The sequence below is a fragment of the Microbacterium sp. Leaf179 genome, assembly GCF_001423785.1.
Lineage (GTDB): Bacteria > Actinomycetota > Actinomycetes > Actinomycetales > Microbacteriaceae > Microbacterium.
On record NZ_LMPH01000002.1, the window covers coordinates 1 to 57,671 of the forward strand.

General features: G+C 69.7%; 49 protein-coding genes and 1 tRNA gene (1 of these 50 running past the window's edge). 20 read left to right on the top strand and 30 right to left on the bottom strand.

Annotation, left to right across the window (positions count from 1 at the left end; genetic code table 11):
* The coding region (locus tag ASF96_RS17385; protein WP_235560550.1) for a hypothetical protein at positions 1 to 186 on the top strand (186 nt) is incomplete at its 5' end.
* Positions 187 to 583: 397 nt separating this feature from the next.
* Here the strand turns inward: ASF96_RS17385 and mfd are convergent.
* Positions 584 to 4,171 carry a transcription-repair coupling factor gene (gene mfd / locus ASF96_RS07585; RefSeq protein ID WP_055937787.1) on the bottom strand — a complete coding sequence of 1,196 codons (3,588 nt, stop codon included), beginning with the start codon at positions 4,169 to 4,171 and terminating at the stop codon, positions 584 to 586.
* A gap of 117 nt (positions 4,172 to 4,288) precedes the next feature.
* On the opposite strand from mfd, the gene ASF96_RS07590 reads away from it, so the two are divergent.
* Both ASF96_RS07590 and ASF96_RS07595 read left to right on the top strand, forming a co-directional pair.
* Positions 4,289 to 4,771 carry a hypothetical protein gene (locus tag ASF96_RS07590; protein WP_055937790.1) on the top strand — a complete coding sequence of 161 codons (483 nt, stop codon included), beginning with the start codon at positions 4,289 to 4,291 and terminating at the stop codon, positions 4,769 to 4,771.
* A gap of 114 nt (positions 4,772 to 4,885) precedes the next feature.
* Positions 4,886 to 5,395 (top strand): hypothetical protein, encoded by a 510-nt coding sequence (locus ASF96_RS07595; RefSeq protein WP_055839628.1) that lies wholly within the window; start codon positions 4,886 to 4,888, stop codon positions 5,393 to 5,395.
* Positions 5,396 to 5,467: 72 nt separating this feature from the next.
* On the opposite strand, the gene pth is transcribed toward ASF96_RS07595, so the two are convergent.
* The gene (gene pth / locus ASF96_RS07600; protein WP_055839631.1) at positions 5,468 to 6,052 is read right to left on the bottom strand and encodes an aminoacyl-tRNA hydrolase; all 585 of its coding nucleotides are present in this window, start codon (positions 6,050 to 6,052) and stop codon (positions 5,468 to 5,470) included.
* Positions 6,053 to 6,159: 107 nt separating this feature from the next.
* Complete coding sequence (locus tag ASF96_RS07605; RefSeq protein WP_055839634.1) at positions 6,160 to 6,786, bottom strand: 50S ribosomal protein L25/general stress protein Ctc; 627 nt, start codon at positions 6,784 to 6,786, stop codon at positions 6,160 to 6,162.
* Positions 6,787 to 7,180: 394 nt separating this feature from the next.
* Between ASF96_RS07605 and ASF96_RS17525 the strand changes: the two genes are divergently transcribed.
* Positions 7,181 to 7,306 (top strand): hypothetical protein, encoded by a 126-nt coding sequence (locus ASF96_RS17525; RefSeq protein WP_268768484.1) that lies wholly within the window; start codon positions 7,181 to 7,183, stop codon positions 7,304 to 7,306.
* Between the two features lie 6 nt (positions 7,307 to 7,312).
* On the opposite strand, the gene ASF96_RS07610 is transcribed toward ASF96_RS17525, so the two are convergent.
* Positions 7,313 to 8,023 carry a FadR/GntR family transcriptional regulator gene (locus tag ASF96_RS07610; protein ID WP_055839637.1) on the bottom strand — a complete coding sequence of 237 codons (711 nt, stop codon included), beginning with the start codon at positions 8,021 to 8,023 and terminating at the stop codon, positions 7,313 to 7,315.
* Between the two features lie 128 nt (positions 8,024 to 8,151).
* On the opposite strand from ASF96_RS07610, the gene ASF96_RS07615 reads away from it, so the two are divergent.
* The 6 genes from ASF96_RS07615 (at position 8,152) to ASF96_RS07640 (ending at position 14,573) form a co-directional block, all read left to right on the top strand.
* A complete protein-coding gene (locus ASF96_RS07615) occupies positions 8,152 to 9,555 on the top strand; it encodes a GntP family permease (RefSeq protein ID WP_055937792.1) in 1,404 nt (467 codons plus the stop codon).
* Positions 9,556 to 9,664: 109 nt separating this feature from the next.
* Positions 9,665 to 10,147, top strand: coding sequence for a gluconokinase (locus tag ASF96_RS07620; protein WP_055939295.1), 483 nt, complete (start codon positions 9,665 to 9,667; stop codon positions 10,145 to 10,147).
* Positions 10,148 to 10,235: 88 nt separating this feature from the next.
* Positions 10,236 to 11,831, top strand: coding sequence for an NADP-dependent phosphogluconate dehydrogenase (gndA, locus tag ASF96_RS07625; protein ID WP_055937794.1), 1,596 nt, complete (start codon positions 10,236 to 10,238; stop codon positions 11,829 to 11,831).
* Positions 11,832 to 11,881: 50 nt separating this feature from the next.
* Entirely contained in the window at positions 11,882 to 12,307 is a 426-nt protein-coding gene (locus ASF96_RS07630; protein WP_055937797.1) for a VanZ family protein, read from the top strand.
* Positions 12,308 to 12,312: 5 nt separating this feature from the next.
* Positions 12,313 to 13,047 carry a response regulator transcription factor gene (locus tag ASF96_RS07635; RefSeq protein ID WP_055839647.1) on the top strand — a complete coding sequence of 245 codons (735 nt, stop codon included), beginning with the start codon at positions 12,313 to 12,315 and terminating at the stop codon, positions 13,045 to 13,047.
* Positions 13,044 to 14,573, top strand: coding sequence for a sensor histidine kinase (locus tag ASF96_RS07640; RefSeq protein ID WP_327037384.1), 1,530 nt, complete (start codon positions 13,044 to 13,046; stop codon positions 14,571 to 14,573). Before ASF96_RS07635 ends, ASF96_RS07640 begins: the two co-directional genes overlap by 4 nt.
* 10 nt (positions 14,574 to 14,583) lie before the next feature.
* Here the strand turns inward: ASF96_RS07640 and ASF96_RS07645 are convergent, their stop codons facing one another.
* From ASF96_RS07645 to ASF96_RS07675, 7 genes are all read right to left on the bottom strand, one after another.
* Complete coding sequence (locus ASF96_RS07645) at positions 14,584 to 15,060, bottom strand: NUDIX domain-containing protein (protein WP_055939301.1); 477 nt, start codon at positions 15,058 to 15,060, stop codon at positions 14,584 to 14,586.
* A gap of 78 nt (positions 15,061 to 15,138) precedes the next feature.
* Positions 15,139 to 16,692, bottom strand: a complete 1,554-nt coding sequence (locus ASF96_RS07650; RefSeq protein ID WP_055937800.1) for an FAD-dependent oxidoreductase — start codon at positions 16,690 to 16,692, stop codon at positions 15,139 to 15,141.
* On the bottom strand, positions 16,689 to 17,567 hold the full coding sequence (locus ASF96_RS07655; protein ID WP_055937803.1) for an FAD:protein FMN transferase: 879 nt from the start codon (positions 17,565 to 17,567) through the stop codon (positions 16,689 to 16,691). The genes ASF96_RS07650 and ASF96_RS07655 overlap by 4 nt, the downstream gene beginning before the upstream one ends.
* Positions 17,568 to 17,572: 5 nt before the next feature.
* Positions 17,573 to 18,067, bottom strand: coding sequence for an FMN-binding protein (locus tag ASF96_RS07660; RefSeq protein ID WP_055839661.1), 495 nt, complete (start codon positions 18,065 to 18,067; stop codon positions 17,573 to 17,575).
* A 154-nt stretch (positions 18,068 to 18,221) separates the two neighbouring features.
* Entirely contained in the window at positions 18,222 to 19,256 is a 1,035-nt protein-coding gene (locus ASF96_RS07665) for a ribose-phosphate diphosphokinase (protein WP_055839665.1), read from the bottom strand.
* Positions 19,246 to 20,694 (bottom strand): bifunctional UDP-N-acetylglucosamine diphosphorylase/glucosamine-1-phosphate N-acetyltransferase GlmU, encoded by a 1,449-nt coding sequence (glmU, locus tag ASF96_RS07670; RefSeq protein WP_055937806.1) that lies wholly within the window; start codon positions 20,692 to 20,694, stop codon positions 19,246 to 19,248. Before glmU ends, ASF96_RS07665 begins: the two co-directional genes overlap by 11 nt.
* Position 20,695: 1 nt before the next feature.
* A tRNA-Gln gene (locus ASF96_RS07675) sits at positions 20,696 to 20,767 on the bottom strand.
* Between the two features lie 139 nt (positions 20,768 to 20,906).
* Between ASF96_RS07675 and ASF96_RS07680 the strand changes: the two genes are divergently transcribed.
* Both ASF96_RS07680 and ASF96_RS07685 read left to right on the top strand, forming a co-directional pair.
* On the top strand, positions 20,907 to 21,359 hold the full coding sequence (locus ASF96_RS07680) for a MarR family winged helix-turn-helix transcriptional regulator (protein ID WP_181016034.1): 453 nt from the start codon (positions 20,907 to 20,909) through the stop codon (positions 21,357 to 21,359).
* Positions 21,356 to 21,868: a hypothetical protein gene (locus ASF96_RS07685; RefSeq protein ID WP_055937809.1), complete on the top strand. Its 513-nt coding sequence runs from the start codon at positions 21,356 to 21,358 to the stop codon at positions 21,866 to 21,868. The genes ASF96_RS07680 and ASF96_RS07685 overlap by 4 nt, the downstream gene beginning before the upstream one ends.
* Before the next feature lie 46 nt (positions 21,869 to 21,914).
* Here ASF96_RS07685 and ASF96_RS07690 read toward each other — a convergent pair whose 3' ends face one another.
* The 7 genes from ASF96_RS07690 to ASF96_RS07720 form a co-directional block, all read right to left on the bottom strand.
* Positions 21,915 to 23,708, bottom strand: coding sequence for an ABC-F family ATP-binding cassette domain-containing protein (locus ASF96_RS07690; RefSeq protein WP_055937812.1), 1,794 nt, complete (start codon positions 23,706 to 23,708; stop codon positions 21,915 to 21,917).
* 104 nt (positions 23,709 to 23,812) lie between these two features.
* Positions 23,813 to 24,745 carry an ABC transporter substrate-binding protein gene (locus tag ASF96_RS07695; RefSeq protein ID WP_055937815.1) on the bottom strand — a complete coding sequence of 311 codons (933 nt, stop codon included), beginning with the start codon at positions 24,743 to 24,745 and terminating at the stop codon, positions 23,813 to 23,815.
* Positions 24,742 to 25,524 (bottom strand): ABC transporter permease, encoded by a 783-nt coding sequence (locus ASF96_RS07700; RefSeq protein ID WP_055839680.1) that lies wholly within the window; start codon positions 25,522 to 25,524, stop codon positions 24,742 to 24,744. The genes ASF96_RS07695 and ASF96_RS07700 overlap by 4 nt, the downstream gene beginning before the upstream one ends.
* A complete protein-coding gene (locus tag ASF96_RS07705; protein WP_055839683.1) occupies positions 25,521 to 26,264 on the bottom strand; it encodes an ABC transporter permease in 744 nt (247 codons plus the stop codon). The genes ASF96_RS07700 and ASF96_RS07705 overlap by 4 nt, the downstream gene beginning before the upstream one ends.
* On the bottom strand, positions 26,261 to 27,085 hold the full coding sequence (locus ASF96_RS07710; protein WP_055937818.1) for an ABC transporter ATP-binding protein: 825 nt from the start codon (positions 27,083 to 27,085) through the stop codon (positions 26,261 to 26,263). The genes ASF96_RS07705 and ASF96_RS07710 overlap by 4 nt, the downstream gene beginning before the upstream one ends.
* Positions 27,086 to 27,098: 13 nt before the next feature.
* Positions 27,099 to 27,401: a DUF427 domain-containing protein gene (locus ASF96_RS07715; protein WP_055839691.1), complete on the bottom strand. Its 303-nt coding sequence runs from the start codon at positions 27,399 to 27,401 to the stop codon at positions 27,099 to 27,101.
* Positions 27,402 to 27,535: 134 nt separating this feature from the next.
* A complete protein-coding gene (locus ASF96_RS07720; protein ID WP_055839693.1) occupies positions 27,536 to 28,468 on the bottom strand; it encodes a 4-(cytidine 5'-diphospho)-2-C-methyl-D-erythritol kinase in 933 nt (310 codons plus the stop codon).
* A gap of 239 nt (positions 28,469 to 28,707) precedes the next feature.
* Here ASF96_RS07720 and ASF96_RS07725 point away from each other — a divergent pair, with 239 nt between their 5' ends.
* Entirely contained in the window at positions 28,708 to 30,288 is a 1,581-nt protein-coding gene (locus ASF96_RS07725; protein ID WP_055937821.1) for a stealth conserved region 3 domain-containing protein, read from the top strand.
* Here the strand turns inward: ASF96_RS07725 and ASF96_RS07730 are convergent.
* Positions 30,239 to 31,174: a phosphodiesterase gene (locus ASF96_RS07730; RefSeq protein ID WP_055937824.1), complete on the bottom strand. Its 936-nt coding sequence runs from the start codon at positions 31,172 to 31,174 to the stop codon at positions 30,239 to 30,241. The two genes, ASF96_RS07725 and ASF96_RS07730, sit on opposite strands and share 50 nt — an antisense overlap.
* 239 nt (positions 31,175 to 31,413) lie before the next feature.
* The gene (gene rsmA / locus ASF96_RS07735) at positions 31,414 to 32,253 is read right to left on the bottom strand and encodes a 16S rRNA (adenine(1518)-N(6)/adenine(1519)-N(6))-dimethyltransferase RsmA (protein WP_055937827.1); all 840 of its coding nucleotides are present in this window, start codon (positions 32,251 to 32,253) and stop codon (positions 31,414 to 31,416) included.
* 57 nt (positions 32,254 to 32,310) lie between these two features.
* Here rsmA and ASF96_RS07740 point away from each other — a divergent pair, with 57 nt between their 5' ends.
* Complete coding sequence (locus ASF96_RS07740; protein ID WP_055939304.1) at positions 32,311 to 33,771, top strand: sugar porter family MFS transporter; 1,461 nt, start codon at positions 32,311 to 32,313, stop codon at positions 33,769 to 33,771.
* Positions 33,772 to 33,913: 142 nt separating this feature from the next.
* Here ASF96_RS07740 and ASF96_RS07745 read toward each other — a convergent pair whose 3' ends face one another.
* From ASF96_RS07745 to rsmI, 3 genes are all read right to left on the bottom strand, one after another.
* Positions 33,914 to 34,798 (bottom strand): TatD family hydrolase, encoded by an 885-nt coding sequence (locus ASF96_RS07745; protein WP_055939307.1) that lies wholly within the window; start codon positions 34,796 to 34,798, stop codon positions 33,914 to 33,916.
* Between the two features lie 74 nt (positions 34,799 to 34,872).
* Complete coding sequence (gene metG, locus ASF96_RS07750) at positions 34,873 to 36,465, bottom strand: methionine--tRNA ligase (protein ID WP_055937830.1); 1,593 nt, start codon at positions 36,463 to 36,465, stop codon at positions 34,873 to 34,875.
* A 47-nt stretch (positions 36,466 to 36,512) separates the two neighbouring features.
* Positions 36,513 to 37,331 carry a 16S rRNA (cytidine(1402)-2'-O)-methyltransferase gene (rsmI, locus tag ASF96_RS07755; RefSeq protein WP_055839708.1) on the bottom strand — a complete coding sequence of 273 codons (819 nt, stop codon included), beginning with the start codon at positions 37,329 to 37,331 and terminating at the stop codon, positions 36,513 to 36,515.
* Positions 37,332 to 37,354: 23 nt separating this feature from the next.
* On the opposite strand from rsmI, the gene ASF96_RS07760 reads away from it, so the two are divergent.
* The 3 genes from ASF96_RS07760 to ASF96_RS16860 all read left to right on the top strand — a co-directional run bounded on the left by ASF96_RS07760 (position 37,355) and on the right by ASF96_RS16860 (position 40,201).
* The gene (locus ASF96_RS07760) at positions 37,355 to 38,926 is read left to right on the top strand and encodes a dolichyl-phosphate-mannose--protein mannosyltransferase (protein WP_055937833.1); all 1,572 of its coding nucleotides are present in this window, start codon (positions 37,355 to 37,357) and stop codon (positions 38,924 to 38,926) included.
* A 1-nt stretch (position 38,927) separates the two neighbouring features.
* Positions 38,928 to 39,689, top strand: coding sequence for an AAA family ATPase (locus tag ASF96_RS07765; protein WP_082509467.1), 762 nt, complete (start codon positions 38,928 to 38,930; stop codon positions 39,687 to 39,689).
* A gap of 107 nt (positions 39,690 to 39,796) precedes the next feature.
* Positions 39,797 to 40,201 carry a hypothetical protein gene (locus ASF96_RS16860; RefSeq protein WP_156458775.1) on the top strand — a complete coding sequence of 135 codons (405 nt, stop codon included), beginning with the start codon at positions 39,797 to 39,799 and terminating at the stop codon, positions 40,199 to 40,201.
* Positions 40,202 to 41,248: 1,047 nt separating this feature from the next.
* Here ASF96_RS16860 and ASF96_RS16865 read toward each other — a convergent pair.
* The 7 genes from ASF96_RS16865 to ASF96_RS07805 form a co-directional block, all read right to left on the bottom strand.
* On the bottom strand, positions 41,249 to 41,944 hold the full coding sequence (locus ASF96_RS16865) for a tetratricopeptide repeat protein (RefSeq protein WP_156458776.1): 696 nt from the start codon (positions 41,942 to 41,944) through the stop codon (positions 41,249 to 41,251).
* A 632-nt stretch (positions 41,945 to 42,576) separates the two neighbouring features.
* Positions 42,577 to 48,258, bottom strand: a complete 5,682-nt coding sequence (locus tag ASF96_RS07780) for a PA14 domain-containing protein (RefSeq protein WP_055937842.1) — start codon at positions 48,256 to 48,258, stop codon at positions 42,577 to 42,579.
* A 269-nt stretch (positions 48,259 to 48,527) separates the two neighbouring features.
* Entirely contained in the window at positions 48,528 to 49,496 is a 969-nt protein-coding gene (locus tag ASF96_RS07785) for an NAD-dependent epimerase/dehydratase family protein (RefSeq protein ID WP_055839729.1), read from the bottom strand.
* Positions 49,493 to 50,503 carry a GDP-mannose 4,6-dehydratase gene (locus tag ASF96_RS07790; RefSeq protein WP_055839731.1) on the bottom strand — a complete coding sequence of 337 codons (1,011 nt, stop codon included), beginning with the start codon at positions 50,501 to 50,503 and terminating at the stop codon, positions 49,493 to 49,495. Before ASF96_RS07790 ends, ASF96_RS07785 begins: the two co-directional genes overlap by 4 nt.
* 284 nt (positions 50,504 to 50,787) lie before the next feature.
* Complete coding sequence (locus ASF96_RS07795; RefSeq protein ID WP_055937845.1) at positions 50,788 to 52,611, bottom strand: thioredoxin domain-containing protein; 1,824 nt, start codon at positions 52,609 to 52,611, stop codon at positions 50,788 to 50,790.
* Between the two features lies 1 nt (position 52,612).
* Positions 52,613 to 53,449, bottom strand: coding sequence for an aldo/keto reductase (locus ASF96_RS07800; protein WP_055937848.1), 837 nt, complete (start codon positions 53,447 to 53,449; stop codon positions 52,613 to 52,615).
* Between the two features lie 52 nt (positions 53,450 to 53,501).
* Complete coding sequence (locus ASF96_RS07805) at positions 53,502 to 54,893, bottom strand: aminotransferase-like domain-containing protein (RefSeq protein ID WP_055937851.1); 1,392 nt, start codon at positions 54,891 to 54,893, stop codon at positions 53,502 to 53,504.
* Positions 54,894 to 55,022: 129 nt separating this feature from the next.
* Here ASF96_RS07805 and ASF96_RS07810 point away from each other — a divergent pair, with 129 nt between their 5' ends.
* The 3 genes in view from ASF96_RS07810 to ASF96_RS07820 are tightly spaced (at most 10 nt apart) and all read left to right on the top strand, a layout consistent with a single transcriptional unit that may run on beyond the window.
* Positions 55,023 to 55,871, top strand: a complete 849-nt coding sequence (locus tag ASF96_RS07810) for a nitrilase-related carbon-nitrogen hydrolase (protein WP_055839742.1) — start codon at positions 55,023 to 55,025, stop codon at positions 55,869 to 55,871.
* Between the two features lies 1 nt (position 55,872).
* The gene (gene hydA / locus ASF96_RS07815; protein WP_055937854.1) at positions 55,873 to 57,309 is read left to right on the top strand and encodes a dihydropyrimidinase; all 1,437 of its coding nucleotides are present in this window, start codon (positions 55,873 to 55,875) and stop codon (positions 57,307 to 57,309) included.
* A 10-nt stretch (positions 57,310 to 57,319) separates the two neighbouring features.
* Positions 57,320 to 57,671, top strand: partial view of a TIGR03842 family LLM class F420-dependent oxidoreductase gene (locus tag ASF96_RS07820; RefSeq protein ID WP_055937857.1) — the beginning only. The gene runs 677 nt beyond the window's last position; the window shows 352 of its 1,029 coding nt (coding positions 1–352); it begins with the start codon at positions 57,320 to 57,322; its stop codon lies off the right edge, out of view.

Consider the following 57,671-nt stretch of genomic DNA (forward strand, 5'->3'; position numbering starts at 1 on the left):
GGCGGCCGCGGCGATGGAGAAAAATGCCCACCCAACCGGAATAAGGTCAAGGCAAGCGAGTTCAATCTGACCAAACAGGAAGTCAAAACTGACTATCCAGATGCCAACCCCCAAAAAGAGGATTGGACTTTGATCCAAAGGAATTCTCGCGATCCGAAGACCAACGAGGATAGAATTGGCATTTGACAAGTGCACGCTGTTGAGTTCTCAAGGAACGGACGCACCCACAGAAACAATCTCTCGACCTACCCGTGAGGCAATTCACGCCTACGACCCACGACCCCTTGTCTCTCACCGTGGGACCTGTAGAAGATCAACGTCGTGAGAAGCGGGCCGAAGGCCAGACCAGAACGTTACACCATTCGGTGTGTGTTCTGGGTGGTTCACCACTTGAGAGGATGCGGGGCCTTTCGGCCGAGCCGCTCTCCCCTGTGGGGCGAACAAGTAAAAGGTTACGCGCGGGACACCGACTCGGCGAATCCAGCCACATCCCGGGCGTGTCACGGCGCCGGATCACCGGAATGTCGCGGGATTCGCCGCTCCCCCGGAGACCCGCCCCGTCACGGGTGCGGGTCTCATCCGATCAGACCGACGCGGGCTCGGAGGCCTTGTCGACCGGCAGCGGCCAGAGGGCGTCGAGCAACTGACGCACCCACGCGAGGAGGTTCGCATCATCGGCATCCTGTGGAAGCGGAACCACCATGGCGTCTCCCCCCGCGACGAGCTTCGCCTTGGGGTACAGGCGCTGGAGGCGCACCCGCATGGAGTCGGCGAGGTTCGCCGGTGCGACCCGCAGGTTCGACCCCATCGCGACCACGTCGGCGAGACCCGCCTGCGCGGCCCGCCGGCGAAGTCGAGCGACGGCGATGAGCCCCTCGACCTCGGCCGGTGGCTCGCCGTACCGGTCGCGGAGCTCCTCGACCACCAGGTCGATGGCGTCGTTCTTGGCCGTGGCGGATGCCGCCGCCGACAGCTTCTGGTACGCCTCGAGGCGCAACCGCTCACTGTCGATGTAGAACTCCGGCAGACGCGCGTCGATCGGCAGCTCCAGACGGAGCTCGGTGGGGCCGTCGACGTCTTCGCCGCGGAACGTCGACACGGCCTCGCCGATCATGCGCAGGTACAGATCGAACCCGACGCCGGCGATGTGCCCGGCCTGCTCGGCACCGAGCAGGTTTCCCGCGCCGCGCAGCTCGAGGTCTTTCAAGGCGACCTGCATGCCGCTGCCCAGGTCGTTGTTGACGGCAATGGTCTCGAGACGGTCGGCCGCCGTCTCGGAGAGCGGCTTCATCTCGTCGTACAGGAAGTACGCGTAGGCACGATCGCGCCCACGGCCCACGCGTCCGCGCAGCTGGTGCAACTGCGAGAGTCCGTACTTGTCGGCCCGGTCGATGATGATCGTGTTGGCGTTCGAGATGTCGAGGCCGGTCTCGATGATCGTCGTCGAGACGAGCACGTCGGCCCGGCGCTCCCAGAAGTCGTCGACGACCTGCTCGAGGGCGTGCTCCCCCATCTGCCCGTGCGCGACCACGACGCGCGCCTCGGGGACGAGTTCGGAGAGATGAGCGGCGACCCGCTGGATGGACGACACGCGGTTGTGCACGTAGAAGATCTGTCCCTCGCGCAGGAGTTCGCGGCGGATGGCAGCCGCCACCTGCTTGTCGTTACGCGGACCCACGTACGACAGGATCGGATGCCGGTCCTCGGGCGGAGTCGCCAGCGTCGACATCTCGCGAATGCCGGTGACCGCCATCTCGAGCGTGCGCGGAATGGGCGTGGCGCTCATGGCCAGGATGTCGACGTTCGTCTTGAGCTTCTTGAGAGAGTCCTTGTGCTCGACGCCGAACCGCTGCTCCTCGTCGATGATCATGAGACCGAGGTCTTTGAAGTGCACCTTCTCGGTGAGGATGCGGTGCGTTCCGATGACCATGTCGACGGTGCCGTCGGTGATCCCCGCCAGCGTCGCCTTCGCCTCTTTGTCGCTCTGGAAGCGCGACAACGGCCTAACCGTGACCGGGAAGCCCGCGAAGCGCTCCGCGAAGGTCTCGAGGTGCTGTTTGACCAGCAGCGTCGTCGGCACGAGCATGGCGACCTGCTTGCCGTCCTGGATCGCCTTGAAGGCGGCGCGCACGGCGACCTCGGTCTTACCGAAACCCACGTCGCCCGACAGCAGGCGATCCATGGGGATCGGCTTCTCCATGTCGGCCTTGATCTCGTCGATCGTCTGCAGCTGGTCGAGGGTCTCGGCGAACGGGAAGGCCTCTTCGAGCTCGCGTTGCCAGGGGGTGTCGGGTCCGAAGGCGTACCCCTTCGACGCCATGCGCGCCGAATACAGCTTCACCAGTTCGACCGCGATGTCACGGACCGCCTTGCGTGCCCGCCCCTTCGCCGCGGCCCAGTCGCCTCCGCCCATCTTCGACAGCGTGGGCGCCTCGCCGCCGACGTACTTCGACAGCAGGTCGAGCTGGTCGGTGGGGACGAAGAGCTTGTCGCCCGGGTACCCGCGCTTGGCCGGGGCGTACTCCAGGACGAGGTACTCCTTGGTCGTCTTGACCGCGTTGCGCCCGCCGCTCGACACCTCGCGCTGCGTGAGTTCGAGGAACTTGCCGATGCCGTGGGTCGCGTGCACCACCACGTCGCCCGGCTTCAGCTGCAGCGGGTCGACGACGTTGCGGCGGCGCGACGCCAGCTTCTTCGGGCCGCGGTTGTCGCCGCTGACCGAACGACCGTAGAACTCGGTCTCGGTGATGACGGCGAACTTCGCCTCGGGCAGGTGGAATCCGCGTTCCAGCGGTGCGCACACGACGTGCGCGACCCCCGGCTCGGGGGGCGTGCGCACCTCGTCGACGCGTCGCGCCGCGATGCCGCGCTCGGCCAGCACGTCGCGCGCTCGATCGACCATGCCGGGGCCCGACGCGGTGACCACCACGGACCACCCGTCGGCCAAGAGCTGTCCGACGTGCGACGTCGCGCCGTCGACATTGCCCTGGTACGAGGGGACGGGATCGGCCTTCACCCGGTACGCGGACTCCTCACCGACCACGAGGCCCTCGTCTTCGGCATCCGCTGCGCCCGAGTCGAACGCGCTCAGCTGCCACCACACGCCGCCACGTCCGCTCGAGATCTCGTGCAGGTCGTGCAGGGTGACGAAGTCGCCCGAGTCGAGGTCGACGGGGGTGTCGGCGCCGGCGGTCGCCGCCGACCACGCGGCCTCGAGGAACTCGCGGTTGGTGTCACCCAGCGTGGTGGCACGCGCCGTCGAGCGCTCGGGGTCGACCAGCGCCACCGCACTGCCGCCCGGGAGGTAGTGGACGAGGGTGACGAGGTCGTCGACCAGCACCGGGATGAGGGACTCCATGCCCTCTGCGGGGATGCCCTCGGCCATCTTCTCGAGCAGCTGACGCAGACCCGGGTAGCCGTCGCGCAGGTCGGCGGCACGGGAGCGTACCTCGGCGGTGAGAAGGAGTTCGCGGCTGGGGTTGAGCGACACGGATGCCACGTCTCCCGGCAGAGAGCGCTGGTCGGCGACCGAGAAGGCCCGGATCTGATCGACCTCGTCGCCGAAGAACTCGACGCGGAAGGGGTGGTCGGCCACGGTGGGGAACACGTCGAGGATGCCTCCGCGCACGGCGAACTCGCCGCGCCGCGAGACCATGTCGACGCGGTGGTAGGCCAGCTCGACCAGGCGCATGATGACGGACTCGAGCTCGTGACCGCGTCCGCCCACGACGAGTTCGATCGGCTCGATGTCGCCGAGGCCGGGGGCCAGCGGCTGCAGGGCGCTGCGCACCGAGGCCGTGACGACGAGGGGTGCCCGCCCATCCCACGCCGCGATCCGCCGCAGCACATCGAGGCGGCGTCCGACCGTCTCGGGGCTCGGGCTGAGCCGCTCGTGCGGCAGCGTCTCCCACGCGGGGAAATGGAGCACCTGCGCACCCGGAAGGACGGCCTCGAGAGCCGGACCGAGCGACTCGGCGCGTCGGCCGGTCGGGGTGATCACGAGGACGGCACCCGGCTCACCCGCCGCCCGGCGTCGTTCGACGAGGCCCGCGATGACGGGGGCGTCGAGTCCGTCGACGAGGGAGAGAGACAGGTCGGCGGAGGCCGCAGAAGCGGCCTCACGGTACGACTCAGCCTGCTCGAGGGCGCGCACGATCCCGGGAACTGTCACTCGCAGAAGTCTACGCGGGGGTACCGACATCGGACCCGGCTGGACAGTCGTGGTCGCCCGTGATCGACACCCGGATCCGGCTCGCCGTCCGCTCGGGCGTTCTCGTAGAGTGGCCGCATGTCCTCTCCGAGCGCCCCGAACGGCCCGGTCTTCGCCGCACCGCACGTCGCGCCCCCGGCCGGCACGCTGCTGACTCCCCCGCCCGTCGCACGTCGAGGACGCCCCCTGGGAACCTGGGCGCTGCTGCTGTCGCTCATCGCCACGGTGCTGGCATCCGCCGTCGGAGGGTTCCTCGCCTTCCGCATCGCCCGGGGCGTCGGCCCCGACCTCCTGAACTCGACGACGGTCGACTGGCGGGTGTTCTCGCCCGTACGCGACCTGGTCCTCGCCGCGGAGGTCACGTTCTGGACGGCCACCGTCATCGGCCTCATCGCCTTCGTGCTGGGCGTGGTGGCCACGGCCCGCGACGCGGGTCGCGGCGCCGGCATCGGGGCGATCGTGGTGTCGGTGCTCGGCCCCCTTCTGTTCGCGGCGTTCATCGTGATCGCCGGCATCGGTGGAGTCGCGACGATGCCGGCGGGCGGGGGCTCGGTCGTCTGAGCCCGCGCTACCGTGCTCCGGCGCGGCGCGTCCAGCCCGGGCGGTCACCCCGCCGTCGTTCCTACACTGGAGCGACGGGCGGATCCGGCCCGTCTCCGACCTGAGGAGGACACCGTGAGCAGCGTCACCCCACCGCCCCCCGAGCCCTACGACCCGCCCGTCGCGCGCGCCGGCGCCGCGGAGCCCGCGTACGGCGCACCCGCCGCACCGGCCTACGCTCCCCCGCCGTCGTCCCGAGGGGCGAAGGGTTCGCGAACCCTGGGCCTCATCGCGTTCCTCGCGTCGATGGTCGGCGTGGTCGTCGGCATCGTCTGCGCCCTCATCGCGGGCCTGCAGAGCGGTTCCCTGGCGCAGTACGCCGACGCCAGCGGCGAGATCGACCCGAGCACCCTCCCGCCCGGTACCGAACAGACCGCCATCCTGATCGCCGTCCTCAGCGTGACGGCCTTCGCGGTCTACGGCATCTTCGGCCTCTGGGGCTTCATCCAGGGCATCGTCGCGGCGGTCAAGAACCGCGGACGCGGCTGGGGAATCGCCGCCGTGGTCATCGCCGTGCTCGGCGGCATCGCCGTCATCGTCGCCTTCGTGGGCGGGGTCGGCCTGGGAGTGGCGCCCAGCATGTGACACCGACACATCGACGGCCCCGATCTCTCGAGACCGGGGCCGTCGTCGTTCGAACCCGCGCGGGTCGCGGTGTCAGCTGCGGGGGGCGTGGAAGCGCTGCTGCGCGGCCACCAGGCCCTCGTCGACGAGCATCTCCACCGCGTCCGCCGCATCGGACACGAGGATGGGGAGCGTCTGACGCTCGGTCGCGCTGAAGGGATCGAGCACCCAGTCCGCGGGATCCTGCCGCCCCACCGGCCGGCCGATGCCCACTCGCACCCGGGGGAACTCGGGCGTCGCCAGTGCCTTCGCGATATCGCGCACCCCGTTATGGCCGCCGTGGCCCCCGCCGGTCTTCAGCTTGATCGTGTCGTAGGGGATGTCGAGCTCGTCGTGCACGACGACCACGCGCTCGGGCTCGGTGCCGTAGAACCGGGCGAGGCCGGCCACCGGCCCGCCCGAGACGTTCATGAAGCTGTTGGGCTTGGCCAGCACGAGCTTCGCCGCGCCCGGCCGCAGCCAGGTCTCGACGACGCGCGCGTTCGCCTTGTGCGCGCGGAAAGCCTCGCGGCGGCGGGATGCCAGCTCATCCATGACCATCTGACCGATGTTGTGCCGGGTCGCCTCGTACCGCGGGCCGGGGTTGCCGAGACCGACGATCAGCCAGGTGTCTGCCATGGCATCCATCCTTCCGGGTCCGCGCTCGGACCCCGCACAGAGAAAACGAGGGGGCGCGAAAACGCGCCCCCTCGTGGTCGGCAGGCCGTGACGCGGCCCGCCGGAGATCAGTTCTGGTCGCCCTCGGCCTCTTCGGACTGCTCCTCGGCGACCTCTGCGTCGGCTTCGGCGATCTCTTCGTCGGCAGCGAGCGTGTCGAGGGGGACCGAGACGCCGATGATCAGCGTGTCGGGCTCGGTCACCAGAACCGCGCCGGCGGGGAGGGTCAGGTCGGCGGCGGTGATCTGCGTGCCGTCCTCGGCGCCCTCGACCGAGACCTCGATGTTCTGGGGGATGTGGGTGGCCTCGACTTCGAGCGACACCGTGGTGTTCTCGAGGTTGGCGACCGTGCCGGAGAAGGGCTCGCCGACGACCGTGACGGGCACGTCGACCTGGACCTTCTCGCCCTTGTTGATCACGATCAGGTCGATGTGCTCGATGATCTGACGCACGGGGTCCTTCTGCACGTCCTTGACGAGGACGAGCTGGCCCTTGCCGGCGATGTCGAGGTCGAGCAGCGCGTTGGCGCGACGGATGAGCAGCGCGACCTGGTGGCCGGGCAGCGCGACGTGCTGGGGCTCGGTGCCGTGACCGTAGATGACGGCCGGGATCTTGCCCGCGGCGCGGAGGCGACGGGCGAAGCCCTTGCCGAAGTTCTCGCGGAGTTCCGCGACGACCTTGTTGTCTTCCGACATGATGTTCTCCTCGCGGGTACGTGTCCCGCAGCTTGTGAGCGGACCGGGTCCGCGCGTGTGTGGTCTGGATTCGACTCGAACGCGATCGCGTGAGGAAAGCCGGAAGCCTGCATCACCGCGTCGATCACGGATGCCGCGTGCACCTGACGGTGCGCGGCATTCCCTCGCCGAAGTTCCCCGGAAGTCTACCAGCGCGCGACCGTCGGCACGACCCGCCCGGAGGTGGGCCTCCTCGACGCCCGTTCCGGGCTCGACGAGCTCCCGCGGCCACCACCCCGACCACCCTCACCGATGCGTGCGGCACCGCCGGGGGTGCGGAGCCGCGGAGGCGCACGGCGTCGGTTCGGTGGGCACGACGGTAGAGTCGAGAGGCCAATCGACCCGGAGGATCATCATGGACAGCGGCTTCTTCTCTCACGTCGTGCTCTGGGTCATCGGCGGCATCGCCGCGATCGGCCTGGTCGGCACGGTCGGCGCCCTCTTCACCCTGGGCCGCTCGGCGGCGTACAAGAAGCACTGACGCCGTTCAGTCCTCTCGGGCCACGCCCCGCATGGCGTCGTCCGCTTCGCGGACGATCCACCGCATCGCGTCGGCGGCCTCATCGGCGCGCCCGGCGGTCACGGCGAACGCCACGTCCTGATGCCAGCGCACCGCGTGCGGGTTGGCGTCGTGCGGCATGAGTTCGTGCAGCGTGCGCCCGACGAGCACGGATTCGACGACCGTGCCCAGCGCGGCGAACATCGCGTTGCCCGAAGCGGAGAGCAGCGTCCGGTGGAACCGCACGTCGGCCGCGAGGTACTCCCCGCCGTCGGCGTGGTTCTCGGTACGCGCCATCTCCATGACGGCGGAGACGAGCTCCCGACGCTGCGCGTCGTCGGCGTGGACCGCCGCCCCGTGCGCCGCGAGCGGCTCGATGGCCGCGCGCAGCTCACCGAGTTCGCGCAGGTGCGCGTCGCGACCGGGTCCGGCGAGTCGCCAGGCGATGATCTCCGGGGCGTAGACGTTCCAGTCCGTCGCCGGCAGCACCTCGACGCCGGTCTTGCGTCGCACCCGCACCAGCCCCAGCGACTGCAGCACGCGCACCGCCTCGCGTCCGGCCCCGCGTGACGACCCCTCGGCGAGTTCGCCCGTGACCAGGCGGGACCCCGCGGCGATCTCGCCGCGCACGATGGCGGAGCCGACGCGGTCCACGAGTGCGTCGTGCAGGGTCGGCACGGGCGGACGGTCCATCGTCATCCCCCGATGATGACAGACGTCATCCGGACTGACCGACACATTTGTCGTGCAGAATTCGTCATCCTGTGCTTTTATGTACGACAAATAGACCTGCGGCATCGCTGCCGCCCGCCGGACCAAGGACGCTCATGGCCATCACATCCCTCTCCCCCGCGCTCGTGCTCGCCGCCGCCGACAGCGGTCCCGCCGCGCCCGCCGGGCAGCTCATCACCGCCGCTCTCGTGGGCGTCGCGCTCATCGTGGTGCTGATCACGTGGGGCAAGCTGCACCCCTTCCTCGCTCTCACCATCGGCGCCCTGACCACCGGTGTCGTGGCCGGCATGGCGATCCCCACCACCGTGACGAGCTTCACCGGAGGCTTCGGATCCACCATGGGCGGGGTCGGAATCCTCGTCGCCCTCGGCGCCATCTACGGCAAGCTCCTGGCCGACTCCGGAGGAGCGGACCGCATCGTCGACACCCTCGTCGCCCGCGCCTCCCCGCGCAGCCTGCCGTGGGTCATGGGGCTCATCGGCGCGATCATCGGACTGCCGATGTTCTTCGAGGTCGGCCTCGTGCTGCTGGTTCCCGTGATCATCCTCGTGGCCCGCCGCTCGGGTGTCGCCCTGATGAAGATCGCGATCCCCACCCTCGCCGGCCTGTCGGCGATGCACGGCCTCGTGCCCCCGCACCCCGGCCCCCTCGCCGCGATCGACGCGCTCGGCGCCAACCTCGGTCTCACCCTCTTCTTCGGCGTCATCGTGGCGATCCCCGCCGTCATCATCGCCGGTCCCCTCTTCGCGCCCCTCGCCGCCCGTTGGGCCCCGGTGCCCGTCCCCGACCTCTTCATCTCGGCCGAGGAGAAGGGGGACGAGCCCGCGCGGCGCCCCTCGTTCGCCGCCACCCTCGCCAGCATCCTGCTGCCCGTCTTCCTCATGCTGCTGAAGGCCGTCGCCGACATCGTCGCGCCGGGCTCGACCGACGCGTGGAAGGTCGTCATCGACTTCCTGGGCCTGCCGGTCATCGCGCTGCTGCTCGCCGTGCTCGTCGGCTTCGTCGTCCTCGGCCGCGGCGCCGGCTTCGATCGCGCCCGCCTCACGACCGTCGTCGGCTCCTCTCTCGGTCCGATCGCCGGCATCCTCCTCATCGTCGGCGCCGGTGGAGGCTTCAAGCAGGTCCTCGTCGACACGGGCATCGGCAAGGTGATCGCCGACCTCGTCGCCGGTTCCAGCGTGTCGGTCCTGCTGCTCGCCTGGCTCGTCGCCGTGGTCATCCGCGTGGCGACCGGCTCGGCGACGGTGGCGACCATCACCGCCGCCGGCATCCTCCAGCCGCTCACCGAGACCCTCGACGCCCCCATGACCGCGCTGCTCGTGCTGGCGATCGGGGCGGGATCGGTGTTCCTCAGCCACGTCAACGACGCCGGATTCTGGCTCATCAAGGAGTACTTCGGTCTCGACATCCCGATGACCCTGAAAACATGGACCGTGCTGGAGTGCGTGATCTCGGTCACGGGCCTGGCCGGCGTCCTCGTGATCAGCGTGTTCGTCTGACCCGAGCGAAGGGAACCCCGAGATGACCTCCACACCGTCCTCTGCCGCACACGTCGACCCCGAACGGGCCGCCGCGTCGTCGGCATCCGCTCCCCCCGTGCTCGTGTTCATGGGACCCGCTGGAACCGGCAAGTCCACGGTCGCCGGCATGCTCGCCGGTCGCCTCGGTTGGGACTTCCAAGAGGGCGACGACCTGCACCCGCAGGAGAACGTCGCCAAGATGGCTGCCGGTCACGCGTTGAACGACGACGACCGTTGGCCCTGGCTCGACAGGGTCGCCGGCTGGATCGACGGGCAGATCGCCGCCGGACGCCCCGGTGTCATCACGTGCTCGGCGCTCAAGCGCAGCTACCGCGACGTGCTGCGGCGCGAGCAGGTGTCGTTCGTGCTGCTGATGGGCGACCCGAAGCTCGTGCTCGAACGTCTCCTGCGCCGCCAGGGCCACTACATGCCGCCGTCGCTGCTGACGTCGCAGTTCGAGACCCTCGAGATCCCGGATGCCGACGAGCAGGCGATCCGCATCGACCTCGACATGACGCCCCAGGAGCAGGTCGACGAAGCCATCGCCCTGCTCCGCCTCGCCACCCCCTGAGAGACACGCGGGTCGAGCCGATACAGTGGCAGCGGCAGCCCGCGTGCGCTCGCCCACCCCTTTCTCGCACCCGAATACGGAGCAACGAATGACGTCGACCCCCTCCCCGACCGGACCTTCGACCGACCAGGATCAGGCCCCTCACGAAGCCGCCCAGGTGCACGAGGGTGCGCCCGGCATCGAAGAGGTGGACCGCCCCACCGTCGAGGCCGACTCCCACCCCCAGGGCGAGGGCGACGGCCGCGCCAACATCGGCGTCGTGGGCCTGGCCGTGATGGGCTCGAACCTCGCGCGCAACCTCGCCAGCCGCGAGGGCAACACGGTCGCGGTGTTCAACCGCAGCGCCGACAAGACCGAGCACCTCGTCGAGGCGCACCCCGAGGCCGAATTCGTGCCCTCGTTCTCGTACGCCGACTTCGCGGCGTCGCTGTCGGTTCCGCGCACGGCGATCATCATGGTCAAGGCCGGCCGCCCCACCGACTTCGTCATCGACGAGCTGGTGAAGGTGTTCGAGCCGGGCGACATCATCGTCGACGGGGGCAACGCCCTGTTCACCGACACGATCCGCCGCGAGAAGGCCGTGCGCGACACGGGCATCAACTACGTCGGGATGGGCGTCTCGGGCGGAGAAGAGGGCGCGCTGCTCGGCCCCTCGATCATGCCCGGCGGCTCCGACGAGGCCTGGGCCACCCTCGGCCCCATTCTGAAGTCCATCGCCGCGGTCGCCGAGGGCGAGCCGTGCGTGGCGCACGTCGGCCACGACGGCGCGGGCCACTTCGTGAAGATGGTGCACAACGGCATCGAGTACGCCGACATGCAGCTCATCGCCGAGGCGTACGACCTCATCCGTCGCGCCACCGGCAAGAGCCCGGCCGAGATCGCCGACGTGTTCGCCGAGTGGAACCGCGGGGAGCTCGAGTCGTACCTCATCGAGATCACCGCCGAGGTCCTGCGCCAGACCGACGCCGACACCGGCAAGCCCCTGGTCGACGTCATCCTCGACCAGGCCGGCGCCAAGGGCACCGGCGCCTGGACGGTGCAGACCGCCCTCGACCTGGGCGTCCCCGTCTCGGGCATCGCCGAGGCCACCTTCGCCCGGTCGCTGTCGAGCCACCCCGAGCAGCGCGAGGTCTCGCGCGAGCTCCCCGGCCCCTCGGGCACGGACGTGCTCGCGGGCGCCGACGCCGACGCGTTCATCGAGCAGGTGCGCCTGGCGCTGTACGCCTCGAAGATCGTGGCGTACAGCCAGGGCTTCGACGAGATCCGCGCCGGTGCCGCCCAGTACGACTGGAACATCGACCTGGGTGCCGTGTCGAAGCTGTGGCGCGGCGGCTGCATCATCCGCGCGCAGTTCCTCAACCGCATCGCCGAGGCCTACGACGCCGCCCCCGAGCTGCCCGTGCTGCTGACCGCTCCGTACTTCGTCGAGGCCCTGGGCCGCGCGCAGGACGCATGGCGTCACATCGTCTCGCTGTCGGCCGACAGCGGCATCCCGGCCCCCGCGTTCAGCTCGTCGCTGGCGTACTACGACGGCCTGCGCGCCGAGCGTCTGCCCGCCGCCCTCATCCAGGGTCAGCGCGACTTCTTCGGGGCGCACACGTACCGCCGCATCGACAAAGAGGGCACGTTCCACACCCTCTGGTCGGGCGACCGCACCGAGATCGAAGCCGAGGACACCCACTGATCAAGGCCCTCTCGAAGCGGCGGCGAGCACTGCTCGTCGCCGCTTCGGCGTTGTACGCGTTCGGTCTCTGGTGGATGACGCTGCGCCCCTCGATCTACGACGCCGGTGTGGGCGGCATCCTCACCGCCGTCCTGCGGGCGCTGGAGGCGTGGCCGCCCACCGCGTGGGTCACGTTCGACGTGGTGGAGTGCGCCTCGAACGTGGCGATGTTCGTCCCCCTGGGCCTGCTCGTGCTCGGCTGGGGCGGGCGCTGGTGGCACGGCCTACTGATCGCTCTGCTGCTGAGCATCGCGATCGAGACCACCCAGCTGGTGTTCCTTCCCACGCGCGTCGCCGATGCGCGCGACGTCGTCGCGAACACCCTCGGGGCCGGTTTCGGCGTGGTCGCGCTGGTCCTTCTCAGGCGCCTGCTGCCCGGCTCTCAGGATTCCCATAACCCACGCCATAGAAAGCTCATAGATACGCGAGCACAATGAGTTCCATGACCGCGACCGCCCCCGCCCCCGCCTTCACCCGCCCCGACGGGAGCGCCCTGCGGGTGCTCGTCGTCGACGACGAGCAGATGCTCACCGATCTGCTCTCGATGGCCCTGCGCATGGAGGGCTGGGAGGTGCGCACCGCCGGGTCGGGCTTCGACGCCCTGTCGGCCGCCCGCGATTTCGAGCCCGATGCCATGGTGCTCGACATCATGATGCCCGACCTCGACGGCATGGCGGTGTTGCAGCGACTGCGTCACTCGGGCAACGACGTGCCCGTGCTCTTCCTCACCGCGAAGGACGCGGTGGCCGACCGCGTCGCCGGCCTCACCGCGGGCGGCGACGACTACGTCACCAAGCCGTTCAGCCTCGAAGAGGTCGTGGCGCGGCTCCGGGGCCTCATGCGGCGCGCGGGCACCGCACTCACCCGCGACTCCGAGCCCATCCTGCGCGTCGGCGACCTGTCGCTCAACGAAGACAGCCACGAGGTCGTGCGCGGGGGCCACGAGATCGAGCTGACGGCGACCGAGTTCGAGCTGCTGCGCTTCCTCATGCGCAATCAGCGGCGGGTGGTGTCGAAGGCGCAGATCCTCGACCGCGTCTGGAACTACGACTTCGGCGGACGCTCCAGCGTCGTGGAGCTGTACATCTCGTACCTGCGCAAGAAGATCGACGCCGGCCATGAGCCGCTCATCCACACCGTGCGCGGCGTCGGCTACATGATCAAAGCCCCCCAGTGAGCATTCCCCCGCGGCCGGCGCCGCCCGCCGCGACCGCGGGTGAGAGGTTCACGCGCCTGCGCCGGCCCTGGACCCTGCAGGCGCGCCTGATGACGGCGGTCATCGGCATGGTGGCCTTCATCCTCGTGATGATCGGCATCTCGACCAGCGCGATCCTGAGCCAGATCCTCTTCTACAACCTCGACGCCTCGGTCACCGACGCCGCCTCGTCGGTGCAGTCGCAGATCGGATTCCAGAGCACGGCCGAAGAAGTGCTCGAGGCGGGCCCCCGCGACCCGGGCACCCTGCTCGTGATGAACTCGCGCAACGCCCTCACCGGCGCCGTGGTCAGCGAGGGCGGCGCGCGGGCCCTGACCACCGACGACCTCGGGCAGATCGCCGACAGCCTGCGCTCCACCGACCCCGCCGCGCAGACGGTGAACCTGCCCAACCTCGGCGAGTACCTCGTGCGCTCCTACAGCTCACCCGGCGGGGTCGCCTTCTTGGTCGGGCTCCCCCTGTCCAACGTCACGGGCTACATCGGGGCCATCCTCACCACCGTCGCCCTCGTGACCGCCGGCGGCCTGCTGCTGCTCGCCGTCGTCATCGCCATCGTCATCCGCCTGGGGCTCAAGCCGCTACGCGCCGTCGCCGAGACCGCCACCCGCGTCGCCTCGTTGCGCATGGACCAGGGCGACGTGTCGATCACCGAGCGCGTCCCCGCCGACCAGGTCGACGAGCACACCGAGATCGGTCAGGTCGGCCTCGCCCTCAACTCCCTCCTCGACACCGTCGACGCCTCGCTGACGGCTCGCCAGCGCAATGAGGAGCTCATGCGCCGATTCGTGGCGGATGCCAGTCACGAACTGCGCACGCCCCTGGCATCCATCCGCGGGTTCTCGGAGTTGTCGCTGCGAGCCATGCGCCAAGCGCACGACGACGAGAGCCGCCAACGCATCGAGCTGGCCGTCGAGACCACCGAGCAGTCGCTCGAACGCATCCAGGCGCAGTCGCTGCGCATGACGACGCTCGTCGAAGACCTGCTGCTGCTGGCGCGCCTCGACGAGGGCCAGGAGCTCGTCTACGGGTCGGTCGACCTCACCCGCCTCGCGGTGGAGGCCGTCGGCGACGCGCGTCCCGCCGGACCCGACCACGCCTGGACCATCGACGTGCCCGACCAACCGGTCGAGCTCGCCGGCGACTCCTCGCGTCTGCACCAGGTCGTCGCGAACCTCCTCGCCAACGCCCGCACGCACACGCCGGCGGGCACCGTGGTTTCGGTCTCGGTCGCCCACGAGGGCGACGAAGCCGTACTGCGCGTGCACGACGACGGCCCGGGCATCGATCCCTCGGTCGCCGCGCAGTTGTTCGAGCGCTTCGCCCGCGGAGATCGCTCCCGCGACCGCAAGACCGGCGGGACGGGTCTGGGGCTCTCGATCGCCCGAGCGATCGTCGAGGCGCACAACGGCACGATCGGCGTGCGGAGCACGCCCGGCGACACGACCTTCGAGGTGCGCCTGCCCGCGAAGCCCGCCGACCCCGTGTGAGCCGACGCGCTCAGTCGGCGCGGCGCTCGAAACGCGCGGGGCCGGTCTGGCGGGCGGCGCGCACGCGCCCGGCCATCTCGGCGTCGAGGAGGGCGTCGACCTCGTCGAAGGCGAACCAACCGACCTCGGTCATCTCGCCGTCGACCGGCACCGGCTCGCCCGAGCGCCACGTGCAGGCGAAGACCAGGTCGAGGTAGTCGCTCTGATCGCCGTTGTCGTACGTCACGCGCGGGATCTGGTGCACCCAGACCAGTCGGTCGACGTCGATGCGCACCCCGGCCTCTTCTTCGGCCTCGCGCGCCGCGGCGTCGGCCGGCTCCTCGCCCGGGTCGACGATGCCGGTGATCGGGGTGAGCCGGCCCGAGTCGCTGCGGCGGCCGAGCAAGACGTCGTCGCCGCGGACGATCACCGCGGTGACGCCGACGAGCGGCAGGGGCATGGTGCCGACGTGGCGGCGCAGCTCGAGGACGAAGTCGGGAGTGGGCACGCGTTCACTGTAGACCGAGCCCGGCGGACGGCCGGTCGATCCCCCGCCGCCCGCCGCCGCATACGCCACCTCGGCCGCTCAGTACCCCGCGAACGCGTCGGTCGTGAGCGACTTCGCCTTCCCCAGGGCGGGTGCGAGAGCCGCGATCAATCGCGGCGGGCCCGACACGTAGGCCGCACGCTGCGCGAGGTCGGGAACGGCGCGCAGAAGCCCCTCGGCATCCACCCGATCGGGTCCCGCCCAGACCCACCCAGTCGGCAGATCGACCGGCTCGTCGGGCGAGAACACCACGACCGGGATGCCGCTGGCGACGATGTCGTCGCGGAACGCGAGCTCGTCCGACCCCGACACGACATAGGCGAGCACCGCGTCGCGACGCTGACCCGTGGCGGCGAGGTGCCGCAACTGCGACACGAACGGGGTCACACCGATGCCGGCCGCCACCATCAGCACGGGCGCCGTGGGGCGCGCGGGGAGCACGAAGTCGCCCCACACGCCGGTCACCGCGAGCGTTCCGCCGGGCTCGACCGCGGCGAGGGCCTTCTTGTACGACGACTGCGAACCGTCCTTGAAGGCGATGCGCACCTCGGGCAGGTCTTCGGGGGCCGACGCGATCGAGAACTCTCGGCGCGTTCCGCGCCCGTCGGGGCGACGGTGGGGCACGTCGAGCTCGAGGTACTGCCCGGGCGAGAACGAGAAGGGTCGCGCCGCCTGGAACGTCAGTTCGCGCACGGTGGGAGTGAGGTCCCGCCGCCGCTCCACCCGAAGTCGCACCGCGGCACGCAGGCAGAACAGGAACGCCACGAGGTTTCCGATCAGCAGGGCGCGCTCCTGACCGAGCGTGATCGCGCCGACCGCCAGCGGCCAGCCGGCCAGCACGCCGACCACGACCGCCACGACGTACTGCTGCGCGCGGCGCGGGGGCAGCGTCAGGGGCTCCGAGAGCATGAAGGCCCCCAGGAACAGGAACGGCGACGAGAACGCGACCTGAAGCAGCACGGCCGGCACATCGACGGGGAATCCCGCCGACTGGAACTGCACCGTCGTGCGCACGAAAGCGACCGTCATGGCCACGAGCCAGAAGGTCACGACCACGGGGAGCTTGTCGGTGCGCACCAGCAGCAGGACGCCCAGCACGAGAACGGGGGCCGCCATCCACGGCGAGCCGACCCACCAGGCGGAGGAGCCCAGATCGGGCGCCCAGATGCTGACGATGGTCAGCACGGCGGCTCCCGTGGCGGCCGGGTTGAAGATGTGGCGACCGCGCCAGGCGAGCAGGTACTTCGATGCGGATGCCACGACACCCGCGAGCACGAGACCGGCGAGGCCGATCGGCTCCAGCGTCGGTCGCAGCACGAACAGCAGGATCGCGGCGGTGATCAGCGAGGACTCGAGCCGGCGCGGCATCCGGAGCAGGCTCTGCGCCGCGAGATCGGTGAAGGCGCACGCGAGCGCGAGGACCACCGCGCTGACGACGATCTCGAGCGGCTGCGGACCGACCTGGCCGGCGAACGACAGCACGAGCGCGATCAGCGCCAGAAGGCCCAGTGAGAACATCACGAGCCGGTACATCGAGACCCGGCCGATCAGGCCGAGCACGCGGGTGGAACCCGCGGTGAGGGTGGTGGTCACGAGAAGACCTCTCCGTCGAATCCGGGCGACCACTCCACGCGGCCGTCGGTACGCATGCGCACCCAGTGCGCCTTCCAGGTGGCGGCGAGCTCGGGCCCGCCGTCGAAGAACAGTGCCGTCGCGAGGGCGTCGGCCCGCATCGCGGTGTCGGCGAGCGCCCAGGTCGCCGCGAAGGCGCGCACGGGCGCTCCCGTGCGGGCGTCGAGGACGTGATGGAGCCCGTCTCCCCACGCGCGTCGGTTGATCGCCGAGGCGCACAGCGCGCCGTCGACCACGGTGGCCACGCCGATCGCGCGCGTCGAATCGTAGGGGTGCTCGAGGGCGACGCGGATCGGGGCCCCGCTCACGGCCAGGTCTCCCGAGCCGTCGACCACGACGTCGCCGTCGACGTGACGACGCACGGTCTCGTGCACGAGGTCGACCAGCCGACCCTTGCCGAGGGCACCGACGTCGATCGTCGCGGGTGTGCCCAGGGCGAGCTGATCTCTCCCCCACGTCAGGGTGTCGCGCCACGACGGTGCGGGCTGCGGCTCACCCCGGGGGGCGAGCGTGAGTCGCGCGTCGTAGCCCAGACGGGCCAGCGAGTCGCCGACCAGCGGGTTGACCGCCCCGGCCGTCGCGGCGTCGAGCTCGTCGTACATCGAGAGCATGGCGTGCGCGTCGTCGGGGGCGGGCACGGATGCCGCCCGGCCCTCGGCGAGGGCCGACACCAGCGAGTCGTCGCGGAATCGCGACCACTCCCGGTCGAAACGCTCGACGACGGCCGACACCGCGTCGCGGGCGATCGAGGGCAGGGGGTGTGCCGTCTCGATCGCCCACGACGTGCCGATCGCGTCAAAGACCCAGGTCGAGCCCGTCGCGGTCGGAGTGGACACGAGGGTCAGGCCTTCGCCTCGGTCTTGATGGTGTCGACGGCCTTCATGAATCCGCCGCTGGTCAGCGACGAACCGGCCACCTTGCTCACCGAGATCTCGTCGAGCTTCTTGCCGACGACCTCGTCCTTGATCCCGCCGATGAACTCGCCCTGGTAGCGCTGCGATTCGGCCGCCTGCGGGTCGCCCGTCACCGTGACGTCGGTGACGGTGTCACCGGCGAGGACGAGGGTGACGTCGACGGTCTCGACGCTCTCGGGGGTGGCGTACTGGCCGGTGGCCTCGTACGTGCCGTCCGTGTAGGTCCCCGCGGCCGTCGAGCCGCCGGCGGCGGCGCTCGCGGTGGCGCTGGGAGCAGCACTCGCGGCGCTGGTCTCGGCGGGGGCCGCGGCATCGGTGGTGGTGGTACCGCCGGAGCACCCGGCGAGGGTGACGATTCCGGCGACGCCCAGCAGGGCGGTGCCGATGCGGACGGGACGGGGTACGGCTGTGGTGCGGATCATGAGGGTCCTCCTTCGGTCGTGCCTCGCGGCGCGTTCGTTCTCACGGTAGGGACACGACCTTGGTGGCGTTCCGGTTCACACCTTTGTGCGGGCTGTGAACGAGGACGCGAAAACCCCCGCCTCGAACCGCAGGCGGGGGTTTTCGAACGGTCGCTTACGCGTCGCCGCCGAACATGCTCGTGACCGAGCCGTCCTCGAAGACCTCGTGGATCGCGCGGGCCAGCAGCGGCGCGATCGGCAGCACAGTGAGCCGGTCGAAGCGGCGCTCGGGCGGCAGCGGGACGGTGTCGGTGACGACGACCTCGTCGATCGCGGCATCCTGCAGTCGCTCGGTGGCCGGGTCACTGAAGATCGCGTGGGTGGCGGCGACGATGACCTTGCGGGCACCAGCGGCCTTGAGCGCCTGCGCGGCCTTCTGGATCGTGCCGCCGGTGTCGATCATGTCGTCGACCAGCAGGCAGGTGCGGCCGTTCACGTCACCGACGATCTCGTGCACCGAGACCTGGTTGGCGACCTTCGGGTCACGGCGCTTGTGGATGATCGCGAGCGGCGCGCCCAGGCTGTCGGACCAGGTGTCGGCCACGCGCACGCGGCCCATGTCGGGCGAGACGACCGTGAGGGTCTCGCGGTCTTCGCCGGTGAGCGTGTGCTGGAAGTGCTCGAGCAGCACGGGCTTGGCGAAGAGGTGGTCGACGGGGCCGTCGAAGAAGCCCTGGATCTGCGCCGCGTGCAGGTCGACGCTCATGATGCGGTCGGCACCGGCCGTCTTCAGCAGGTCGGCGACGAGACGGGCGCTGATCGGCTCACGGCCGCGGCCCTTCTTGTCTTGCCGCGAGTACGGGAAGTACGGAGCCACGACCGTGATGCGCTTGGCCGAGGCGCGCTTGAGCGCGTCGAGCATGATGAGCAGCTCCATGAGCCACTCGTTGACCGGCGGCCCGAAGGACTGGATGACGAAGACGTCGCACCCGCGGATCGACACCTCGAAGCGGGTGTAGATCTCGCCCGAGGCGAAGGTGCGGTGCTCGGTGGGGGCCAGTTCGGTGCCCAGGTGATGGGTGACCTGTGCGGCGAGGTCGAGGTGCGAGCGTCCGGATGCGACGACCAGTCGCTTCTTCGTCTTGGCGACGAGGCCGGGGGCGATGCCGTTGTCGCGGTCGAGATCTACACGATTCTTCTTACGAGCCATCGGCCGCTTCCTGTTCAGCCCGGGCCCGCGCGGCCACGTCGGCCGCCGCAGTGCCCGGTCGGTTGTTCTCGACCCACCCCTCGATGTTGCGCTGGGGTGCCACGCTGAGCGCCAGCGCACCGGCGGGGACGTCCTTGCGGATGACGGCGCCGGCGCCCGTCTTGGCGCCGTCTCCAATCGTAACCGGCGCGACGAAGACGTTGTGCGAGCCGCTGTGCACCTCGTCGCCGATCACGGTGCGGTGCTTGGTGAGATCGTCGTAGTTCGCGGTGATCGCTCCCGCGCCGAGGTTGACCCCGCGACCGATGTCGGTGTCGCCGATGTACGACAGGTGGGGCACCTTGCTGCCCTCGCCGATGGAGGAGTTCTTCACCTCGACGAACGTGCCGACCTTGCCGTTCACGCCGACGCGGGCATTCGCGCGCAGGTAGGCGAAGGGGCCGACGGTGGCTCCCGCTTCGACGACCGCGAGCGTTCCGTCTGTGCGCGTGATGGTGGCGTCTTCGCCCACCTCGCAGTCGACGAGGGTGGTGTCGGGTCCGATCGTGGCGCCCGAGGCGATCACGGTGGCACCGCGCACGTGCGTGTTGGGCAGGATCGTGACGTCGGGGGCCAGCGTCGCGGTGACGTCGATCCAGGTCGTGGCCGGGTCGACGACGGTGACGCCCTCGAGCTGCCACCGGCGCACGGTGCGGGCGTTGAGGGTGCGCCCCGCCTCCGACAGCTGCACGCGGTCGTTGACGCCGAGGGCCGCGGAGGCATCGGGGGTGACGGATGCCGCGACCCCGAGCTGCGCGTCGCGGAGGAGCCCGATCACGTCGGTGAGGTACTTCTCGCCCTGGGCGTTCGCGGTCCCCACGAGCGCCAACTGCGCGCGCAGGGGCGCTGCCTGGAAGACGTAGACGCCCACGTTGATCTCGGTGACCGCGGCCTCGTCGGCCGTGGCGTCTTTCTGCTCGACGATGCGGCGGACGCCGTCGGCGTCGTCGCGGATGATGCGGCCGTAGCCGAACGGCTGGTCGACGCGGGCGCTGAGGAGCGTGACCGCCGATCCTCCCGTGCGGTGAGTGGCGAGCAGCTCGGTGAGCGTTCCGGTCTCGAGCAGCGGCACGTCGGCGCTCAGCACGAGCACGTCGCCCTCGAACCCGCCGAGCGCCTCCAGCGCGGCCTCGACCGCGCGGCCGGTGCCCGGGACCTCGTCTTGGTCGACGACGACGACACCCGGGGCGAGCTCGGCGACGGTGTCGGCGACCAGCTGCCGCTCGTGGCGCACGACCACGACGATGCGCGCCGGGTCGAGGGAGGCCGCGGTGTCGAGCACGTGACCGACGAGCGGACGACCACCGACGGGATGCAGCACCTTGGGGGTGCGCGACCGCATGCGGGTACCTTGACCCGCGGCGAGGACGACGACGGCGAGCTCGGTCGGTGATGTCATGCTCCGCCGCCAGGATTCGAACCTGGACCTAACAGCTCCAAAGGCTGTCGTGCTGCCGTTACACCACAGCGGACCGTGCCCGCGGGCACCGGTCAAGTCTGCCAGACGACGCCGTCTCGCACGGGCGGCGCGACGCGACCGCGACGGGCTCTCGACATAATGAGACGGTGAGCCGGGACAGCGACGAGGTCGACCGCATCGTCGATGCGTGGATGCATCAGCGCCCCGACCTCGATTTCTCCCCCCTCGAGGTGCTCTCGCGCGTCGCCCGCTTGTCGCGTCACCTGGACATCGCCCGCAAAGAGGCGTTCCGGCGCAGCGACATCGAGTCATGGGAGTGGGACGTGCTGTCGGCGTTGCGCCGTGCCGGCGAGCCGTATCAACTGAGCCCCAAGCAATTGCTGCAGCAGACCCTGGTCTCGAGCGGCACCATGACCAATCGCATCGACCGACTCGTCGCCCGCCGTTTCGTGCGCCGCGAGGCCGATCCGCAGGACGGACGGAGCATCCTGGTGACCCTGACCGAAGACGGACGCGTACGCGTGGATGCCGCGATCACCCGGCTCGTCGATGCCGAGGCCCTGCTGCTCGAGGGACTCTCGCGCGGCGACCGCGATCGCCTCGCGACGCTGCTGCGCAAGCTCAGCCTGGGGTTCGACGCATGAGCGCCCCGGTCGAGGCGCCGTCGGCGTGGACGCGCCTGAAGGCGTGGTTCGACGTGCGCTTCCGCTCCCCCGCCGCCATCTACGGCTTGATCGTGTTCGCCGCCTTCGTCACCATCGCCGACGACCACGCCGAATCGGTGTGGGAGGTGCTGCTGACGTCGACGGGCTCGCTGTTCGTGTTCTTCATCGCCCACGTCTTCGCGCACACGCTCACCGAGCACGCCACGCACGGCCTGCGCCACGCCACACGCGAGGGCATGCGTCACGGCGCGGGCATGCTCTACGCGTCGGTGCCCGCGATGCTCGTGCTCGTGTGGGCCGGCGCCACCGGCGTCTCGGTCAGCGACGCGGCCGAGCTCTGCGGGTGGACCACGTTCCTCGTGCTCGCGCTCCTCGGGTACAGCGCCTACCGGCGCCGAGGCGCGGGTCTGCTCGGCCGCCTGCTCGGGGGCTTCGCCACGGCGTGCCTCGGCATCTTCATCGTGCTGCTCGAGCTCGTCATCCACTGAGTCCCGCGCCGCCGCGCGCGGCACGTGGCGGGACCGGTGGCCGGAGTCAGCCGATGGCTTCGGTGAGCTCGAACCACGTCATCTCGAGCTGGTCGCGCTCGCTCTCGAGCTGCGAGATGCGCTGCATCTCCGTACCGAGGCCCACGTAGTCGCCCTGGTCGTGGTCGGCCAGAGCAGCCTTCGCCTTGTCGATCTGCTGCTGCAGCTTCTCGATGCGTCGTTCGGTGGCCGAGGCCTCTTTCTGCGCGGCGCGCAGCTCGGCGCCCTGCAGCCCCGGAGCCGTCGCCACGGTGCCGGATGCCGCGGACCGCGAGGGCTCGGCATCCTGGAGCGCGCGCAGCCGCAAGTATTCGTCGACGCCCCCGGGAAGGTGGCGGAGCTTGGCGTCGAGGACCGCGAACTGCTGATCGGTGACCCGCTCGAGGAAGTAGCGGTCGTGCGAGACCACGATGAGCGTGCCCGACCAGGAGTCGAGCAGGTCTTCCATGGCCGCGAGCATGTCGGTGTCGAGGTCGTTGGTGGGCTCGTCGAGGATCAGCACGTTCGGCTGGTCGAGGATGACGAGCAGGAGCTGCAGGCGCCGCTTCTGACCACCCGAGAGGTCTTTCACGGGCGTCGAGAGCTGGGCGCTCGAGAAGCCGAGGCGCTCGAGGAGTTCTCCGGGGGTGAGCTCCTTCGCCTTCGAGCCCGTACCGAACGAGTACGTCGTGCGCAGATTCGCGATCACCACGCGGACGGGATCGTTCATGTGCTGCTCGAGCTCGTCGAGGCGCTGGGTGAGGGTGGCGACCTTGACGGTCTTGCCGCGCTTCACGCGTCCGCTCGTGGGTTCGAGCGAGCCGGTCACCAGGTTCAGCAGCGTCGACTTGCCGGCGCCGTTGACGCCCAGGATGCCGGTGCGCTCCCCCGGTGCGATGCGCCACTCGATGTCTTTCAGTACGGTGTGGTCGCCGTACGTCACCCCGACATCGAGAAGGTCGACGACGTCTTTGCCGAGGCGCGCGACGGCGAGGGACTGCAGCGCGACGCGGTCGCGGATCTCGGGCACGTCGGCGATGAGCTCGTTGGCCGCATCGATGCGGAACTTCGGCTTCGACGTGCGCGCGGGGGCACCGCGGCGCAGCCACGCGAGCTCTTTGCGCGCGAGGTTCTGCCGACGCTGTTCGATCGTCGCGGCCTGGCGGTCGCGCTCGACGCGCTGAAGGATGTAGGCCGCGTACCCGCCCTCGAAGGGCTCGACCAGGCGATCGTGCACCTCCCAGGTGGCGGTGCAGATCTCGTCGAGGAACCACCGATCGTGCGTCACGACGAGCAGGCCGCCGGCCGAGGGCGCCCACCGCCGCCGGAGGTGCCCGGCCAGCCAGGTGATGGCCTCGACGTCGAGGTGGTTCGTCGGCTCGTCGAGGAAGAGCACGTCCCAGTCGCCCGACAGCAGCTGGGCCAGTGCCACGCGACGGCGCTGCCCGCCCGAGAGGTCGCCGAGGCGCGCGTCCCACGGCAGGTCGCCCAGGAGTCCGGCGATGACGTCGCGCGTGCGCGCATCGCCCGCCCACTCGTGCTCGGCGCGCTCGCCGACGACCGCGTGGCCGATGGTCTCGTCGTCGTCGAGGGTGTCCTGTTGATCGAGCACGCCGACGGTCACACCGCCGCGCACCGTCACGCGCCCGCCGTCGGGCTCACGGATGCCGGCGAGCATACCGAGCAGGCTCGACTTGCCGTCGCCGTTGCGACCGACGATGCCGATGCGGTCGCCCTCGTTGACGCCGAGCGAGACGGAGTCGAAGACGACCTTGGTCGGGTATTCCAGGTGCAGGGCTTCGCCCCCGAGCAGATGTGCCATATCCGTCCCAGGCTACGCGGTGCGCGGGCTCGCGCGCTCTGCGCGAGGAACGACGGAGGCCGCCCCCGAGTGGGGACGGCCTCCGATGTTCGGGGTGAGCGGCCTCAGCTGAGACCGGCCTGCGAGAGCCAGTCCGCGGCGGCGGTGCTGGCCGACGCCTGCTCGCTGCCCTCGACGCGGTCGCGCAGATCGATGAGATCGTCGGTCGTGAGCTTGGCCGAGATGGCGTCGAGCGCGTCCTTCAGCTCCGGCGTGTCGATCGACGTGCTGAGCAGGGGAAGCACGTTCTGCGCGGCGATGAGGTTCTCGGGGTCCTCGAGCACGAGCAGGTTCTCGGCCTTCAGCGCCGGCGACGTCGTGTAGATGTCGGCGACCTGCACCGTGTTGTCGACGAGGGCGCGGACGGTGTCGGGGCCACCGAAGTCCTCGTAGGGCACGAAGGTCACGTTGCTGACGCCGTACACCGACGCGAGGCCCGGGAGGCCGTAGCCCAGCTCCGCGAACTGCGGGTTGGCGCCCAGGCTGAAGGGCTGGACCTTGGCGAGGTCGCCGATCGAGGTGAGACCGTTCGCCTGCGCGTACGACTGGGTGACGACGTAGGCGTCCTTGTCCTCCGCGGCGGCGGAGGCGTAGACGGTCAGGTCGTCCTTGGACACGGCATCCGTCAGCGCGGCGTCGACGTCTTCGGTCGTGCGCTGCGTGAAAGCGGTGTCGTAGTACGCCAGCAGGTTGCCGTTGTACTCGGGGATCAGGTTGATCGAACCGTCCTGCAGGGCGGGGATCGTCTGCTGGCGCGGTCCGATGTTGAACTTCGTCTGCACGTCGAAGCCCTTGGCCTTCAGGGCCTGCGCGTAGATCTCGCCGAGGATCTCGCTCTCGGGGAACGCGAACGAGCCGACGACGATGGTGCTGGAGTCTCCTCCGGCATTACCGGTTTCGGGAGCGGTGGGATCCGCCTGCGAACACCCTGCCAGGGCCACGACGGCCCCGACCGCGACGACGCCGAAGGCGACCCGGCCTCTACTGAAAATGCTCATGCTGTGACATTCCTCTCTTGGGTTGGTGTTTCCACCACCGTCTCGGGACGGGACGCCCGTCGACGGAATCTGTTGCCGCGACCCCCGGAGACTGCTCCGGGGCCGCGGGTGAGTCGTTGCACGATCGCGAACAGCGCGTCCACCACGAGCGCGAAGGCCGTCACCAGGATGGCTCCGCCCAGGATGCGGTCGTAATCGTTGAGGCCGATGCCGCTGCTGATGATGCGGCCGAGCCCACCGAGACCGGCGTACGACGCGATCACCGCGGTGGCGATCACCTGCAGCGTGCCCGCACGGAGCCCGCCGATGATCAGCGGCAGGGCCAGCGGAATCTCGACGCGCGTGAGGATCTGCATCTCGGTCATGCCGATCGAGCGCGCCGCGTCGATGGCCGGTCGCGACACCGACTCGAGACCGGCGTAGGCACCCGCGAGGATCGAGGGGATCGCCAGGAGCACGAGGGCGACGGTCGTTCCCCAGAAGATGCCGGAGTTCCCCTTCACCAGGGCGCCCAGCACCATCGTGAGGAAGAACAGCACGCCCAGGGTCGGCAGCGCGCGCATGGCGCCCGTGAAGCCGATGACGAACTGCCGGCCGCGACCGGTGTGCCCGATGTAGAACCCGAGCGGAAGGGCGATCGCCGCGGCGATGACCACCGCGACCACCGTGTACAGCAGGTGCTCGAGGAGTCGGTCTTGGATGGGCAGGGGCGACACTCCGCCGGGCTGCCAATTCTGCGGCGCGAAGATCCACGCGATCGCGTCGAGGAAGAGATTCATGCGCGGCCCCTCGGAGACACTTCGTCGGCCGCTGCGGTGGGCTCGGTGCCCCCGGCAGCAAGGGGGGCGGCCACGACGGCGCGCTTGCCACGCCGCTGGGCGGCACGGTCCACCCTCGCCCAGGGCATGAGGATCCTGCCCGCGGCGACGAGGATGAGATCGAACAGCAACGCGATGAGCAGGGTGGCGACGATACCGACGCCGACCTCCTCGAGGTTGTTGCGCTGCTTGCCGTTGGTGAACAGGTAGCCGAGGTTCTCGGAGCCGATGAGCACGCCCACCGAGACCAAAGCGATCGTCGAGACCGAGACGACGCGCAGTCCCGCCAGCATGACCGGGCCCGCCAGGGGGAACTCCACCTGCCAGAACCGCCGCCAGGCCGAGAAGCCCATCGCGGTCGCCGCCTGCTTCGTCTCGGCCGAGACCGAGAAGAACGCGTCGGAGGTGGCACGCACCATGATCGCGACGGCGTAGATGGTCAGCGCCACGATGAGGTTGGTATCGCTCAGAACGCGCGTTCCGAGGATCGCGGGCAGGATGACGAACAGGGGCAGCGACGGGATCGTGTACAGCAGGCTCATGGCCGTGATCACCGTGCCGCGGGCGAAGCGGCCCGTGAGGGTCACCCGTCCGAGCGGGATCGCGATGAGGAACCCGAGCACGATCGGGATGATGCTCAACCGGATGTGGTTGAGGGTCAGATCGACGACCAGGGGGAAGTTGCCCCAGAGCCACGTCACGACAACGGCTCGTCTCTGAGCGCACCCTGCGTGCGTCCCGAGGCATCCACCACGACGGTGCCGTTCTCCGTCTGCTTGAGGTGGAGCGCCCGCTTGCCCTTGACCGCGCCGATGAAGCTCGCGACGAAGTCGGATGCCGGATTCTCGACGATCTCGCTCGGGCTTCCGACCTGCGCGATCTTCGCACCCTTCTCGAGGATGACGACCTGGTCGCCGAGCAGGAAGGCTTCGTCGATGTCGTGGGTGACGAAGACGATGGTCTTGCCGATCTCGCTCTGCAGGCGCAGCAGCTCCTGCTGCAGTTCGTCGCGGACGATCGGGTCGACGGCACCGAACGGCTCGTCCATGAGCAGGATGTTGGGGTCGGCGGCGAGCCCGCGGGCGACGCCCACACGCTGCTGCTGCCCACCCGAGAGCTGGCTGGGGTAGCGGTCGGCCATCGCGGTGTCGAGCCCGACGGTCTTCATCAGCTCGAGCGCGCGCGCACGGGCTGCCTTGCGGCTCTGCCCCTGCAGGACCGGCACCGTGGCGATGTTGTCGGCGACCGTGAAGTGCGGCAGCAGACCGGAGTTCTGCATGACGTAGCCGATGCTGCGGCGCAACTGCACCGCGGGCTTGCCGCCGATGTCGTCGCCGTCGATCGCGATCTCGCCCGACGAGGGCTCGACCATGCGGTTGATCATGCGCAGCAGCGTCGTCTTGCCGCACCCCGACGATCCGACGAACACCGTCGTCTTGCGCGAGGGGATCACCAGACTGAACTCGTCGACGGCACGCGTGCCGTCGGGAAAGACCTTGGAAACGGTCGAGAATTCGATCATCTGCGTGCCCGACTCAGTCGGAGACCACGACCTTACGGTCGAATGCGACGTAGCCGGCGAAATCCTTGCCGACGCGGTCGACGGCACCGGGGCGAAGGTCGGGGTACGACCACGCTCCGTCGGTGAGCTCGGCCCCGTCGAGCGAGATGGTCCAGTACTGGGCCGCACCCTTCCACGGGCAGGTGTACGCCGTGGGGCTCTGCTGGAGCGCGCCCTCGCGGACCGCGGCCGGCGGGAAGTACCAGTTGCCTTCGATGGACGCCAGGTCGTCACGGTCGGCCTCGGCGATGACGACGCCGTCGAGTACTGCCTTCATGGGGTCCCCCTTCGTGGTACCCCGCGGGTACGGCACCCTGCGGTGGCGATCCACCTCGGTCGAGGTTACCCAGGCGGAAATCACGCCAAGGCCAGATTGCCCTGTGTGACACGCTCGGGTATGGTGCCCGCCGGTCAGGCGACGCGGGCTCCGGCGACCGGACCGTGCACGTGGAGGGCGACGAGGCCGGCCGCGCTCAGGGTGATCTGAAGATCCAGGGCGGAGGCTTCGTCGGCGGCGAGGAAGGCCAGCGTGGGGCCCGACCCCGACACGATCCCCGCGAGGGCCCCGGAGCTCTCGCCCCGTTGCAGCACGCGCGCCAGGTCTGGACGCAGGTGCAGAGCGGGCGCCTGGAGGTCGTTGCGCAGGGTGGCGGCGAGCATGCGGGCATCGCCCTGGCGCAGGGCGTGCAGCACGTCGGGGTCGACCGCGGGATCGCGGGGTGCGGGCCCGATGTCGACGGCGTTGCGCTCGCGGTGCGCGTCGAGCTCGCCGTAGACGACGGGCGTCGACATTCCGACCTCGTTGGGCACGAGCACCCAGTCGAAACGACCGCGCGCGAGAGCGGGACTCAGTTCGTCGCCACGCCCCGTTCCCACCGCCGTGCCACCCAGCAGGGCGAAGGGGACGTCGGCCCCGAGGCGGGCGCCCAGTCGCGCGAGTTCGCTCGACGGCATCCCGAGCCCCCAGAGCGCATCGCACGCCACCAGTGCCGCCGCGGCGTCTGCCGACCCGCCGCCCATTCCTCCCGCGACGGGGACGGCCTTTCGCACCGCGAGGTGCACGCCCCGATCGATCCCCGCCGTCTGGGCGAGCAGGCGCGCCGCCCGCACCGCCAGGTTGCGTCCGTCGGTCGGCACGCCGTCGACGTCGACCGGTCCGCGCGCGGCGACCTCGAGCGTGATGTCGTCGGCCGGTGTCGCGACGATCTCCTCGTACAGCGACACGGCTTGGAAAGCCGTCGCGAGCTCGTGATATCCGTCGTCCTGAACGTCGCCGACCTCGAGGAAGACGTTGATCTTCCCGGGCGCGCGCACGCGGACGGATTCGGACGACGCGGGGGTCATCGCCCCGCTCGCATACCCGTTCGCCCGGCCGCGTCGCCGTGTGCGAAACTGGAACGTCGGTCCGCTTCCCGCCGTCGCTCACGCGAGGTCACGGGAAGGTCCGGGCCGGAACGCGCGATTCGAGTCACTCTTCGACAGTAGCGCGCCCCCCGTGTCGATCGGCGCCGCCGCCGAAACGCGACCGAAACGCCGGAACCATACGGTGTCCGAATCCCGTCCACCCCTTCCGAGGAGGCAGCATGCGCCCGATGGTCCCCCTGTCGATCGACGCCGATCCCTGGCGCGCCCTGCTGTCCCGGTCCGATATCCGGATGCACGACGGCATCCTGCACGTGATCGACGACACCGCCCCGCCCGCCCTCGCGGAACGCGAAGACCTGCTCACCGCGGCCGCTGCCATCGAGGCCGCGGGCGTGCGCGTGATGCTCGTTCGCGATGCCAACCGTCGCCCTAAGCTCGTCGTCGACACCGCCGACGCGATCGCCGCGATCGCCGCCCTGTGCGATCCCGACCTCGGTCCGGTGTATCTGAAGGCACGCGGCGAAGACCCCGTCCCGGCGCACAGCGTCGTGCCCGCACCCGGGACCGTCCAGGCGTACGCCGTCTTCCGCCCCCGCACCTCTTCGGAGGGCTCGTACCGCTACGGCGCGGCACTGGCTCCCCGCTTGGAGCTGTGGCGTTTCGGCAAGACGACCATCGAAGCGCCCCGCCCCAGCGCCCTGACCCGACGTCGCTTCGCCGCGGCCGATCTCGACCTGGTCGAGGTCGAGCGGTACGGCCGCACGTGGACGACGGTGTCGGGCATGTTCGATCCGCACCCCAACGAGTTCACCGCCGACGTCGACATGGTCTTCTCGTGGGTCGACGGCTCCTCGAGCGAGTTCCAGCGTCAGCGTGCCGCGCGCATGCAGGGCTACGTCGTGGGCGACGGCGACGACAACGCCGCCCGCTACCGCCAGGTCGACGAGCTTCGGTATGCGCTGCGGAGCGTGCACATGTACGCCCCGTGGGTGCGTCGCATCTTCATCGCGACCGACTCCCCCACTCCCGAGTGGCTCGCCGACCACCCCAAGGTCACCATCGTGCGCAGCGAGGAGTTCTTCGCCGATCCGTCGGTGCTTCCGACGCACAACTCCCACGCCGTCGAAGCCCAGCTGCACCGCATTCCCGGGCTCGCCGAGCACTTCCTCTACAGCAACGACGACATGTTCTTCGGTCGTCCGGTCACTCCCGAGCTGTTCTTCAGCGGCGGGGGCGTGAGCCGGTTCGTCGAGAGCGGAGTCCGCATCGGCAGCGGCCCGTCGCACGTCGACCGCTCCGGACACGACAACGCCCTGCGGGTGAACCGCGCGCTGCTCAAGGAGCACTTCAACCGCGTCATCACGCTCGACCTCGAGCACTGCGCGACGCCGCTGCGCCGCTCGGTGGCCTTCGAGCTGGAGCAGGAGTTCGCCGAGGACTACGCGCGCACCGCCGCCAGCCGGTTCCGTTCGGCGACCGACATCTCGGTGACCAACAGCCTGTACCACCACTACGCGCTGGCGACGGGTCGCGCGGTCATCACCACGCAGCCGCGGACACGGTACGTGCAGACCACGCAGCTCGATTCGCTGCGCACGATGGAACGCCTGGTCTCGCGGCGCGACACCGACATGTTCTGCCTCAACGACGGCAGCGTGCCCGAGATCCCCGAAGAGGTGCGCGTTCCCGCCCTGCGCGCCTGCCTCGAGCGGTACTTCCCGGTCGCCGCTCCGTGGGAGAAGCCGTCGGTCAGCGCAGAATCGGCAGCGGCGTCGTCGGCGGCGACACCCGCCCGCTGAGTTCCCGCGCGCTCGGGACCAGGATCCCGGCGTCGCGCAGGCGTCGCTGCGACTCGGCGGCGTCGACGTACTGCAGGGCCTCGGTCGCCGCCAGCGGCACGACCGAGTGCACGATCGTCTCGTCGTAGATGTGCACGGTGTTGAAGCCCTGCGCCGCGTCCTGCGGCCGGGTTCCCCCGGCGGGCACCATGAGGTCCTGCGTGTAGCAGGTGGCCGAGGCGACCGACACCGGGATGCCGGCGAAGGTGGCGAACGTGGAGTAGTGCAGGTGGCCGGCGAGGATCGCCCGCACGTCGGTGCCGCGCAGCACGTCGGCGAGGCTCCGCTGATCGCGGAGTTCGACCGAGGCGGCGAGGTCGAGCACGCTCGGCACGGGCGGGTGGTGCATCGCCAGCACGGTGCCCAGCGGGGCCGGGGTCGCCAAGACGTCGGCGAGCCAGGCCAGCTGTGCGGTGCTGACCTCGCCGTGGTGCGCGCCGGGAACCGAGGTGTCCAGCGTGACGATGCGCAGTCCGTCGAACTCGTCGACGCGGTCGACGGGGGCTGCAGGGTCGGCGCCGTCGTCGGGCAGCAGGTGCGAGCGGAAGGTGGCGCGATCGTCGTGGTTGCCCATCACCCAGACGACGCGGGCGTCGAGGCGCTCGGCGAGGGGGTCGACGAGCGCGCGGACGCGGTCGTACGCGTCGGCCTCACCGAAGTCGGCGAGGTCGCCCGTGAAGACGAGCGCCTGCGGCCGGATGCCGGACGCCTCGATCGACGCGACGGCTCGGGCGAGATACGCCTCGGCGTCGACTCTGTCGTAGAGCCGGCTTCCTCCCGCACGCAGGTGGGTGTCGCTCAGGTGCAGGAGCACTCGCTCAGCGCGGGGATACTCGGCGTAACGCATCTCGTTCCTCTCGGGCCGTCGGGTACGACCTCGTCACCGGCGTGATGCTCCCGGTTGGCTCGAAATGTTACCGGCATGTTTCGCGAACGCGTGATGAACACGGTGCGAATTCGCCCAGATGCCCCTCGATTTCGGTGCGAGAAGCGCGGCACGACCGCGCCCCCTCGGGCGGATCGGCGTCCACCCGGCCGACCGTGCCCCGCGCCGAGCGCCGCCGCCCGACGCGGAACCGCCGCGCGTCAGAGGGCGGCGATGCGGGCGTAATCCTCGACCGTCAGCTGCTCGCCGCGCAGCGTGGGGTCGACACCGGCTCTCTCGAGCTGGGCCGATGCTTCGGCCGCGGTTCCCCCCAGCACGGCCGACAGCGCCTGGCGCAGCATCTTGCGACGCTGCTGGAAGGCGGCATCCACGATCTGGAACGTGCGGCGCCGGTGCTCCTCGGAGCCGCGTACGTCGGCGTCGCGCTCGAACGCGACGAGCACGCTGTCGACGTTCGGTACCGGCCAGAACACCTGGCGCGACACGGTGCCGGCGAGCCGCCACCGTCCGTACCAGGCCGCCTTGACGCTCGGCGCTCCGTACACCTTCGACCCGGGCGGGGCGGCGAGCCGCTCCCCCACCTCGGCCTGCACCATGACGACGCCGCTGCGCAGGTACGGGAACGTCTCGAGGAAGTGCAGCAGCACCGGCACCGAGACGTTGTAGGGCAGGTTCGCCACGAGGATCTCGGGCTCGCCCGGCAGCGACTGCACGCGCAGCGCGTCGGCGTCGATGACCGTCAATCGGTCGGCGGGCACGTCGTGCGCTGCGGCGGTGGAGGGAAGACGCTCGGCGAGGCGGTGGTCGATCTCGACGGCCACGACCGAGGCACCGCTCTCGAGGATCGCGAGGGTGAGCGAACCGAGCCCGGGACCGATCTCGACGACACGGTCGGATGCCGAGACCCCGGCGACGTGGACGATCTTGCGCACGGTGTTGGCGTCGACGACGAAGTTCTGCCCGAGCTTCTTGGTGGGGGTGACGTCGAGGTCGGCGGCGAGCCGGCGGATCTCGGCGGCACCGAGCAGGGAAACGGGCATTGTTCCACTGTAGTCAGCCTCGCTGCGCGCTCCGGGTGACAGGAGTAGCGTGTGCGGGTGAGTCAGACCCAGTCGATCCCCGCGAATGCTTTCACCCTGCGCAGCCCCTTCGGTCGACGAGCCGTGGTGCTCTCGATCGCGGCGGCCGTCGGCGGCTTCCTCTTCGGATTCGACTCCTCCGTCATCAACGGCGCCGTGCAGTCCATCGAGACCGAGTACACGAAGGCTCCGACCCTCACCGGCTTCGTCGTCGCGATCGCGTTGATCGGCTGCGCGGTGGGCGCGATCGCCGCCGGCGCCCTCTCCGACCGCTTCGGTCGTCTGAAGGTCATGATGATCGGCGCCGTGCTGTTCTTCGCGTCGTCCATCGGGTCGGCGCTGACGTTCAGCGTGCTCGACCTCACCATCTGGCGCGTGATCGGCGGGCTCGGCATCGGGATCGCCTCGGTGGTGGCTCCGGCCTACATCGCCGAGGTGGCCCCGCGTCAGATCCGCGGCAGCCTGGCGTCGTTGCAGCAGCTGGCGATCACGCTCGGCATCTTCGCCGCCCTGCTCAGCAACGCCGTCCTGGTCGGCATCGCCGGTGGCACCGCCGACAACCAGCTCTGGTGGGGGCTCGAAGCCTGGCGTTGGATGTTCCTCATCGGTGTGGTGCCGGCAGCGGTCTACGGTCTGCTGGCCTTCACGATGCCCGAGTCGCCGCGCTTCCTGCTCGCGCGCGGACGCACCGACGAGGCGCGGGCCGTCTTCGCCCGCCTCGTTCCCCCGGCCGACCTCGAGAAGACCCTCACCGAGCTCACCAACGGCCTCGAGGCCGACCGCCGCAACAAGAGCGCGTCGCTCGCGGGCAAGGCCCTCGGACTGCAGCCGATCGTCTGGATCGGCATCATCCTGTCGGTGTTCCAGCAGTTCGTCGGCATCAACGTGATCTTCTACTACTCCACGAGCCTGTGGCGGGCGGTCGGCTTCGACGAGAGCAACTCGCTGCTCATCGGCGTGATCACCTCGGTGACGAACGTGCTCGTGACCCTGATCGCCATCTGGCTCGTCGACCGCGTCGGCCGCAAGCCCCTGCTGCTGGTGGGCTCGGCGCTGATGGCGCTCTCGCTCGGCACGATGGCCCTGGCGTTCTCGTTCGCCACGGGCTCGGGGCAGGACGTCTCGCTCCCGGGTGCCTGGGGTCCGGTCGCGCTCGTCGCCGCCAACCTCTTCGTCGTCGGGTTCGGCGCGTCATGGGGACCGCTCGTGTGGGTGCTGCTCGGCGAGATCTTCCCCAGCCGCATCCGCGGCAAGGCCCTCGGCGTCGCCGCCGGCGCGCAGTGGCTGGCCAACTTCCTCGTGTCGTGGACCTTCCCGCAGCTCGCCGACTGGTCGCTCACGATCACGTACGGCGCCTACGCGTTCTTCGCGGCGCTGTCGTTCGTCTTCGTGCTGTGGAAGATCCCCGAGACCAAGGGCATGGAACTCGAGCAGACCGAAACGTTGTTCGTACGCAAGCCGAAGACGCAGAAGAGCTGACAGGATCCCTCCATGACGAACAACTCGAAGTCCCACGAAGAGATCCGCGAAGAGCGCGAAGCGGCGCAGAAGGAGAAAGACCGTCTCGAGCGCGCCGAAGAGGCGCGACTCGACGACGAGAAGCGCTGAACCCTGCGCCGGCCTAGAACTCCCCGTAGACCTCGAGCGTGTTCGCGGCGACCTGCGCGGCGAGCTCGTCGGCATCGATCTGTAATTCGGCCGCCAGGAACCGCAGCGTCACGGGGATGAGGTACGGCGCGTTCGGGCGGCCGCGGTAGGGCGCCGGGGTGAGGAACGGGGCGTCGGTCTCGACGAGGATGCGCTCGCGCGGCGTGACGGCCAGCGCGTCGCGCAGGTTCTGCGCGTTCTTGAACGTGACGTTGCCCGCGAACGACAGGTAGTACCCGCGGTCGGCCGCGATGCGCGCCATGTCGGCGTCGCCCGAGAAGCAGTGGAACACCGTCTTGTCGGGAGCGCCGACGCGCTCCAGCGTCTCGAGTACGGCCTCGTGGGCGTCGCGGTCGTGGATCTGCATGGCGATGCCGTGCTTCTTCGCCAGCGCGATGTGCGCCTCGAACGACCGCATCTGCGCCGGGATGCCGTCCGCCTCGGTGCGGAAGAAGTCCAGGCCCGTCTCGCCGATCGCCCGCACGCGCGGCTCGGCGGCGAGCTCGTCGATGACCGCGATCGCGGCATCCAACTCCCCCGCCCGCTCGTACACGGGGGCCTCGTTGGGGTGCACGGCCACGGCCGCGAGCACACGCGGGTGCGTGCGCGCCGCCCACGCCGACCACCGCGACGAGTCGATGTCGCCGCCGGCCTGCACGACGCCGTGGACCCCCACCGCCAGGGCCCGCTCCAGCTGCTCGTCGAGCGACAGGCCGGTGTCGCCGTCTTCGATCTCGAGGTGCGTGTGGTTGTCGTAGACGGGTACGCCGAGCGGCTCAGGCGCGGGCGGGTAGCTCACGTCGCGGCGCCCGTCGACCGATCGCTCGCGCACGTACTGGCTGGGATCGACGCCGTCGATGGTTCCGCGCGGGCGCTCGACGGGCGTGGAACCGGCGGGGGCGGACCCTTCGACCGGCTCAGGGGTCACGGGCGTCACGCCTGCTCGACGCGCGGAAACAGCGGCGAGAGGCCGGCGACCGACGTCCCCGCCCGCAGCACGCCCCAGGCTCCCGCTTCGCGGAGGGGCTGATCGCGCACGCCGCCCAGGCTCTCGGCGGCACCGAGGGCGGTCCAGAGCTTCTCGGTCGCGACGGGCATGACGGGCGACAACAGCACCGCGAGGGCGCGCAGTCCCTCGGCGGCGGTGTACAGCACGGTGCCGAGGCGCTCGCGCTTCGTCTCGTCCTTCGCCAGGGCCCACGGCTCGTTCTCGGTGATGTAGCCGTTGAGCGCGTCGACGATCGTCCAGATCGACTGGATGGCCTCGTCGATGCGGAACCGCTCCACGGCCGCGTCGGCGGAGGCAGCGGCATCCGCCACGATCCGCTGAATGGCGAGATCGCCCTCGGCGTATTCGCCGGCCGGGGGCACGATCCCTGCGAAGTACTTCTCGATCATCGCGATGGTGCGGGATGCCAGGTTGCCGAAGCCATTGGCGAGCTCGGCCTGATAGCGGGCCGACAGGTCCTCCCACGAGAACGAGCCGTCCTGGCCGAAGGCGATCGCGGAGAGGAAGTAGAAGCGGTACGCGTCGGAGCCGAAGACGTCGGTGATCTCGGTGGGCGCGATGCCGGTGAGCTTGGATTTCGACATCTTCTCGCCGCCGACGAGCAGCCAGCCGTGCGCGAAGACGCCGCGGGGCACGTCGAGGCCGGCGGCCATGAGCATCGCCGGCCAGATGACGGCGTGGAAGCGCAGGATGTCTTTGCCGACGACGTGGAAGGCGGGCCAGCGGCGGGCGAACTCGTCGGCGACCTCTCCGGTGACCGGGTCTGTGCCGTAGCCGACGGCGGTGGCGTAGTTGAGCAGCGCATCGACCCACACGTAGATGACGTGCGAGGGGTCCCATGGAACCGTGATGCCCCAGTCGAAGGCCGAGCGCGAGATCGACAGGTCTTTCAGACCGCTGCGCACGAACGACACGACCTCGTTGCGCGCCGACTCGGGGCGCACGAAGTCGGGCTCGGTCTTGTACAGCTCGAGCAGGCGGTCCTGGAACTCGCTGAGCTTGAAGAAGTAGTTCTTCTCCTGCAACAGCTCGAGCGGCTTGGAGTGGATCGCGCAGACCTTGAGCCCCTCGAACGGTCCGGTCCCGTCGACGATCTCGGCCTCGGGCTTGAACTCCTCGCAACCCACGCAGTACAGGGCCTCGTACTCGCCCGCGTAGATGTAGCCGCGGTCGAAGAGTGCCTGCACGAACTGCTGCACGCGCTCCTCGTGACGGGGCTGCGTCGTGCGGATGAAGTCGTCGTTGGCGACGTCGAGGGTCTCGAGCAGCGGGAACCACGACTCGGTGACGAGCTTGTCGACCCACTCCTGCGGGGTCACGCCGTTGGCGGCGGCCGCGCGCAGCATCTTCTGGCCGTGCTCGTCGGTGCCCGTGAGCATCCAGGTGTCGTCGCCCGCCTGGCGGTGCCAGCGCGCGAGCGTGTCGACGGCGACGGTCGTGTACCCGTGCCCGATGTGGGGCAGATCGCTGGGGTAGTAGATCGGCGTCGTGATGTAGAAAGATCGGCCGGAAGTCACCTGAGGATTCTACGGGGGCGCGCCGACGCGCCCGACCGCGTGACGCGTCAGCGTTTGACGGCCAGTCCCGCCTGGTACAGCTCGCGCGAGGAGTGGCCGGTCAACGACGCCACCTCGGCCGCGGCCTCTTTGAGTCGCGTGCCGCCGCGCACGAGTTCGAGCACCTGGGTCACGGCATCCGGGAACGCGACCTCGCGCGCACTGGCGCCGCCCACGACGATCGCGATCTCTCCGCGCACGCCCTCGGCCGCCCAAGCGGCCAATTCGGCGAGGGTTCCGCGCTTGACCTCTTCGTACAGCTTGGTGAGCTCGCGGCAGACTGCCGCGGGGCGATCCGCGCCGAAGGTGGCGGCGAGGTCGTCGAGAGTGGATGCCAGCCGCGACGGCGACTCGAAGAACACCAGGGTGCGTTCCTCTGACGCCAGCTGCGCGAAGGCGCGACGCCGGTCGCCGGGCTTGCGGCGGGGGAACCCCTCGAAGGCGAAGCGGTCGGTGGGGAGTCCCGCCACCGCGAGGGCGGTGACGACCGCACTCGGACCGGGCAGGGCGGTGACCGTGACGCCGGCGGCGGCCGCCGCGGCGACCAGACCGAAACCGGGGTCGCTGACGGTGGGCATGCCCGCGTCGCTCAACACGAGGAGGTCGTCGACGCGCGCGAGCTCGACGAGTTCGGCGGCGCGCTCCTTCTCGTTGTGATCGTGCAGGGCGATCAGGCGCGGACGGTTCTCGACGCCGAGGCCGGCCATGAGCCGCTGGGTGGTGCGCGTGTCTTCCGCCGCCACGACGGTGGCGTTCTCGAGCGCTTCGATGAGACGCCGCGAGGCGTCACCCAGGTTGCCGATGGGCGTCGCCGCGAGGATGATCACCGTTCCACCTTAGGCTGGGGGCCGTGAGCACCGTCGGCCCTCCTCTGCTGGCCCCGATCGAGCGAACGCGACTCGACCGATGGCGTGACGCGATGCTCCTCGATCCCCGGGGTCTGCGCGTGTGGCGATGGCTGGCTCCCGCCCTCGTCACCGTCGTGGCGGCCGTGCTGCGTCTGATCGACCTCGGCAATCCGCACCAGCTCGTGTTCGACGAGACCTACTACGTGAAGGACTCGTGGAGCCAGTGGGTGCTCGGGTATCCCTCGACGTGGCCCGAGGGCGCCGACGCCAGCTTCGCCGCCGGTGACACCGACGTCTTCACCGGCATCGGCAGCTACGTCGTGCACCCCCCGCTCGGGCGCATCCTGCTCGGCGCCGGCATGGCGGTGCTCGGCCCCGACTCCGCGACCGGATGGCGCCTGTCGGCCGCGGTCTTCGGCACGGCCACGGTGCTGCTGATCTACCTGTTCGCGCGGACGCTGACGCGATCGATTCCGCTGGCGACCGTGGCATCCGGTCTCTTCGCCATCGACGGCCTCGGCATCGTGCTGAGCCGCATCGCGCTGCTCGACATCTTTCTCACGTTCTTCGTCGTGCTGACGTTCTGGTTCGTCGCCCTCGATCACCGGCGCACCGGCGATCGTTTGGCCCGTCTCGTCGCGGCGCGCGAGGGCGATCCGCCCGTGTGGGGGCCGATCCTGTGGAACCGCCCGTGGCTGCTCGCCGCGGGCGCCGCCGCAGGAGCCGCGACCGGCGTGAAGTGGTCGGGACTGTACGTGCTCGCCGGGGTCGGCATCTACGCCGTCGTCATCGACGCGCTCGCGCGCCGCCGCGCGGGTGTCGTGCAGTGGCCGATGGATGCCGTGCGCCAGGGCCTCGCCTCGTTCGTGCTGCTCGTGCCGGTCGCCGCCGTCGTGTACCTCGCGAGCTGGTCGGGCTGGCTGTTCACCTCGGGCGGGTACATGCGCGGCCTCGCCGCGTCGGCGAGCGGGTTCTGGTCGTGGGTGCCGCAGCCCCTGCAGAACCTGTGGGCCTATCACCTGGCGATGTACAACTTTCACGTCGGGCTCGTCACCCCGCACAGCTACTCCAGCCCCGCCTGGCAGTGGCCGTTGCTCATTCGCCCGACGTCGATGTATTGGCACCAAGACGACTTCGGGGTGAACGGCTGCGCCCTGCCGGACGGCTGCACCGAGGCGATCTCGAGCCTCGCGAACCCGCTCATCTGGTGGGCCGGGGTCGCGGCATCCGTGTATCTGCTCGTGCGGTTCGTCATCGTGCGGGACTGGCGCCACGCGCTGGTGCTGACGGGGCTCGCCGCCACCTACGTGCCGTGGCTGCTGTACCCCGAGCGCACGATCTTCCAGTTCTACACGGTGGCGATGCTGCCGTTCCTGGTCCTCGCGCTCGCGTTCGCCCTGCGCGACATCGCCCAGGGGACGCGCGGCATGTCGCGCGCGAGCGGTCAGGGTGTCGTGCTCGTCTTCGTGGTGGTGTGCGTGGGGATCTCGGCGTTCTGGTACCCCGTGTGGGCGGGGCTGCCGGTGCCGTACGAGTTCTGGCGCCTGCACAACTGGCTGCCCACCTGGATCTGACGTGAGCCGCGGCGACGAGTGGCTGCACGACCCGCGGCCGGTGCAGCGGGTGAAGCTGTTCCGCGATGCCCCCGTCGACCACGCCGCGTGGCCGGCGACCGTGCCGGCGGTGGCGCAGTTTCTCGAGGTCGCGGCGGGCGACGGGTGGGAGTTCGGTCCCGGCGTCACTTTTCTCGTCGGCGAGAACGGTTCGGGCAAGTCCACCCTCATCGAGGGCATCGCCGAGGCCGCCGGGCTTCCCGCCGAGGGGGGCTCGACGAACGGCGGCACCGAGACCCGCCGCAGTGAAAGCGCCCTCGGCGAGTGGCTGCGTATCGAGCGCAGTCCCCGCGCGCCGCGCTGGGGCTTCTTCTTACGCGCCGAGACGATGCACGGCTACTACTCGTGGCGGGAAGAACTGGGCGGCCCGGCGCCGAGCCTGCACGAGATGAGCCACGGCGAGTCGTTCAACGCCCTGCTCGACGAAGCCCTCGACCACGAGCACTACGTTGCGGGCCTCGCGTGCCTCGACGAGCCCGAGGCGGCCCTGTCGTTCTCGTCCACGCTGCGCTGGCTGGCGTCGCTCGACCGCATGCGCTCACGCGGAACGCAGGTCATCTGCGCCACCCACTCCCCCGTGCTCGCCGCCCTGCCGGGGGCGACGATCCTCGAGCTCGGCGAGTGGGGCATTCGCGAGAGCGCGTGGGAAGACCTGGAGCTGGTGCGATTGCACCGGGGGTTTCTGGACGCGCCGGGACGGTATCTGCGGCATTTGCTGGAGTGAACGAGTGGGTTCAGCCCCGATACCCCACGAGGCAGGCCTCTGGCGGACACCCGATACGCTCAGTCGATGAGCGTCGGCGTCATCCCAGGCGGAGATTGCCTCTGGTCATGACGCAGGACGACCGGCGGACGTCGGAGCAACAAGCGCGGCTACGGAGTTGTCCGGCCTTCGTCGGAACTCCACTCGCCACGCATCCGCCGCGGACGAATCCGCCGATCTGCCGCACGGACGGCGCGCGCTTGACGTACGTCTTGGTGACCGGCGACGCGCCACCGCCCACGCCCATGCGCGGGGGCTCCGTCGTGACGCCGGCGATCCCGCCGCTCGACGGGGAGCTTTTCGACGTCGATGTCACGGACTCGAGGAGAGCCTTGCGATCCGCGGGCGACATCGAATCACCCTTCCACGTTGCCACGGCATCGCCGATCGGCGCCGGGCCGATCGGTTCCACCGGCGGAGCCGGCTCCACCCAGACGTCAGACGGGATATCGAACGATCCCTCGGGCACCTGAGGCTCGGTGGATGCCTCGTCGTTCGCCGGGAGGGCCGGATCGTCGGCACGCCAGGCTACGCCACCCGTCGGCGGTGTCTCGGCGTGCGCAACGTCAGTCGGGACCGCGGGTCCGACCACGAGGGTGAACGTGGTCGCGACGGACAAGGCAACGAGACGAAGGACAGAGAGCACGCGCACCCCCGGGACCCGCCGGCGCGGCGGTCGACGTCGCCTGGACTCAGACAACTTCGATCATGCGCGTGGGTCCGTTCGGGGACGGCCCTCGGGTGTGGAATCACGGGACAAGCACGCGCCTGATTCACCCTCAGACTCATCTTGGTGCGCGGCACCGGCGTCGGAGAACTGCAGCGGCGCCACGTACCGTGGCGTCACCGCGGGCGCATCGCAAGCCGGATCCATCGTCCGCAAGGTCATACGAGCCGCAAACCGGGATCGGGGCGACACCTCACTGGCAACCGCCGCGCCTCCTCCCGGCCGGCTCACGGCGAGCAATCGGCAGTAACCGCATCGACTACGCGCAACACGGCGCATGAGAAGGTGTCGAAGCCAATCACCGCGCCGACTCCAACGCCTCGGTCAGCTTCTGCGCTCCCTGGTGCCAGCCAGTCGTGCCGCTCACCGCACCCGACTCGTTCGCTATGCCGGTGCCGAGCGCGAGCGTCCCTGACTCAAGGGGCCGACCGAACGGGTCACAGCTGCACACCCGACGCCGACGAACCATCCCCGTCGTCACCGTGTGACCCCGCAACGGCGGATACGACCACGTCGCCGCCCTCGACCCGGGAACATCGATCGTCGCCCCGCCCGGAAGCGACAGGAACACCACCGGCTCGGCATCCCCCGACACCACCGCCCTAGGACTGTCCGCCGCGCCCGCGTACAGGTACCGCGTCGTCACCTTCGGCGCATCGCCCGTCGGATCCACCGACCGCGACACCACACGACGCATCCCTCACCCCCATCATCACTCCGCAATCTCAAACGGAGATATGCGAGTGTCGCCCATGATTCGCGCTAGGGAGAACATGCCCGACGCGTCTTCAATTCACCCAGAAGAATAAAAAAGTCTGCCTAGATTGTAAGCCGAATGCGCGTCGCCAGAGGCTATTCCACTCCTGTACATCTTCTCAGCGGATTCGACGTCATTATTTTCGGCAAAGTAGTTCCCGGCGATAATGTGAGAGCCGTACACGTCGCACCGCGCGGCCTCCAGAACGAGCTCTCGATACTCTCGCTCATCTCCAGCCCGCCGCCTTATCTCTGCCAGCGGAATGGCGAGTGAGGGGTCTCGGCTTAGACCGAGACGTAGGTGCGGTTCGGCGCTATCATCGAGCATCTGCTGTGACATCGACAGGCCGAGGAGACCATGCAATTCTGCATCTTCCGGGTCATCTTCGATCGCCCGAGCCAAGACATCGACCGCCCGTTCGTGAAGGCCCATCCAGTTCAGTGACATTCCGAGAGCGCGCGTAGCTTCGACGGAACCCCGCGCCACGGCTGCTTCGAAAACCCCGATCGCCTCGAGCTCCCCACCGGACTCGGCCCACATGTGCGCACCTAAAAGGTAGAGAGCAGTTGGGACATCGTCGGCGACACGGAGCTCACGAACAAAGTCGTCGTGCAGCGAGATTCCGGAATCGGTGATGACACGACCTACTCTTGGCAGCTCCCCAGAGCGAACGCGTCGCACAAAACTCTCATAGTCCCAACCCACGCGGAAAAAATCGGCCACGATGCCCACTCCCCTTCTCCCCCGTTAGCTACCATGCGATTCTCCACCCGCGCGCACGGATGGAGGAGGCACCTCCGCCTTGAGCTTTCCCATGATTAGCATGATGGCTAGAAAACTGGATTGAGACGATCCGGAGGAACCTTCTCGCGGCTCAATTGAGCGCCCGATTGAGGAGCCTTCGAACTCGCCTGATGTAATGGGCGCGCACTCCGAAATCGATGAAGGACAATCTCTTTCGTAGATGATAAGCGATAGTCTCAGCCTCATCCCCCCAAGACTGAGCTAGTTCCTCTATATCCAGTACCGGATCCCCGTCTCCGCGTTCCCAAACTTCTACGAAAAGTTGCAGAATCACCCGAAGCCAGATCTGCCTTGCACGAGCCAGGCGAGTAGGGTCGGCCGTAGCGAGGAGAGCGTTGATCGCTGAATCTTCCGACCCCGTGCATTCACCAACCGCGCTTTCATCGCAGCAGGGAGTAACCCTCGTGAGGCCGAGCGCCCAACCGAGAGGCTGCGAATCTCGCCACATCCAGTCGGGGACGCCTGGATTCCCAACTCGAACGCTTCTTCCCTCGAGGGGCGCGAGTGAGTTCCGGACGGCCCCGACCCAGGCTCGAAATTCCTGCATTTCTTCGGTCATGTCATCGCCGATATCGAAAGTTCGAATGCACTAAGTAACCGCGTCCAACGACCCAGTTCTGTGTGCCGGCGCGACCATTTGCGGCAGCCCGTACGGTCACGCTCAGGCCCCAGGATCTCGTGTAGTTGACGCGCGTGACGCGCACACCAGCGCTTCGTCGAATCTGGCCCTCTGCCCAAGCACCGACGCGATGAAACCCGTCCCTCTTCCAGGCCGCACTTCCCGCTGGGATAGCTCTTGCGACCGCTCGCGCGCCAACTGCTTGCATGCCCGCCTTCAGACCGCCTCCCGGTATTGCGCCCAGCGCCATGCTTACAGCAAGACCACCGCCGCTGAACCTGCTGGAGAATCCATCACGGGCAATGTACGCCGCCGCGCCCGCAGCGACGCCAATTGCAACCGCGCCAACGACTCCGCAAACAACGCTCGCAGCGCACGCAACCGCAGCAACCACCCCGCCGACGACAGCCGCTGCCTCCAGCCACCCACGCCACTCTTCCGCATTGCCGCTGAGGTCGTTTTTGCCGATCGGGTCGGTCGGCCAGACGTAGTCGTTGTCGACGCCACCCTCCACCGGGTCCACCTGCAAGAACCGACCCAACGCCGGTACATACAGGCGTGCGCCCATCTCGATGATCAGCGTCGACTCCGTCGTGTCGACGATCTTCTGCGCCCCCTGATGCCACCCCGTCGTGCCGTTCACCGCACCCGACTCATTCGCCACCCCCGTACCCAGCGCAAGCGTGTCCGGGGCGAGGGGCTGGCCGAACGGGTCGTACAGCTGGACACCCGACGCCGACGACCCATCGCCGGTCGTGACCGTGTGTCCCTGCAGCGACGGATACGACCACGTCGCCGGCCCCGACCCGGGAACGTCGACCGTCACCCCGCCCGGCAGTGACAGGAACACCACCGGCGCGGCATTCCCCGACACCACCGCCCACGGACTGTCCCCCGCACCCGCGTACACGAACCGCGTCGTCACCTTCGGCGCATCGCCCGCCGGATCCACCGACCGCGACACCACCCGGCCCGACGCATCCCGCACCAACGACACCGCCGACCCGGCATACGTCCTCGTCCCGACATGACGGTTGTCGGCGTCGTACGAGAACAACAGATTCGACAGACGCGTCGTGTTGCCGCGGAGGTCGTACGTGATCTCGTCGGCGTTGAATCCGTCAGCGATCTGCGACGCCCCAGGGCCCGCACCCCACACCGGGTTCGACAACAGGCGGTCGGCCCAGTCGTAGCAGTACTCCGCCGTCATCACAGCCGTCTGCGACGACCCCGGCGCCGTATACCGATCGACGTATCGCGTGCGGTTACCCGATGCACCCGCCGACGCGTTCGGGCCGCACCCTCCCGACGATGCGAACTCGTACGACAGCTCATGACCGGGAATGTTCGCGGAGACGAGGCGTCCGGCCGAGTCGTATCCGTAGGTGGAGTCGAACGACTGCCCGTCTTGCGAGATGCTTTCGCGCACGATTCGACCGGCGACCGACCGGGTCACCTTATCGGTGATCGACGCCGCTGAGGGGAACGACCACGTCTGTGATCCGATCGTGCCGCGCGTGTCGTCCCACGACACGCCCAGCGCCGACCCACCGAGGTATGACACCTGTGCGAGGCGTTGCTTCGCGTCGAACGACGACGCCGCATACATCTGCCCGTTGAACGTCACCGTCAGCGTCTTACCGTCGCGGTCGTAGGCGAAGGCCGTCGTCGACGAGGCAATGCCGGGACCGGCTGTCGTCACGTGCAGCACGCGGCCGGTGAGCGATTCGTAGACCGGCGTCGTGACGACACCCCACACATCGGTGTACGAGACGACGCGCCCAAGCAGGTCGGTGGTTGTCGTCGTCGCCGACGTGAGCGACCCGGGCACGGGGGTTCCGGTCACCGTGACCGAGACTCCCGCGGGAGTCGGCGAGTAGACCGTCGTGACCGTGTCGGATGCGACACCCTCCCCGCCCACCGAGACCTCCTTCACCGTGCGCCCACGGGCGTCGACCGTCGTGCACGACCACGCCTCATCGCCGGTCACCCGCGTGCCGGCGGCGCGACCCATCACGTCGTACACGTACGACGTCACGATCGCCGGGCCGCTGGCGGGCGTCGGCCCCGTCGAGGACTTCAACATCCCGAACTGACGCGTGCCCGCGGAAACGCCGCACGTGTCTTCCGACAGCTGCTCGGCGTCGCCGTAGTAGGCGCGCGTGGTGCTCTTCGCATCCGTGATCGAACCGGACGCCGCCGCGGCCGGCAGTGCCTTCGATCTCTGACGCAGCCATCCGGCGCCGTTCACCGTCTCGGACACCGCAGTGCTCTTCAACGCCAGACCGCCGGGGTCGACCGTGGAGGCCGACACCTGTCCGACGATGGGGTCTTGATACGTCGTCTCGGTCACGATAGACGGGGCCGCAGCCCCCGCGACCGACGTGGAATCGTCCACCGTCGAGCGGGTCACGAGTCCGTAGTCGGGGCGCAGTTGACTTCCGGGCACGGCCTGGAACGACCCCGCCCCCGGCGGCTTCCACTGCAGATCGGCGCGCGCACCGCCCGCGTTCTCGTAGTACTCCACCCGCACCCGGCGCACGTCCCCCTCGCCCACCGTGAACGCGACGCTGTCGGCGGCCGTCGGCCCTTGATCCACCCAGCGGTCGATCATCAGGACGTCGTCGAGCCAGACACGCGAGCCGTCGTCGGTGCTGGTCCGCAGCTGATACGTCCCGGCCTGAGGGAAGGTGATCAGACCGGTCGCACGCAGAGAAAAGTTGTCCTGAGAGACCGTCCCCGCGATCGGCGAGCCCCCACCCCAGTCCTTCTCGAACGTCCCGTCCGCCGGACCCACACCTAGGGCATACGCGTCGGGTTTGCCCGAGAGCTTGCGCGTGTTCGAGTAGTACGCGACCTGCAGACCGTTCAGCCCGCCGTCGTACACGGTTCCGGTCGACGACGGCACGACACCGCAGCCCGCCGCCTCCGCCGGCCGGTCGACCGGCCGCCCATCAGTGCGGAAGCATGCCGCGGGCGCCGCGCCGTAGGCTGCGACCACCCGATCGGTGCGGTCATACACCTTCGTCGACACCAGGCCCGTGGCATCGGTGAGGCGCCTGACGAGGTCTTTCGCGGCATCCCATTCCTGGCTCGACGACACCCCCATCGCGCTCGTGGATGCCGTCTGGCGCCACGCCGCGTCATAGGTGGCCGTCTGAGAGACCCCGACCAGACCCGACACAGACACCGTCGTGCGTCCGTCACCGTACGAATACGTTCGCGCCGGGCGCTCGGCTGCCGTGACGCCATCCGGCGCCGGGAGCGTCACCCCCGTGGCGCGCGTGCCGTCGTAGATGATCGACGTCGACGCGGGATCGTTCACCCCCGCCGCGGCAGGGACGGGGATGCTGTCATTGGCCGTGGCATCCCGAATCTGGCTCAACAAGCCGCCGGCAGTGTCGTATCCGAACAGCGTCAGCTCGTCGCCGGGATCGAGGATGGCCGCGAGCTGTCCGTTGACGTTGTAGAACAGCTGCGACTGCGACCCGTCGGGGTACGAGATCCGGCACAGCATGTCAACCGGCGCCTTCGCGTAGCCCGCGCTCGATCGCTCGGAGCACGACGAGCGGTCCCCGTTCTGATAGCCGAACACGACCTTGCGCGTGTACTGATCGCCGCTCTGCGACACCGGGTCGACCACCTCGGTCGTCACCCCGTTGGCATCGAGAATCGACTGCGGTGCGGCGGCCTTGCGAACGTCTTCGGGCGGCGTGGCCGAGGCCACGCGCCCCTCTTTGGTGAAGTGATAGACCGTGCCGTCTTCGTCGGTGAGCACGACCCAGCCGTTGCCGTCCAACGAGAGCACGCCGTACTCGCCGTCGGGAGCCTTGTATCCCCCCGCGGCGATCTTGACGTACGTGTGCGTCTTGCCCGTGACGTCGGTCAGCACGACCGAGGCATCGGTGAGCTGCGCCAAAACCCACGACGAGGCAACACCCGCCAAGGGCACCGAGGCGCCCCACCCCTGCGGAAGGGTCGAGACGCGCTTCGTGAACCAGTCGGGCGGGACGGTCATCCGCATGGGCGAAGACGCGCCGTCGGGCGTGTACTCGACCCACAGGTCGACCTGCGACAGCCCCACCTGCTCGTAGTACTCGACCTGAATCGGCTTCGCTCCTCCGGCCGCGGTGACCGGCGACCCGCTCGCCGTCGTCATGGTGCCGCCGTCCCACCGGTCGATCACCCGTCGCCCGTCGTACGTGACTCGAACGCCGTCGTCGTGAGAGGCACCGAAACGAAGAGACTTCCCCACCAACTCCGACGGCACCGTGAGAAACCCCGTCCACCGGGCCAAGAAGTGATCCGCCGGGACGGCCTCTGCCGGTGCCCCCAGACCCCACCGGAACGACACGGCGGGATCGGTTCGCACCATGATCGCCGTCTTGTCGGTGAAGGTGTACCCGTTCGATGCTGTCGGTGGCGCCCCTCCCGTACGGGCATCGAAGTATTCGCCGACGAGACCCCGGTTGGCGCCCGGGACCTCTTGCGAGTTGTACGTGAACGACATCCCCATCGCACCCCCGAGGGTCTGCACGGTCGGGGACGCGAACGAGACGTTCACGTTGCCGTTGGCGAGGTTCGTCGTCACCGCGCCGGCGGAGTCGTACGGAGACGGCCCCGACGCGCCGAGGCGGAGGTCGGTGCGCAGCCGACGCGCCCAGCCGTTCTCGGTGTTCGTGTCCTGTCCATCGTTGGTGGTGACCGTCCACGAGTACACGCCGCCGTCTTGCAGCGTCCCCGGCGGGACGGTCCACGAGGCGATCCCGTTCTCGGCCGTGATCCAGCCGGACGTCACCACGGCTCCCGATCGCGCGTCCTGACCCGTCGCGATCTTGAACTGATACCTCATCGAGCCGCCGACCCCGTCGGTGTCGGCGACGGCTCCGACGCGCAGGCTCGGGGTCACCGTCGTCACCGTGGCCGGCGTCTCGGTGACCGCGCTGCCCGGCGCCGCCGTCCCGGCATCCGGAAGCGGCACGTTGTTCGTCGTGAAGCTGTATACGGGCGATTGGCGTTGCGTCGATTGGCCCCACAGACCGTTGAGATCGTCGACGACCGAGACGCGCCAGTAGTACGTCGTGCCCGTGCGCAAGACACCAGAGGGCACTTGATACTGCGTACCACCCTCCCACCCGCGCCCGGCGACGAGTTTCGTCATACCCGGGTCGGTGGCGAGCTCGAAAGCGTACTGCTGCGTGCGGTTGCCGGGGTTGTACGCGTTCAGGCCGAGCACCGGCGTCAGCGATACGCCGCCACCCCCGTCGGCGGGACCCCAGCCGCCGACGGACGGGTAGTTCCACGACTCCACCCACAGGGCGGACTGCACACGCTTCAGCGAGTACGACGAGCCTTCCCAGCCGCCGATCATGAACGCCGGGCGGTCTCCGATGCGCAGGTTGCTCGCGAGCCGGGCCACGATACCGTCGCCCTCGACCTCAGCCCAGTCGGTCGCCAGGTTGAAATAACCGAGGTGGGATCCCATCGCGTTGTACGAGAAGCCGCTCGCATGCTGAACCCATCCCTGCTGCCACGACGTCGTACCCTGACCGTCGTATCCCACCGCCATGTTGGCGGCCACGATGAACTGCCCGGGCAGGTGTCCGTAGTCGTACGAGACCACCGAGCGCCACCCCCGAAGGTGCCGCCGACGTGGCGGTGAACGTCACCCGAGTACTCAGGTTGCGCCGAGGTTAGGCATCAGGCTTTGTCAGGTTCGCGCTTCTTCCGCGTCATTCCGCGGCTCGAACAACCGCACTTCACCCGCGCGACGGGAGATCGGCATTCTTCGCTCGCCCGCTCTTCCCCCGCGGCGGACACAGGAACGGCCCGCCGCGCGAAGAGAGGCCGCCGGCCCCACGGCGTCCGACGCCCGCCGACGTGCAGTCCGGCTCAGGCGCTCCGCAGCGCCGATGCGTCGGACGGCGGCCACGCTGCGCCCGCCCCATCGAGGCTCACGACGGCGTCGGCGATGCTCGTCTCGAAGGCGAAGAGCGGTTGCCATCCGGTCTCGGCGCGCAACCGAGACGCGTCACCGCGGATCGATGCCGGGTCGGAGGGACGGATGCGATCGGGATCGACGCGCAGCGGGGGGATCTCGCGCCCCACGGCGGCGCAGATCGCGTCGACGACGTCGCGGCCGGAACGAGCCACACCCGAGGCGACGTTGTACAGCGAATGGGTCAAGGCCGGCGCGTCGGCGAGAGCGAGATAGGCGCGGGCGACGTCGCGGACGTCGGAGTAGTCACGGCGAGTATCGAGGTTACCGACGGTCAGCGGCTCACCAGGGGCGGATGCCGTGAGCTGGCGCGCCAGGTCGGGCACCAGGAAGCCGGGACCCTGCCCGGGACCGAAGTGGTTGAACGGTCGCGCCACCACCGCGTCGAGTCCGCGCGCGCGATAGAACGCGATCTGGTTCTCGACGAGGATCTTGCTGACGACATACGGCGATGAGAATCCGATCGGCGAGGACTCGTCGCGCACCGACTCGCCGGCGGAGGCCGCGTAGACCGCGCCGGAGCTGACGGCCACGATGCGCCCACCGCCGCCGGAACGCAGCGCCGCCTCGCAGAGCACGGTCGTCATCGCGCTGTTGTCGGCGATGTACTGCTGCGGCCGGTCGAACGACGCACCGACGGCGGCGAGACCGGCCAAGTGGACGATGGCGGCGTCCGACGGCGCCGACGCCGGCCACTCGTGCCGCAGGTCGACCCCCGCATAGCCGTCGAGCGCCTGCTCGATCCCGGATGCCGCCCGCTCGGTGCGGCCGATACCGAACACCGACCATCCGGCCTCGGCGGCCGCTCTCGCCAGGTGACCGCCGACGAAACCGCCGACGCCCGTGATGACGAGGCGTTTCATCCCGCGGCGACCGGCGCGGCGCTGAGGGCCAGGTCGTGCGCGACCATGCGACGCGTCATCTCGGGGAGGTCTACGCGGCGACGCCAGTTGAGCACGCTCTCGGCCTTGGCCGGGTCGCCGAGCAGCACGTCGACCTCTGCGGGTCGGAAAAACGCCGGGTTCTGAACGACGTAGGGGCGCCACTCGTCGATGCCCGCCGCGGCAAACGCCAGCGTGAGGAAGTCCTCGATCGAATGGGTCTCGCCCGTGGCGAGCACGAAGTCGTCGGGCTGGTCGTGCTGCAGCATGCGCCACATGCCTTCGACGAAGTCGCCCGCGTATCCCCAGTCGCGCCGCGGCGTGAGGTCACCGAGTTCGAGGTGGGACTGGCGGCCGGTCACGATGCCCGCGACGGCGTCGGTGATCTTGCGGGTGACGAACTCGACGCCCCGTCGCTCGCCCTCGTGGTTGAACAGGATGCCGCACGAGACGAACATCCCGTAGCTCTCGCGGTAGTTCGTCGCCGCCCAGTGGCCGAACAGCTTGGCGACGCCGTAGGGGCTCCGGGGGTGGAAGGTCGACTGCTCGGTGTATCCGGTCGCGGGGCGGTTGTAGTCGAGACCGCCGAACATCTCGGAGGTGGACGCCTGATAGACGCGCGTCGACCCCGCACGTCCCGCCAGGCGCACCGCCTCGAGCACGTGGAGCACACCCTTGCCCGTGACCTCGGCGGTGAGGAGCGGGTTGTGGAAGGAGTACCCGACGTGGCTCACGGCACCGAGGTTGTACAGCTCGTCGGGCTGGCTCACCTCGACGGCGCGGATGAGGGACGTGAGGTCGGTGAGGTCGCCCTCGATGAGGGTGACGGCGGGGAACTCGAGCGCGAACGCGTCGCGACGCGGGTTGCGCTGCCCACGGACGAGACCGAAGACGTCGTACCCCTTCTGCAGGAGCAGCTCGGTCAGGTGTCCCCCGTCTTGACCCGTCACTCCGGTGATGAGAGCTCGGGGCGGCGTGTTCGTGGTCATGGGCGGGTCCTCTTCTGCCGGATCGGGGGCGCCGGACAGGGCGCACCGTCGAGATCCTGCGCCCACCGCGTCGGCCTCCGCGGGCGTGCCCGCGCCGAACGTCCCGGGTGAAGAAGGTCATACCCGCCCGTTGCCGCGGTAGTCGCCCCCGGAGGCGAAGGACCGCGCGGGCGCTGTTCATCCGGGCTCTCACCCGGCGTCGGACGGTCCGCGGACCACCGCGCGGGGGTCGGAACGCACCGGCCGCGCGCAGCGGGGAAACGCGCGGAGAGGGCGGACCCGCCTCAGACCAGTCGCGCCGGATCCGTCGTCGGCAACGCGCACGTGAACGCGCGGCAGTCGTACGCCGTCGCCTCGCCGGCCAGGGCGCTCTTGCCTATGAACAGCTCGAAGCCCGCCGCGGCGAACGCCTGGGCCTGTGCCGGCGACGCGACGACCACCACGTCGGCGGCGACGCGGCGCGCCGCGTCGGCGATCTCGGCATCCGAGTCTCCGACCACGACCACCTGGCGCGGGGCGGCGGCGAGTCCGAGGGCCACCTCGAGGATCGCGCCGTGCGCGAGCGGCGCGGCGAGAGCCGCGTCGGCGGCCACGCGCACCAGCGTGTCGGCGGCTTCGCGATAGCGCTCCCCCGCGCCCAGACGCCACAGGTCGAGAGCGGCGGCGGCGAACACGGACGGGCCCGAGGGAGCGGCTCCGTCGCTGGGCACCCCGCGCGGCTGCATCCCCTGCGCGGTCAGCACGGGATCCCCGCCGCCGGGGGGAGCGATGCCGTCGTCGCCGAGGCACAGATCGATCAACGCCCGGGCCCGCTCGGCGTAGGCCACCTCGCCGGTCGCGCGGGCGAGGGCGAGCAGACCGCGGGCGAAGCCGCCGTAGTCCTCGAGCGTCGCGGGCGCGGCGGAGCGGATCTCGTCGAGCGAGGCGCGGCGGAGCGTCCCGTCGTCGGCGACGTTGTTCTCGAGCACGGCGTCGGCGGCCCAGCGGGCGGCCTCGACGAAACGGGGGTCGGTGCGCGTGCCCGCGGCGGCGAGCGCGGCGATGGCGTGGCCGTTCCAGCCGGTGACGACCTTGGCATCCAGAGCCGGCGGAGCCAGCCCCGCCCGCTGTTCTGCGGACGCGCGGTAGTAGCCGCCCTCGTTGCGCGCGCCGTCGATGATCGACTCGGAGTCCTGGGCCGCGGCGATCCCTCCGGAGGGGAGCTGGAGCACGTCGACCAGGAAGCGCGCGGCGTCGGTGGCGGTGACCTCGTCTCGCGCGGCGAGCGCGACCTCGACGAGGCCCGCGTTGTCGGTGAGCATGCGCTCGAAGTGGGGCACGCTCCAGTCGCGGCGCGTGGCGTAGCGGAAAAAGCCGCCGTCGACGGTGTCGTGCAGCTCGGAGTCGCGCATCGCCGCCAGGGCACGGGATGCCACCGGTGCGGCCTCGGGGGCGGCATCGACGAGCGCGGGGTGCTGCAGGAATCGCAGCACCGGGGTGTTGGGGAACTTCGGCGTCTCGAACGCCGGGCCCGCTGCGAAACCGGAGTACTCGCGGTCCTCGCGTGCGGCGACGGTGCGGGCTGCCGCCGCGAGCTGGTCGAGCGTGGGCGGCGCGTCTGCGGCATCGGTCGCCGCGGCGGCGAGCGCGTCACGCAGCGAGGAGCCGGTGGCATCCACCTCGTCTCGCCGCAGGGTCCACGCTTCGCGCACCGCGGCGAGCACCTGGCGGAACGACGGCTGCGGGGGGCGGGGAACGGGAGGGAAGTACGTGCCGGCGTAGAAGACGCGCCCCTCGGGGGAGGCGAACACCGTCAACGGCCACCCCAGATGGGGAGTGAAGGCGGAGGCGGCGTCGAGGTAGGCGGCGTCGACGTCGGGATGCTCCTCGCGGTCGACCTTGATCGAGACGAAGCCGTCATCGAGGACGGCAGCGGTCTCGGCATCCTGAAAAGACTCGCGCGCCATGACGTGGCACCAGTGACAGGTGCTGTACCCGATCGAGATCATCACGGGCACGTCGCGGCGCGCAGCCTCGGCGAACGCCTCGGGCCCCCAGGGGAACCACGAGACGGGATTGTCGGCATGGGCCCGCAGATACGGGCTCGAGGCGTTCGCCAGGCGGTTCAGGTCAGTTCACCTCATCGGGGTGCGAGCCCACGCGGCCCGAGCCGTCGCCCGGGTCGACCTGGTCGATCGCGGCCATCTCGTCGGCGGTGAGCTCGAAGTCGAACAGGTCGAAGTTCTCTTCAAGACGCTCGCGGCGCACCGACTTGGGGAACACGATGAAGCCGTGCTGGATGTGCCAGCGCAGCACCGCCTGGGCGGGCGACTTTCCGTGGGCTTCGGCGGCATTCTTGACCGCGGGCAGCTCGAACAGGTCGTACTTGCCCTGGCCGAGGGGGCCCCACGACTCGATGTGCATGTCGTGCTCGGCGCCCCACGCGGCGATCTCGCGCTGGCTGAGGGCGGGGTGCAGCTCGATCTGGTTCACCACGGGGGTGACACCGGTCTCGGCGACGATGCGGTCGAGGTGCGGCACCAGGAAGTTCGAGACGCCGATCGAGCGGGTCTTGCCCGCCTCGCGGATCTCGATGAGCTTCTGCCACGCGTTGAGGTAGTTGTCGGCCTGCGGGGTCGGCCAGTGCACGAGGTACAGGTCGACCGCGTCGAGTCCCAGCTTCTGAAGGCTCTCGTCGATCGCGGCGTGCGGGTCGTCGCCGTCGTGGCGCGAGTTCCAGAGCTTGGTGGTGACGAAGAGCTCGTCGCGCGGGATGCCGCTGGCGGCGATGGCCGCACCGACGCCCTCTTCGTTCTTGTAGATCGCCGCGGTGTCGATGTGGCGGTAGCCGACCTCGAGGGCCTCGGTCACCGCGCGTTCGGCGTCGTCGGCGGGGACGAGGAACACGCCGTAGCCGAGCTGGGGGATGGAGTTTCCGTCATTGAGCTGCACAGAGGGAACGGTCATGGCATCCACCCTAGGAGGCGCCTCCGACATCGGATCCGGGGGTTGACGGCCCCTACGACAGCGGGGGAGCCGAGGCCGCCCGGGCGAGCGCGTCGGCGACGAGCCGAACGTTCTCGGTGACCGATCCCGCCGTCACCCGCACCCGCTGCTGCGCCGAGGCGTCGGCGAGGAACGGCCCGCCCGCGGCGACCGCGATGCCCTCTGCGGCGAGGTAGACGAGGGCGGCGCGCTCGTCGCGGACAGGCAGCCACAGGTTGATCCCGTCGGGTGCGCCCACGTCGATGCCGAGACGTCGCAGGGCCGCGGCCATGCGATCGAGCCGATCACGGTAGATGAGGCGGGCCGTGCGGACCGGCGCGACGGAGCGCGGGTCGATGAGCAGTTCGAGCAGCACCGACTGCAGCAGCCGCGACGTCCACCCGGGTCCCAGCATGCGACGGCGCACGATCCGCTCGACGATGTGGGCGGGTCCGCCCAGCGCGGCGATGCGCAGATCGGGGCCGTGCGACTTCGAGAACCCGCGCACGTGCACGACCTGGGCGGGGATCCACCGCGCGAGGGTGACCGCCGGGGCGGTGGCGATGAGAGCGGAGTGGTCGTCTTCGATGACCGTCACCGCGCGTCCTCCGGGAACGGTGAGCAGCACGTCTGCCAGGCGTCGCGCCCGCTCCGCCGACATCGACACCCCGGTGGGGTTCTGCGCCCGGGTCTGCAGCACCAGCGTCGACGGACGCTGCGCGAGCACGCGGGCCAGGGAGGCGGGCAGGATGCCGTCGGCATCGCTCTCGAGCGGGATCACGACGCCGCCGGTGGCATCGACCAGGTCGAAGATGTACGGGAAGCCCGGTGACTCCACCGCGACCCGGTCGCCGAAGCGCACCACCTGCTCGACCGTGCGGGAGATGCCGTCGAGGGCCCCGTCGACGACGGTCAACGCCTCGACCGTGCGCACCGGCCACTCCTCGGCGAGCACGTCGTGCAGTTCGGGGAGCACGGGCAGGTCGTGATAGCGGCCGGTGTCGGCGCGAGGTCGCGCGCGCGAGAGCGCCCGCTCGATCGAGGGGAGCATCGCCGGATCCGGCGTGCCGAGCGACAGATCGAGACGGATGCCGTGCGCGCCCCGTCCGCCGAGTCCGCTCGGGGTGGGTGTCGGTGGCATCGCCCGCTCGCTCGAGGACATTCCGCGCACCCGTGGGCTCAGCCACTCGCGACGCTCGGAGCGCACGAAGGTGCCCGAGCGACCGTGAGAGGTGACGACTCCCGCCTGGGCGAGCGCGCGCCAGGCCGCGGCGACCGTTCCGGTGGACAGCCCCAGGTCGGCCGCCATCTGCCGGACGGTGGGAAGGCGCTCCCCCGGCCCGAGCGTGCCGTCGGTGACGAGGCGGGCGATCTCGGCCGCGAGCCCCGCGGCGGAGCGGGACTCGAGGGCGCGGGGCGAGAGCATGCGGCTCCAATTAACGACGAAGTCACCCGACGAAATCGTCGGGAAATGTTCAGGCGCGACAGTAACAGAACGACCCGCACGAATGCGACCACTCGCACTCCCCGGCGGGGCAGAGACCGAGGAGGACCCATGACGACGGTGCGAGCGGCCATCACGCAGACCACGTGGACCGGTGACAAGGAATCGATGCTCGACAAGCACGAGCAGTTCGCCCGCGACGCCGCAGCCCGCGGCGCCGAGATCGTGTGCTTCCAGGAACTCTTCTACGGTCCCTACTTCGGCATCACGCAGGACCAGAAGTACTACCGCTACGCCGAGCCCGTCGACGGGCCGATCGTGCAGCGCTTCGCCGCCCTGGCCAAGGAGCTGGGACTGGTCAGCGTGCTCCCCATCTACGAAGAGGCGCAGACCGGGGTGTACTACAACACCTCCGTGCTCGTCGACGCCGACGGCACCGTGCTCGGCAGCTACCGCAAGAACCACATCCCCCACCTCGAGAAGTTCTGGGAGAAGTTCTACTTCCGCCCCGGCAACCTCGGCTACCCCGTGTTCGAGACCGCCGTGGGCAAGGTCGGCATGTACATCTGCTACGACCGCCACTTCCCCGAGGGCTGGCGAGAGCTGGGCCTGAACGGCGCGCACATGGTGTTCAACCCCAACGCCACCAAGCCCGGGCTGTCGAACCGCCTGTGGGAGGTCGAGGGGCCGTGCGCCGCGGTCGCCAACGGTTACTTCGTGCTGCAGCCCAACCGCGTCGGACGCGAAGACAACGAGTACGGCGACGAGGCGGTGTCGTTCTACGGCAGCAGCCAGGTGATCGACCCCCGCGGCAACCACGTCGGCGCGATCGGCTCGGCCGAGCACGAAGAGCTGCTCATCCGCGACCTCGACATGGACCTCGTTCAGCAGATGCGCGACGACTGGCAGTTCTACCGCGACCGTCGTCCCGACACCTACGGCGAGATCGTGGAGGCCTGACATGGCCACCACCCTGATCACGGGCGGCACGGTGGTCTCGGCGACCGGGCGCACCGCCGCCGACGTGCTCCTGAACGGCGAGACGATCGCCGCCGTGCTGTCGCCCGGGTCGACCCTGCTCGGCCACGACCTCGCGGCATCCGTCGACGCCGTCATCGACGCCACCGGCAAGTACGTCATCCCGGGCGGGATCGACGCTCACACGCACATGCAGCTGCCCTTCGGCGGCACGAGCGCCTCCGACACGTTCGAGACGGGCACCCGCGCCGCCGCGTGGGGCGGCACGACGACCATCGTCGACTTCGCCGTGCAGCGCGCCGGCGAGCGCGTGCAGGACGGCCTGGCGCACTGGCACGAACTCGCCGCCGGCAACTGCGCGATCGACTACGGCTTCCATCAGATCGTGGGCGGAGTGGATGCCGACTCTCTCGCCGCACTGCCGGGCCTGATCGACGAGGGCATCTCGAGCTTCAAGATGTTCATGGCCTACCCCGGCGTCTTCTACGCCGACGACGCCCAGATCCTGCGGGCGATGCAGGTCGCCGCCGACACCGGACTGCTCACGATGATGCACGCCGAGAACGGTCCCGTCATCGACGTGCTCGCCGAACAGCTCATCGCCAAGGGCAAGACCTCGCCGTACTTCCACGGCGTCGCCCGCGCCTGGCAGATGGAGGAGGAGGCGACCCACCGCGCCATCATGCTGTCGCACCTGACCGGCGCGCCGCTGTACGTCGTGCACGTCAGCGCCAAGCAGGCGGTGGAGCAGCTCGCCTGGGCGCGCGACAACGGCCAGAACGTCTTCGGCGAGACGTGCCCCCAGTACCTCTACCTGTCGCTCGAAGACCAGCTCGGCGCGAACAGCGAGCAGTGGGGCGACTTCGAGGGCGCCAAGTGGGTGTGCTCCACCCCCCTGCGTTCGAAGGACGAGGGCCACCAGCACCACATGTGGCAGGCGCTGCGGACGAACGACATCCAGATGGTCTCCACCGACCACTGCCCCTTCTGCATGAAGGACCAGAAGACGCTCGGCCAGGGCGACTTCCGCGCGATCCCCAACGGCATCGGCTCGGTCGAGCACCGGATGGACCTCATGTACCAGGGCGTCGTCACGGGACAGATCACCCTCGAGCGCTGGGTGGAGCTGACCAGCACCACTCCCGCGCGCATGTTCGGCATGTACGGCAAGAAGGGCGTCATCGCGCCCGGTGCCGACGCCGACGTCGTCGTCTACGACCCGGCCGGGCACACCTCGATCGGCGTCGGCAAGACCCATCACATGAACATGGACCACTCCGCGTGGGAGGGCTACGAGATCGACGGCCACGTCGACACCGTCATCTCGCGCGGCAAGATCGTCGTCGACGACGGCGCGTACCTCGGATCCCCCGGCGACGGGCGATTCGTCAAGCGCGGCCTGAGCCAGTACCTGGTCTGAGAGGAACCCCATGGATTTCGGTGTCGTCCTGCAGACCAATCCCCCCGCGGCACGCACGGTGCAGCTGTCGCAGCTGGCCGAGGCGCACGGCTTCAGCCACGTGTGGACCTTCGACTCGCACCTGCTGTGGCAGGAGCCGTACGTCATCCACTCCGCCATCCTCGCCGCCACCCGCCGGGTCACCGTCGGCCCGTTCGTGACCAACCCCGCCACCCGCGACTGGACGGTCACGGCCTCCACCTTCGCGACCCTCAACGAGATGTACGGCAACCGCACGATCTGCGGCATCGGCCGCGGCGACTCCGCCGTGCGCGTGACCAACGGTCGGCCCACCACGCTGAAGGCCCTGCGGGAGTCGATCC

Excerpts from the sequence above, each read along its gene's own strand:
- ASF96_RS07590 (WP_055937790.1), top strand. The coding sequence starts at position 4,289 with ATGTCCTCTCCGAGCGCCCCGAACGGCCCGGTCTTCGCCGCACCGCAC.
- pth (WP_055839631.1), bottom strand. The coding sequence starts at position 6,052 with ATGGCAGACACCTGGCTGATCGTCGGTCTCGGCAACCCCGGCCCGCGG.
- ASF96_RS07605 (WP_055839634.1), bottom strand. The coding sequence starts at position 6,786 with ATGTCGGAAGACAACAAGGTCGTCGCGGAACTCCGCGAGAACTTCGGC.
- ASF96_RS17525 (WP_268768484.1), top strand. The coding sequence starts at position 7,181 with ATGGACAGCGGCTTCTTCTCTCACGTCGTGCTCTGGGTCATCGGCGGC.
- ASF96_RS07610 (WP_055839637.1), bottom strand. The coding sequence starts at position 8,023 with ATGACGATGGACCGTCCGCCCGTGCCGACCCTGCACGACGCACTCGTG.
- ASF96_RS07615 (WP_055937792.1), top strand. The coding sequence starts at position 8,152 with ATGGCCATCACATCCCTCTCCCCCGCGCTCGTGCTCGCCGCCGCCGAC.
- ASF96_RS07620 (WP_055939295.1), top strand. The coding sequence starts at position 9,665 with ATGGGACCCGCTGGAACCGGCAAGTCCACGGTCGCCGGCATGCTCGCC.
- gndA (WP_055937794.1), top strand. The coding sequence starts at position 10,236 with ATGACGTCGACCCCCTCCCCGACCGGACCTTCGACCGACCAGGATCAG.
- ASF96_RS07635 (WP_055839647.1), top strand. The coding sequence starts at position 12,313 with ATGACCGCGACCGCCCCCGCCCCCGCCTTCACCCGCCCCGACGGGAGC.
- ASF96_RS07660 (WP_055839661.1), bottom strand. The coding sequence starts at position 18,067 with ATGATCCGCACCACAGCCGTACCCCGTCCCGTCCGCATCGGCACCGCC.
- ASF96_RS07665 (WP_055839665.1), bottom strand. The coding sequence starts at position 19,256 with ATGGCTCGTAAGAAGAATCGTGTAGATCTCGACCGCGACAACGGCATC.
- glmU (WP_055937806.1), bottom strand. The coding sequence starts at position 20,694 with ATGACATCACCGACCGAGCTCGCCGTCGTCGTCCTCGCCGCGGGTCAA.
- ASF96_RS07680 (WP_181016034.1), top strand. The coding sequence starts at position 20,907 with ATGCATCAGCGCCCCGACCTCGATTTCTCCCCCCTCGAGGTGCTCTCG.
- ASF96_RS07685 (WP_055937809.1), top strand. The coding sequence starts at position 21,356 with ATGAGCGCCCCGGTCGAGGCGCCGTCGGCGTGGACGCGCCTGAAGGCG.
- ASF96_RS07690 (WP_055937812.1), bottom strand. The coding sequence starts at position 23,708 with ATGGCACATCTGCTCGGGGGCGAAGCCCTGCACCTGGAATACCCGACC.
- ASF96_RS07695 (WP_055937815.1), bottom strand. The coding sequence starts at position 24,745 with ATGAGCATTTTCAGTAGAGGCCGGGTCGCCTTCGGCGTCGTCGCGGTC.
- ASF96_RS07700 (WP_055839680.1), bottom strand. The coding sequence starts at position 25,524 with ATGAATCTCTTCCTCGACGCGATCGCGTGGATCTTCGCGCCGCAGAAT.
- ASF96_RS07710 (WP_055937818.1), bottom strand. The coding sequence starts at position 27,085 with ATGATCGAATTCTCGACCGTTTCCAAGGTCTTTCCCGACGGCACGCGT.
- ASF96_RS07715 (WP_055839691.1), bottom strand. The coding sequence starts at position 27,401 with ATGAAGGCAGTACTCGACGGCGTCGTCATCGCCGAGGCCGACCGTGAC.
- ASF96_RS07720 (WP_055839693.1), bottom strand. The coding sequence starts at position 28,468 with ATGACCCCCGCGTCGTCCGAATCCGTCCGCGTGCGCGCGCCCGGGAAG.
- ASF96_RS07725 (WP_055937821.1), top strand. The coding sequence starts at position 28,708 with ATGCGCCCGATGGTCCCCCTGTCGATCGACGCCGATCCCTGGCGCGCC.
- ASF96_RS07730 (WP_055937824.1), bottom strand. The coding sequence starts at position 31,174 with ATGCGTTACGCCGAGTATCCCCGCGCTGAGCGAGTGCTCCTGCACCTG.
- rsmA (WP_055937827.1), bottom strand. The coding sequence starts at position 32,253 with ATGCCCGTTTCCCTGCTCGGTGCCGCCGAGATCCGCCGGCTCGCCGCC.
- ASF96_RS16860 (WP_156458775.1), top strand. The coding sequence starts at position 39,797 with ATGACGCAGGACGACCGGCGGACGTCGGAGCAACAAGCGCGGCTACGG.
- ASF96_RS07785 (WP_055839729.1), bottom strand. The coding sequence starts at position 49,496 with ATGAAACGCCTCGTCATCACGGGCGTCGGCGGTTTCGTCGGCGGTCAC.
- ASF96_RS07790 (WP_055839731.1), bottom strand. The coding sequence starts at position 50,503 with ATGACCACGAACACGCCGCCCCGAGCTCTCATCACCGGAGTGACGGGT.
- ASF96_RS07800 (WP_055937848.1), bottom strand. The coding sequence starts at position 53,449 with ATGACCGTTCCCTCTGTGCAGCTCAATGACGGAAACTCCATCCCCCAG.
- ASF96_RS07805 (WP_055937851.1), bottom strand. The coding sequence starts at position 54,893 with ATGCTCTCGCCCCGCGCCCTCGAGTCCCGCTCCGCCGCGGGGCTCGCG.
- ASF96_RS07810 (WP_055839742.1), top strand. The coding sequence starts at position 55,023 with ATGACGACGGTGCGAGCGGCCATCACGCAGACCACGTGGACCGGTGAC.
- hydA (WP_055937854.1), top strand. The coding sequence starts at position 55,873 with ATGGCCACCACCCTGATCACGGGCGGCACGGTGGTCTCGGCGACCGGG.